Source organism: Methanoregula sp., assembly GCF_049510175.1.
GTDB lineage: Archaea > Halobacteriota > Methanomicrobia > Methanomicrobiales > Methanospirillaceae > Methanoregula.
In genome coordinates this window covers 1-57,002 of sequence record NZ_JBEKZF010000010.1, presented here as the reverse complement: position 1 = coordinate 57,002, position 57,002 = coordinate 1, and the positions used below count along the sequence as shown (strand labels likewise).

At 57.0% G+C, this 57,002-nt stretch carries 55 protein-coding genes, 2 tRNA genes and 1 pseudogene (1 of these 58 running past the window's edge); 18 read left to right on the top strand and 40 right to left on the bottom strand.

Features of this window, described 5'->3' with window-relative positions:
• Both smc and ABSG49_RS11370 read right to left on the bottom strand, forming a co-directional pair.
• A protein-coding gene (gene smc, locus ABSG49_RS11375; protein ID WP_424026248.1) for a chromosome segregation protein SMC crosses the window boundary here: on the bottom strand, positions 1–370 show its start. The gene continues 3,077 nt to the left of window position 1, outside the view; 370 of the gene's 3,447 nt are visible here — the first part of the coding sequence; the start codon lies at positions 368–370; its stop codon lies off the left edge, out of view.
• Between the two features lie 12 nt (positions 371–382).
• A complete protein-coding gene (locus ABSG49_RS11370) occupies positions 383–946 on the bottom strand; it encodes a hypothetical protein (protein ID WP_424026247.1) in 564 nt (187 codons plus the stop codon).
• Between the two features lie 300 nt (positions 947–1,246).
• Here ABSG49_RS11370 and glyA point away from each other — a divergent pair, with 300 nt between their 5' ends.
• The 7 genes and pseudogenes from glyA to ABSG49_RS11335 all read left to right on the top strand — a co-directional run bounded on the left by glyA (position 1,247) and on the right by ABSG49_RS11335 (position 7,632).
• Positions 1,247–2,485 (top strand): serine hydroxymethyltransferase, encoded by a 1,239-nt coding sequence (gene glyA, locus ABSG49_RS11365; RefSeq protein WP_424026246.1) that lies wholly within the window; start codon positions 1,247–1,249, stop codon positions 2,483–2,485.
• A gap of 20 nt (positions 2,486–2,505) precedes the next feature.
• Positions 2,506–3,354: a bifunctional methylenetetrahydrofolate dehydrogenase/methenyltetrahydrofolate cyclohydrolase FolD gene (gene folD, locus ABSG49_RS11360; RefSeq protein ID WP_424026245.1), complete on the top strand. Its 849-nt coding sequence runs from the start codon at positions 2,506–2,508 to the stop codon at positions 3,352–3,354.
• Positions 3,336–4,148: pseudogene (gene folP, locus ABSG49_RS11355) on the top strand (dihydropteroate synthase). The gene folD and the pseudogene folP overlap by 19 nt, the downstream one beginning before the upstream one ends.
• Positions 4,145–4,921 (top strand): coenzyme F420-0:L-glutamate ligase, encoded by a 777-nt coding sequence (gene cofE / locus ABSG49_RS11350; protein WP_424026244.1) that lies wholly within the window; start codon positions 4,145–4,147, stop codon positions 4,919–4,921. The pseudogene folP and the gene cofE overlap by 4 nt, the downstream one beginning before the upstream one ends.
• A gap of 175 nt (positions 4,922–5,096) precedes the next feature.
• Positions 5,097–6,875, top strand: a complete 1,779-nt coding sequence (locus tag ABSG49_RS11345) for an MFS transporter (RefSeq protein ID WP_424026243.1) — start codon at positions 5,097–5,099, stop codon at positions 6,873–6,875.
• A gap of 31 nt (positions 6,876–6,906) precedes the next feature.
• Positions 6,907–7,338 (top strand): universal stress protein, encoded by a 432-nt coding sequence (locus ABSG49_RS11340; RefSeq protein WP_424026242.1) that lies wholly within the window; start codon positions 6,907–6,909, stop codon positions 7,336–7,338.
• Between the two features lie 72 nt (positions 7,339–7,410).
• A complete protein-coding gene (locus ABSG49_RS11335) occupies positions 7,411–7,632 on the top strand; it encodes a hypothetical protein (protein ID WP_424026241.1) in 222 nt (73 codons plus the stop codon).
• A 7-nt stretch (positions 7,633–7,639) separates the two neighbouring features.
• Here the strand turns inward: ABSG49_RS11335 and ABSG49_RS11330 are convergent, their stop codons facing one another.
• Positions 7,640–8,806 (bottom strand): acyltransferase family protein, encoded by a 1,167-nt coding sequence (locus ABSG49_RS11330; protein WP_424026240.1) that lies wholly within the window; start codon positions 8,804–8,806, stop codon positions 7,640–7,642.
• 202 nt (positions 8,807–9,008) lie between these two features.
• Between ABSG49_RS11330 and ABSG49_RS11325 the strand changes: the two genes are divergently transcribed.
• On the top strand, positions 9,009–9,485 hold the full coding sequence (locus tag ABSG49_RS11325) for a hypothetical protein (protein WP_424026239.1): 477 nt from the start codon (positions 9,009–9,011) through the stop codon (positions 9,483–9,485).
• Positions 9,486–10,529: 1,044 nt separating this feature from the next.
• Here the strand turns inward: ABSG49_RS11325 and ABSG49_RS11320 are convergent.
• The 5 genes from ABSG49_RS11320 to cofC all read right to left on the bottom strand — a co-directional run bounded on the left by ABSG49_RS11320 (position 10,530) and on the right by cofC (position 15,474).
• A complete protein-coding gene (locus ABSG49_RS11320; protein WP_424026238.1) occupies positions 10,530–11,771 on the bottom strand; it encodes an ABC transporter permease in 1,242 nt (413 codons plus the stop codon).
• On the bottom strand, positions 11,768–12,451 hold the full coding sequence (locus tag ABSG49_RS11315; RefSeq protein WP_424026237.1) for an ABC transporter ATP-binding protein: 684 nt from the start codon (positions 12,449–12,451) through the stop codon (positions 11,768–11,770). The genes ABSG49_RS11320 and ABSG49_RS11315 overlap by 4 nt, the downstream gene beginning before the upstream one ends.
• A gap of 10 nt (positions 12,452–12,461) precedes the next feature.
• Complete coding sequence (locus tag ABSG49_RS11310) at positions 12,462–13,787, bottom strand: COG1361 family protein (RefSeq protein ID WP_424026236.1); 1,326 nt, start codon at positions 13,785–13,787, stop codon at positions 12,462–12,464.
• A 314-nt stretch (positions 13,788–14,101) separates the two neighbouring features.
• Positions 14,102–14,815 carry a ribonuclease III family protein gene (locus tag ABSG49_RS11305; RefSeq protein WP_424026235.1) on the bottom strand — a complete coding sequence of 238 codons (714 nt, stop codon included), beginning with the start codon at positions 14,813–14,815 and terminating at the stop codon, positions 14,102–14,104.
• A gap of 32 nt (positions 14,816–14,847) precedes the next feature.
• Complete coding sequence (gene cofC, locus ABSG49_RS11300) at positions 14,848–15,474, bottom strand: 2-phospho-L-lactate guanylyltransferase (protein WP_424026234.1); 627 nt, start codon at positions 15,472–15,474, stop codon at positions 14,848–14,850.
• A gap of 358 nt (positions 15,475–15,832) precedes the next feature.
• Between cofC and ABSG49_RS12280 the strand changes: the two genes are divergently transcribed.
• Positions 15,833–16,069, top strand: coding sequence for a GyrI-like domain-containing protein (locus tag ABSG49_RS12280; protein WP_490356193.1), 237 nt, complete (start codon positions 15,833–15,835; stop codon positions 16,067–16,069).
• A 114-nt stretch (positions 16,070–16,183) separates the two neighbouring features.
• On the opposite strand, the gene ABSG49_RS11290 is transcribed toward ABSG49_RS12280, so the two are convergent.
• Positions 16,184–16,936, bottom strand: coding sequence for a sensor histidine kinase (locus ABSG49_RS11290; protein ID WP_424026233.1), 753 nt, complete (start codon positions 16,934–16,936; stop codon positions 16,184–16,186).
• Between the two features lie 159 nt (positions 16,937–17,095).
• On the opposite strand from ABSG49_RS11290, the gene cofG reads away from it, so the two are divergent.
• The 4 genes from cofG (at position 17,096) to ABSG49_RS11270 (ending at position 19,826) form a co-directional block, all read left to right on the top strand.
• A complete protein-coding gene (gene cofG / locus ABSG49_RS11285) occupies positions 17,096–18,085 on the top strand; it encodes a 7,8-didemethyl-8-hydroxy-5-deazariboflavin synthase CofG (protein ID WP_424026232.1) in 990 nt (329 codons plus the stop codon).
• Positions 18,082–18,897, top strand: coding sequence for a phosphoribosylaminoimidazolesuccinocarboxamide synthase (purC, locus tag ABSG49_RS11280; RefSeq protein ID WP_424026231.1), 816 nt, complete (start codon positions 18,082–18,084; stop codon positions 18,895–18,897). The genes cofG and purC overlap by 4 nt, the downstream gene beginning before the upstream one ends.
• 94 nt (positions 18,898–18,991) lie before the next feature.
• On the top strand, positions 18,992–19,282 hold the full coding sequence (locus tag ABSG49_RS11275; protein ID WP_424026230.1) for a ferredoxin-thioredoxin reductase catalytic domain-containing protein: 291 nt from the start codon (positions 18,992–18,994) through the stop codon (positions 19,280–19,282).
• 25 nt (positions 19,283–19,307) lie between these two features.
• Positions 19,308–19,826: a DNA-deoxyinosine glycosylase gene (locus ABSG49_RS11270; RefSeq protein WP_424026229.1), complete on the top strand. Its 519-nt coding sequence runs from the start codon at positions 19,308–19,310 to the stop codon at positions 19,824–19,826.
• Positions 19,827–20,592: 766 nt separating this feature from the next.
• On the opposite strand, the gene ABSG49_RS11265 is transcribed toward ABSG49_RS11270, so the two are convergent.
• Complete coding sequence (locus ABSG49_RS11265) at positions 20,593–22,251, bottom strand: ABC1 kinase family protein (protein ID WP_424026228.1); 1,659 nt, start codon at positions 22,249–22,251, stop codon at positions 20,593–20,595.
• A 329-nt stretch (positions 22,252–22,580) separates the two neighbouring features.
• Positions 22,581–23,825, bottom strand: coding sequence for a DNA methyltransferase (locus ABSG49_RS11260; RefSeq protein WP_424026227.1), 1,245 nt, complete (start codon positions 23,823–23,825; stop codon positions 22,581–22,583).
• Positions 23,826–23,936: 111 nt separating this feature from the next.
• Here ABSG49_RS11260 and ABSG49_RS11255 point away from each other — a divergent pair, with 111 nt between their 5' ends.
• Positions 23,937–24,692 (top strand): SagB/ThcOx family dehydrogenase, encoded by a 756-nt coding sequence (locus tag ABSG49_RS11255; protein WP_424026226.1) that lies wholly within the window; start codon positions 23,937–23,939, stop codon positions 24,690–24,692.
• 16 nt (positions 24,693–24,708) lie between these two features.
• Here ABSG49_RS11255 and ABSG49_RS11250 read toward each other — a convergent pair whose 3' ends face one another.
• Positions 24,709–25,245 carry a GNAT family N-acetyltransferase gene (locus tag ABSG49_RS11250; RefSeq protein WP_424026225.1) on the bottom strand — a complete coding sequence of 179 codons (537 nt, stop codon included), beginning with the start codon at positions 25,243–25,245 and terminating at the stop codon, positions 24,709–24,711.
• A 98-nt stretch (positions 25,246–25,343) separates the two neighbouring features.
• Between ABSG49_RS11250 and ABSG49_RS11245 the strand changes: the two genes are divergently transcribed.
• A complete protein-coding gene (locus ABSG49_RS11245) occupies positions 25,344–25,994 on the top strand; it encodes a flavodoxin family protein (RefSeq protein ID WP_424026224.1) in 651 nt (216 codons plus the stop codon).
• Positions 25,991–26,437 (top strand): GNAT family N-acetyltransferase, encoded by a 447-nt coding sequence (locus ABSG49_RS11240; RefSeq protein ID WP_424026223.1) that lies wholly within the window; start codon positions 25,991–25,993, stop codon positions 26,435–26,437. Before ABSG49_RS11245 ends, ABSG49_RS11240 begins: the two co-directional genes overlap by 4 nt.
• Positions 26,438–26,659: 222 nt before the next feature.
• Here ABSG49_RS11240 and ABSG49_RS11235 read toward each other — a convergent pair whose 3' ends face one another.
• The 4 genes from ABSG49_RS11235 to ABSG49_RS11220 all read right to left on the bottom strand — a co-directional run bounded on the left by ABSG49_RS11235 (position 26,660) and on the right by ABSG49_RS11220 (position 30,596).
• Positions 26,660–27,331, bottom strand: a complete 672-nt coding sequence (locus ABSG49_RS11235; RefSeq protein WP_424026222.1) for a M48 family metallopeptidase — start codon at positions 27,329–27,331, stop codon at positions 26,660–26,662.
• Positions 27,332–27,398: 67 nt separating this feature from the next.
• Positions 27,399–28,094, bottom strand: a complete 696-nt coding sequence (locus ABSG49_RS11230) for an ABC transporter ATP-binding protein (RefSeq protein WP_424026221.1) — start codon at positions 28,092–28,094, stop codon at positions 27,399–27,401.
• Between the two features lie 4 nt (positions 28,095–28,098).
• Complete coding sequence (locus tag ABSG49_RS11225; RefSeq protein ID WP_424026220.1) at positions 28,099–29,313, bottom strand: ABC transporter permease; 1,215 nt, start codon at positions 29,311–29,313, stop codon at positions 28,099–28,101.
• On the bottom strand, positions 29,295–30,596 hold the full coding sequence (locus ABSG49_RS11220; RefSeq protein WP_424026219.1) for a COG1361 S-layer family protein: 1,302 nt from the start codon (positions 30,594–30,596) through the stop codon (positions 29,295–29,297). The genes ABSG49_RS11225 and ABSG49_RS11220 overlap by 19 nt, the downstream gene beginning before the upstream one ends.
• A gap of 250 nt (positions 30,597–30,846) precedes the next feature.
• Here ABSG49_RS11220 and ABSG49_RS11215 point away from each other — a divergent pair, with 250 nt between their 5' ends.
• Positions 30,847–31,431 carry a TetR/AcrR family transcriptional regulator gene (locus tag ABSG49_RS11215; protein WP_424026218.1) on the top strand — a complete coding sequence of 195 codons (585 nt, stop codon included), beginning with the start codon at positions 30,847–30,849 and terminating at the stop codon, positions 31,429–31,431.
• A gap of 287 nt (positions 31,432–31,718) precedes the next feature.
• Here ABSG49_RS11215 and ABSG49_RS11210 read toward each other — a convergent pair whose 3' ends face one another.
• The 24 genes from ABSG49_RS11210 to ABSG49_RS11095 all read right to left on the bottom strand — a co-directional run bounded on the left by ABSG49_RS11210 (position 31,719) and on the right by ABSG49_RS11095 (position 48,422).
• Positions 31,719–33,413, bottom strand: coding sequence for a glutamate--tRNA ligase (locus tag ABSG49_RS11210; protein WP_424026217.1), 1,695 nt, complete (start codon positions 33,411–33,413; stop codon positions 31,719–31,721).
• 1 nt (position 33,414) lies between these two features.
• Positions 33,415–34,380 carry a polyprenyl synthetase family protein gene (locus tag ABSG49_RS11205; RefSeq protein WP_424026216.1) on the bottom strand — a complete coding sequence of 322 codons (966 nt, stop codon included), beginning with the start codon at positions 34,378–34,380 and terminating at the stop codon, positions 33,415–33,417.
• A 13-nt stretch (positions 34,381–34,393) separates the two neighbouring features.
• On the bottom strand, positions 34,394–35,731 hold the full coding sequence (locus tag ABSG49_RS11200) for an RNase J family beta-CASP ribonuclease (RefSeq protein ID WP_424026215.1): 1,338 nt from the start codon (positions 35,729–35,731) through the stop codon (positions 34,394–34,396).
• A gap of 54 nt (positions 35,732–35,785) precedes the next feature.
• Entirely contained in the window at positions 35,786–36,877 is a 1,092-nt protein-coding gene (gene fni / locus ABSG49_RS11195; protein WP_424026214.1) for a type 2 isopentenyl-diphosphate Delta-isomerase, read from the bottom strand.
• Between the two features lie 5 nt (positions 36,878–36,882).
• Complete coding sequence (locus ABSG49_RS11190; RefSeq protein ID WP_424026213.1) at positions 36,883–37,638, bottom strand: isopentenyl phosphate kinase; 756 nt, start codon at positions 37,636–37,638, stop codon at positions 36,883–36,885.
• Entirely contained in the window at positions 37,631–38,500 is an 870-nt protein-coding gene (gene mvk, locus ABSG49_RS11185; protein WP_424026212.1) for a mevalonate kinase, read from the bottom strand. Before mvk ends, ABSG49_RS11190 begins: the two co-directional genes overlap by 8 nt.
• Before the next feature lies 1 nt (position 38,501).
• Positions 38,502–39,296, bottom strand: a complete 795-nt coding sequence (gene amrB / locus ABSG49_RS11180; protein ID WP_424026211.1) for an AmmeMemoRadiSam system protein B — start codon at positions 39,294–39,296, stop codon at positions 38,502–38,504.
• A gap of 65 nt (positions 39,297–39,361) precedes the next feature.
• Complete coding sequence (rpsB, locus tag ABSG49_RS11175; RefSeq protein ID WP_424026210.1) at positions 39,362–39,973, bottom strand: 30S ribosomal protein S2; 612 nt, start codon at positions 39,971–39,973, stop codon at positions 39,362–39,364.
• Positions 39,970–41,157 (bottom strand): phosphopyruvate hydratase, encoded by a 1,188-nt coding sequence (gene eno / locus ABSG49_RS11170; protein ID WP_424026209.1) that lies wholly within the window; start codon positions 41,155–41,157, stop codon positions 39,970–39,972. Before eno ends, rpsB begins: the two co-directional genes overlap by 4 nt.
• A gap of 6 nt (positions 41,158–41,163) precedes the next feature.
• The gene (locus tag ABSG49_RS11165; RefSeq protein ID WP_319377366.1) at positions 41,164–41,337 is read right to left on the bottom strand and encodes a DNA-directed RNA polymerase subunit K; all 174 of its coding nucleotides are present in this window, start codon (positions 41,335–41,337) and stop codon (positions 41,164–41,166) included.
• Positions 41,338–41,375: 38 nt separating this feature from the next.
• Positions 41,376–41,450 (bottom strand) — tRNA-Pro (locus ABSG49_RS11160).
• Between the two features lie 24 nt (positions 41,451–41,474).
• Positions 41,475–41,663: a DNA-directed RNA polymerase subunit N gene (locus tag ABSG49_RS11155; protein ID WP_424026208.1), complete on the bottom strand. Its 189-nt coding sequence runs from the start codon at positions 41,661–41,663 to the stop codon at positions 41,475–41,477.
• A 30-nt stretch (positions 41,664–41,693) separates the two neighbouring features.
• Entirely contained in the window at positions 41,694–42,095 is a 402-nt protein-coding gene (locus tag ABSG49_RS11150) for a 30S ribosomal protein S9 (RefSeq protein ID WP_424026207.1), read from the bottom strand.
• 10 nt (positions 42,096–42,105) lie between these two features.
• Positions 42,106–42,534 carry a 50S ribosomal protein L13 gene (locus ABSG49_RS11145; RefSeq protein ID WP_424026206.1) on the bottom strand — a complete coding sequence of 143 codons (429 nt, stop codon included), beginning with the start codon at positions 42,532–42,534 and terminating at the stop codon, positions 42,106–42,108.
• Positions 42,535–42,541: 7 nt separating this feature from the next.
• Complete coding sequence (locus ABSG49_RS11140; protein ID WP_424026205.1) at positions 42,542–42,907, bottom strand: 50S ribosomal protein L18e; 366 nt, start codon at positions 42,905–42,907, stop codon at positions 42,542–42,544.
• A complete protein-coding gene (locus tag ABSG49_RS11135; protein WP_424026204.1) occupies positions 42,904–43,734 on the bottom strand; it encodes a DNA-directed RNA polymerase subunit D in 831 nt (276 codons plus the stop codon). The genes ABSG49_RS11140 and ABSG49_RS11135 overlap by 4 nt, the downstream gene beginning before the upstream one ends.
• Positions 43,734–44,132, bottom strand: a complete 399-nt coding sequence (locus ABSG49_RS11130; protein WP_424026203.1) for a 30S ribosomal protein S11 — start codon at positions 44,130–44,132, stop codon at positions 43,734–43,736. Before ABSG49_RS11130 ends, ABSG49_RS11135 begins: the two co-directional genes overlap by 1 nt.
• Before the next feature lies 1 nt (position 44,133).
• Positions 44,134–44,736 (bottom strand): 30S ribosomal protein S4, encoded by a 603-nt coding sequence (locus ABSG49_RS11125; protein ID WP_424026202.1) that lies wholly within the window; start codon positions 44,734–44,736, stop codon positions 44,134–44,136.
• Positions 44,737–44,739: 3 nt separating this feature from the next.
• On the bottom strand, positions 44,740–45,201 hold the full coding sequence (locus ABSG49_RS11120; RefSeq protein ID WP_424026201.1) for a 30S ribosomal protein S13: 462 nt from the start codon (positions 45,199–45,201) through the stop codon (positions 44,740–44,742).
• A gap of 36 nt (positions 45,202–45,237) precedes the next feature.
• Positions 45,238–45,321 (bottom strand) — tRNA-Ser (locus ABSG49_RS11115).
• A 286-nt stretch (positions 45,322–45,607) separates the two neighbouring features.
• Positions 45,608–46,351, bottom strand: coding sequence for a hypothetical protein (locus tag ABSG49_RS11110; protein WP_424026200.1), 744 nt, complete (start codon positions 46,349–46,351; stop codon positions 45,608–45,610).
• Between the two features lie 802 nt (positions 46,352–47,153).
• A complete protein-coding gene (locus tag ABSG49_RS11105) occupies positions 47,154–47,516 on the bottom strand; it encodes a hypothetical protein (protein WP_424026199.1) in 363 nt (120 codons plus the stop codon).
• A 289-nt stretch (positions 47,517–47,805) separates the two neighbouring features.
• On the bottom strand, positions 47,806–48,195 hold the full coding sequence (locus ABSG49_RS11100) for a type II toxin-antitoxin system VapC family toxin (RefSeq protein ID WP_424026198.1): 390 nt from the start codon (positions 48,193–48,195) through the stop codon (positions 47,806–47,808).
• Positions 48,195–48,422: an antitoxin VapB family protein gene (locus ABSG49_RS11095; protein ID WP_424026197.1), complete on the bottom strand. Its 228-nt coding sequence runs from the start codon at positions 48,420–48,422 to the stop codon at positions 48,195–48,197. Before ABSG49_RS11095 ends, ABSG49_RS11100 begins: the two co-directional genes overlap by 1 nt.
• Positions 48,423–49,269: 847 nt before the next feature.
• Here ABSG49_RS11095 and ABSG49_RS11090 point away from each other — a divergent pair.
• The coding region (locus ABSG49_RS11090; protein ID WP_424026196.1) for a PKD domain-containing protein at positions 49,270–57,002 on the top strand (7,733 nt) is incomplete at its 3' end.

The following is a 57,002-nucleotide window of genomic DNA, read 5'->3' as shown; positions in this document are numbered from 1 at the left end:
GTATAATACCGAATTTTGCGAGATGGTCGACAATATCGCTCTGCTTGCAGAGCCGCTCGTTGAGGTAATTGTAACTGTAGTACCCGTTCCCGGTCCGCTTGATCCGTCTCCGGATCCTCGTGCCGTCGGAAAACTCGAGCGATACCTCGGCGGTGTTCCTGCCGGAGTTCAGGTTGATTAAGTCCGTGAGTTTCTCGGCCCGGAGATTGCGGGAACTGGAAAGGGCGAGGACGAAAAGGATGGAATCGATGATGTTACTCTTGCCGGAGCCGTTCGGTCCGGATATAACCGTGAAACCCTCCAAAAAGGGAATTTTTGTCTTTTTTGAAAAAGACTTGAAATTGTCGATCTCCAGCTCTGTGATATGCAAAGATCCGGCTCCTTACTTCTTTGCAGGATCGGTCTTGGTTTCCTCAGCAGCGTAGATGAGCTCGCCCTGCTTGGGTCTGGAAATTCCTTTCTTGTTCTTGCCGTAGCCGGCAGATGCGACGATATAGTCCTTGTCTCCCCGGCGGGGTTCGAGTTTCATGGTGCCATCCTGCTGCATGATCATGTCCATCACCGGTTCCGCTGGCGCTGCCGGCGCATCGGACCGGCCTTTGGGCCGGATGACCGTGCTTCCGCTGGTGGAGGGGGCTGCAGGTGACACCGGTTGTGTACTCTGCACGATCGGTCCCCGCTTCAGCTCCTGCCTGCTGCGCTCTTCGGTCTGCTTGGACATCTTCATCGCAATGGACTTGAGATCGAGCAGCTCCTGGGTCAGACCCTTGACAAGCGCCTCCATATCCCGTACCTTCTTCTCGAGGGCTGCAATGCGGTCCTCGCTGGCTCCTGAACTTTCCATCATGGTAATCAGCTTCTCCTGTTGATCGAGTTCGTGCTCAAGGAATTTGATCTTTGCATCGGACTGCGCATACTCAAAACACTTACTGTAATGGTGCGGCACGCTCCTTATTAATAATAATAGTAATGATCGCCTGATTAGGAAAAAAGGTTTGTGATCAGAAAAGCCCATCAGGGCTTTGATGACGAGAAGAATCCATCAGGATTCTTCGCTGTCCCGAAGGTTCATTAGAACCTGAGGGGGTGTGGTTCATCAGAACCACGAGCTCTCTCCACCCCCCTTCTCGTCATCGTGGTTCTGTTGAGCCAGTCGAAGAATCCTTCGGATTCTTCTCCTCCTCGTGGTCTGACGACCACTCGGAAAAGAAAGAGTATTACCTCTTTAGAGCGAACCTTTCTCCATATGTCATATCTGTCCAGAACGGATCCAGAAATTGCAGATATCATCGAAAAGGAACGACTCCGCCAGACCAACGGCCTTGAGCTGATCGCGTCGGAAAATGTCGTGTCACGGGCGGTGCTCGAAGCGATGGGGTCCATCATGACCAATAAATATGCCGAGGGATACCCGGGCAAGCGATATTACGGAGGCTGCGAGTTCCACGATATGGCGGAAAACCTCGCCCGCGACCGGCTGAAAAAGCTCTTCGGCGCAGAGCATGCCAACGTCCAGCCCCACTCGGGTACCCAGGCAAATATGGCGGTTTATTTTGCCTACATGAAACTGGGCGAGAAGATACTGAGCATGAAGCTCAACCAGGGTGGCCACCTGTCCCACGGCTCACCGGTCAGTTTCACCGGAAAATTTTACCAGATAGCACAATACGGCGTTGACCCCAAAACCGAAACCCTCGACTATGGCGTGGTCGAAGAGATGGCAAAGAAGGAGAAGCCGCAGATCATCGTCTGCGGTGCCTCGGCCTATCCCAGGACCATCGACTTCAAGGCTTTCCAGTCGATTGCTGACGGTGTCGGGGCATACTGCATGGCAGATATCGCGCACATCGCCGGTCTCGTTGCCACCGGCCTCCACCCGACCTCGGTCGGCGTGACCAATTTCACGACCACCACCACCCACAAGACCCTCCGCGGTCCCCGCGGCGGCGCGATCATGTGCAACAACGAGTACGCACAGGCGATCGACAAGGCGGTCTTCCCCGGTATGCAGGGTGGGCCCCTGATGCATACGATCACCGCCAAGGCGGTCTGTTTCCAGGAGGCACTCAGGCCCTCGTTCAAGGAATACAACAAACAGATCATCAGGAACGCACAAGTCCTTGCCGAGACCCTGATGGCAAACGGCCTCCGGCTCGTCTCGGGCGGTACCGACAACCACCTGATGCTCCTCGACCTCACGGAACAGGGTATCACCGGCCTTGAAGCAGAGACGGCGCTCGGCAAAGCCGGCATTACAGTCAACAAGAACACGATCCCGAACGAGACCAAGAGCCCGTTCGTGACCAGCGGCCTCCGCATCGGCACTCCTGCCGTCACCTCACGGGGCATGAAGGATACCGAGATGCGCCTGATCGGGAACTGGATCGCAGGCGTGATCAAGGATATCCACAACGAAGCGGCCATTAAGGATGTCCATGCCAGGGTTGAGGCAATGGCCAGCCGCTTCCCGCTTTACCCGGAATAATCGTTTTAAAAGGTACTGCCATGAGCACGATCCTCGACGGGAAAAAGACGTCAGAAAAACGCCTTGAGATTCTCAAGGAGGAGATCGGGGAGTCCGGGCTCTACCCCCACCTTGCAACGATCATTGTCGGCAGCGATCCCGCATCGCAGATGTACGTCCGGATGAAGCACCGTGCCTGCGAGCAGGTCGGGATCGGGTCGGTGGGGATCGAGATGCCTGCCGACGCGACCACCCGCACGGTAGTCGACACGGTGCGAATGCTGAACCGCGACGCGGAGATCGACGGGATCCTCGTCCAGCTCCCGCTGCCGGCACAGGTCGACGCGGAGCGGGTGATCGGTGCGATTAGCCCGGAGAAGGATGTGGACGGGTACCACCCTGAGAACATGGGGCACCTCTTTTTGGGAAGGCCCCGGTTCTCCTCTTGCACACCGACGGGGATCATGACGCTCCTGGCAGAATATAAGATACCCATAGCCGGTGCCCGGGCCGTCGTTGCCGGGCGCAGCATCGATGTAGGCCGGCCCATGGCCGCCCTGCTCCTGAACGCCGATGCTACGGTCACGATCTGCCACAGCAGGACAAAAGACCTTGCCGAAGAACTGAAGCGGGCGGACATCCTCGTCTCCGCGATCGGCAAGCCACACTTCATCACGGCGGAGATGGTGAAGCCCGGCGCGGTTGTCGTCGATGTCGGCATCAACCAGCTGGACGGGAAACTGGTCGGGGACGTGGACTTTGAGGCCGTCAAGGAGATCGCTTCTGCCATCACCCCGGTGCCCGGGGGCGTTGGCCCGATGACGATCGCCACGCTGATGGAGAACACCTTCCGCGCGACAAAGGAGAGAGCATGCGAACGTGTGTTATAAACAAACTCACCATCGGCGGTACGGCACCACCCCGCGTGATGGGCGTGATCAACTGCAGCCCGGAATCCTTCTACCACGACTCGTTCATCCCGACAACCGAGATCCATGATAAAGCGGTCGGGATGGTGGAGGCGGGTGCGGATATCCTTGACGTGGGTGCACGGAGTACGGCGCCCAATGCGCAGGCGATCAGCGGTACCGAGTAGGCAAGCCGGATCGATGCCGCCCTGAAGGAACTGGACGGGACCGGGTTTACCATCTCTGTCGACACGATGAACCCGTGGGTGCTGGATGCCTGCCTGAAACACGGGATCCATGCCGTGAACGACATTGCCGGGTTCGCATCGACGGCCTATGCCCGGCGCGTTGCCGATGCCGGGCTGGCCGCGTTCGTCATGGCAACGGACTATACCCCGGGTGATGCCGTCGGCGTTGCAGCCACGGAGAAGACAATCGCGGCCGTCATCGGGCGATGCGAAGCGGTGGGTATCGACAACTACGTGCTCGACCCGGGCATCGGGATCTGGACCCCCTTCCGCTCGTACGATGACAACTGGGAACTCTGCCGGCACTTCGATGCATTTGCCCGGTTTGAACGCCCGCTCCTTGCCGCGGTTTCCCGCAAGAGTTTCATCGGCAACCTCGTGAACCGGGAGCCGGAGGAACGGCTCGCGGGAAGCCTCGCGGTGACCCTGTTCCTCCTCCAGAAGGGTGCATCGATCGTCCGCACCCATGACGTGAAGGAGACGGTGGACGCGATCCGGGTGTACAACCGGATGGTGAAAGCGCCGTGAACTCCTCCTTCGGGGTGTTCGGGCTCTCGACCGGGATCATCCACAGCGGCGATCCGATCGCGGACCGGGTCCTCGCGGCGGCGGAAAAGGCGTGTGGTGGTTTTGAGGAGGGAGATGTCCTTGTCCTCGCCGAGACTGCGGTTGCGACGTCAGAGGGAAATGTCATCCACCTGTCCGGGGTTGAACCCTCCCCGCAGGCACAGGAGCTTGCGGAAAAATACCGCATGGATCCCCGCACCGTGGAAGTCGTCCTGCGGGAGAGCGATTCCATTGTCGGCGGCATCCCGGGGTTCCTGCTCTGCATGAAAGGCGGCACGCTCCTGCCGAATGCCGGGGTGGATGCGTCGAATGCCCCACCCGGCTGCGTCACTCCCCTGCCGGCAGATCCGGACCAGAGCGCCCTTTCGATCAAGACGGCGATTGAATCGCAGGCCGGTGTGCGGATTGGGGTGATCATTGCCGACAGCCGCACCCACGCGATGCGCCTCGGGTGCAGCGGCGTTGCGATTGGATCGGCCGGTATTCCCTCGGTCATCGATGACCGCGGCAGAAGCGATCTTTTCGGGCGCACGCTCGAAGTCACAAAAAGGGCGGTTGCTGACAACATCGCCTCTGCCGCAGAGCTGGTAATGGGCGAGGCTGACGAGTGCACGCCCGCGGCGATCATCCGCGGCATCGGCCTCCCCATCGACGACCATATCGGAGTCGAGACGATCGATGCCACCGAATGTCTCTTCATGGGGACCTTCGCAAAGAACCGGTCGCAGTGGTAGATCCGCCCGCTCCAAAACCTTTTTTGCCAAAAATGCCCCTGTTATTCTCCATAAGGATAATAAGTGCGGTACCGTACCGTATCCCCGGTACATGGGAGTACTCGCCAAACCACATGAGACCACGGACACCACCACACTGGCAGTGTCCTCTCTCTGAAAAAACCTGGTGAAAACCTTGGATACCACCACACAGCCGGGCGACAGCGCCCCGGAAAACACGCCATCCGGCAAAGGCATCCATTACAAGTGGGTGGCCCTCTCGAACACGACGATCGCCACGTTCATGTCTACGGTTAACGGGAGCATTATCTTAATCTCTCTCCCCGCCATCTTCAACGGCATCAATATCGACCCGCTCACATCGTTCCAGTACCTGCTCTGGATCCTGATGGGATACGGGATCGTCACCGCCACCCTGCTCCTAAGTTTCGGCAGGCTCTCGGATATGTACGGGCGGGTACGGCTCTACAACATCGGGTTTGCCATCTTCACGGCCGGTTCCATCCTCCTCTTCCTGACCCCGGATACCGGTGACGCCGGTGCCATCGAGCTCATCGTCTTCCGGCTCTTTCAGGCAGTCGGCGCGGCGTTCATCTTCTCCAACAGCGCTGCGATCCTCACTGATGCATTCCCTCCTGACGAGCGGGGAAAAGCGCTCGGCCTCAATCAGGTGGCGGCGCTCTCAGGCCAGTTTGTCGGCCTCATTATCGGCGGGATCCTTGCGGTCTTCCACTGGCGGTATGTCTTTTTGATCAGCGTGCCGTTCGGGGTTATCGGGACAATCTGGGCGTTTCTGAAACTCAAAGAGCCGTCTTACCAGAAACGGGCCCGGAAGATCGATATATGGGGGAATCTCTCCTTTTCCGGTGGTCTGACCCTCTTTCTCGTTGGCATCACGTACGCCCTGGTCCCGTACGGCAGCGCATCCATGGGCTGGGGGAACCCGTGGGTCATTGCCGCGCTCTTGTGTGGCATCCTGTTCCTTGCCGCATTCCCCTTTATCGAGACCCGGGTCGACGATCCAATGTTCCGTATGGATCTCTTTAAGATCCACAACTTCGCATTCGGGAACGCGGCAAGATTCCTTTCCGCACTTGCCCGGGGCGGCGTTATGATCATGCTGATCATCCTGCTCCAAGGGGTCTGGCTGCCCCTGCACGGTTACAGTTTCGAATCGACACCCTTCTGGGCCGGCATCTACATGCTGCCGCTCACCATCGGGTTTGTGGTGATGGGTCCGCTCTCCGGTATTATGTCCGATAAACATGGCACCCGGTGGATCAGCACGTTTGGCATGGTGCTCGTCGGGATCTCGTTTTTAGTCCTCGCCATACTGCCCTACAACTTCGATTACCTGCCCTTCGCACTGGCCCTCCTGATTATGGGTATGGGAAACGGGATGTTTTCCTCGCCCAACGCTGCGGCAATCATGAACTCGGTGCCTGCTGAAGAGCGCGGTGTCGCCTCCGGCACGATGTCGACCCTGATGAACTCCGGGTTTGTCCTTTCCATGGGGATGTTCTTTTCGATCGTGGTCGTCGGACTTACGAGCGCGTTCCCCCCGACGTTCTCGGCGGCGCTCTCGGCGGCTAATGCGACGCAGCTGATCCCCGCAATGAGCACAATACCTCCAACCGGCGCAATGTTCGCGGCATTCCTTGGCTACAACCCGGTCCAGATGATCCTCACCGGTCTCTCCCCGGCCCTGCTTGCCACGGTCGCGCCTGCGACCCTTCTCACCCTCACCGGGGTGGTCTGGTTCCCGACGATGCTTGCGCAGGCGTTCATGCCCTCGCTTTCCCTCTCGTTCTACATCGGAGCAGGCCTCTCCTTTATCGCTGCACTGCTCTGTGCGATACGGGAAGAACGGCATGTGGAAAAGATTGACGGGACCGGCCGTGATGGGGGCAACAGCGCCAATCCGCAAGAGTTATCCGGAGAGAGGGTAAAATGATCGCAATGCTGGAAAACATGAGGTAACATACATGACCAACCGGTTATTTGAGAAGATCCTGATAGCAACAGACGGATCGGATCGGAACAGGGCTGCTGTGGAAGAAGCCCTGCAGATCGGCCGCGTATGCGGATCTGCCGTATTTGCGGCCTATGTAATAGATCTCAGTGCATTCGAATCCGCGTCCGCGGACGTAGTGATACGCGATACCTGGGTCGTAATCCAGCGGGAGGCGGAGGCTTCGCTTGCCCGTGTCCGCGCCAGGGCAGGAGGGGTAAACCTGGAAACGGTAACCCTCGAGGGAAAACCGGCTGCCGAGATCGTGAGGTTCGCTGCAGAGAATGGGATCGATCTGATCGTTATCGGAACACAGGGGAAACGCGGCTTTGAACGGCTGCTCCTCGGCAGTGTTGCAGAACAGGTCGTACGATTGGCACCCTGCAAGGTCCTCGTCGTGAAGTGAAAGCCCGAGAACCCGAACAAAGTTGCGCTCGCTGCCTGTACCCAGAGACCGATGGGCGGTTTGTCGACCGTGATGAAACCGGCTGCATCAAATGAGTTGAAGAAGAGGAGTGCCGGGTTGGCGAGCATGCTCCTGACCGCTGCCAAAGCAGAGACGGGTCAGGGTGAGGATCGTGTACCGGTGGAACCTCCAGGCAACTCTCCCGTAAAAGAGTCCCATGAGTGTTGCGGCGACACCGACAAGCCACTTTTAATTTTAATCTCTCTCCAGAATGTAAGAGTTTCAATAAACTGAAAATAATTCATTTTTCGAAGGGTGTGAGGAGACGATGTACACGGTTTTTCACGTATTCTTCATTCAGATAAAACCCATATCCAAGGGCCAGACAAATAACCAGTGTCAGCAGCGTATTTATCATCTGGAGGATCAGCTGGAATAAAAGCGTCTCGGGCAGCCCGAATCTTATTACGATACTGCGTAAGAATGTTAGCATCGCGTAATTAAAAAAAGCAATAACTGTCATCTGGACCAGGAAGATATGCCAGGAGGCTTTACCGAGATTCGCGATGGATTCAAAAGGCTTTGTCAGTGATGATGATGGTAAATACCGCAGTCCGCACAGGACGAGCACTAATGTCCAGAAATACGCAAATTCATTGAAAAATCCGCTTGAAGGATTGATAAACCAGATCTGGAATTTAAAATAATAGACAGCCGTGATATAGGCAAAGCTCAGCAATCCTGCGATGATTACAAGGGCCAGCGGCTTGCGCTGCTGAAGTGCCAGCCAGATACCCAGTGCTGTCAGGAACAGGTAATAAAGATACGAATGAGCGGATACAACAGCCGACATATTGACCATGAACAGGACATACTGGAGAACCACGTCCGTAATGAATGCGAATACCAGCATTTTATCAGGAGAGAAACGGACAGCCAGCCAATAAAAAAACGGGAGAATCAAGATCTGCGTTAAAATTAGTGGGATAAAGTAATTCCCCGGCCCGGAAGCCCAGGTGAAAAAAAATGCGATGATCCCGAAAATACCGGAATAAACCAGCAAAGAGTCCTGGGAATACAGGGGAAGGCTTGCCGGCCAGAAATAGAGGATCACAATAACCTGGATGATCCAGATGACGACAAAAGGCAGGAGAATCCGTCTGAACCGTTTGTATAAAACTGCCATATCGTAGCAGTGCAGCAGGGATCTTTTATTGAGCCGACGATATGACAATGCCCCGGTAAATGCAGCAAGTAAAAGGAAAACCGGAACCGCCTGCCAGATATGGTACGGAGCACCGCTGACGGTGAGAAGGTTACTGGAAAATGTATGTATGAGTATTACTGAAATGATTGCAAAACCTTTCAGGAGATCAACCTGAGTTATCCTGCTATCACCGGTACTCTGCAAAGGAGAAGACGTTTTTGGGGTTCGTTCCTTATTTTTCCCGGTTTTTGATTTAACCATGAATACATCCATTTTTTTAAAATTCAGAATAAATAGGTTGTTATTTGAGATTTTTGAGGGTTTATGGGAGTGAGCAGCAATTAGCATTATATTATAAAAAATAGAAAAAAATCATCATATGGCTTTGAACATTTAAGGTCAGTCAAGGCTCAAGATTATATTTTTTCCTGCAAATATATTTTTAATATTTTAATAGTTTGCAATGCATTATTTCAAAAAAAAGATCGGGTTTATTGCCAGATGCACGTTGCCATTACGACCGCCGGCCTACGAACTGGCAGCCGGGGGTGTGCCCGAGGGCGGTGTACCCGATGGCTTTTCACCGGATGGCGGTGTGCCTGATGGTGCCGTACCGTTCATCTCCATACCACCCGGGGGTGTACCGGAGGGCCGGGTGCCGTTCATTTCCATACCTGCCGGTGGTGTGCCGGACGGCTGGGTACCATTATTCACCTGCATACCAGCCGGGGGTGTACCGGATGGTGCAGCGGACTGGTCAGATGACCCTGCAGCTGCCTGCGTTGAAGCGGCCTGGGACTGCGTCGATGATGCCGGGCTGGAGGTAGCAGATTGTGCGGAAGAACTTCCGGAATCTGACGTGCAGCCAGCGACAAAAATTCCTGCTACGAGGAACACTGATGCGATCAACATGATCATAATGCTTCTTTTCATGGGATAGGTCTCCTTCTCGGTCCGGACAGACATCATTCCTGATGATCCGGACATGGACTCGACACGGGTATTACCCCGGTACCTGTCTTTAGACTCCTTCTTTTCCAATGATCTCCACGGGGACGATCATCCGTCATGAGGATGGCGATGGGTGCTTTTATATTCAACGCATACGTGAAGTAAAATAATGACCCGGGAATTGCATTAATTGAACCCGGGAGTGTACATTATTTACGGGCAGATTGCCCCACATTCACATGAGCGGAGACGATGCCGGGGCCAGCCGGGCCGGATAACTGCCTTTGTTAAAAAAGTAGGTTCTGCAGAAGTGAGCAAAACGAGGGTACGGCCGGGAATGAGGGTATCCTCATGTCCCGCCGTGATATGTTCCGGTGAACGGGCGGGTGCTGTGGGCACCGCCCTTCCCGTTCCCGGGGATTGAGTGGGTATTCTAGCGCAGGAACCGGTTGATGCGAGGGGTTATATGTGCTGCGTATCCTCTGTGAAGTTCCTGTTCGCTGACAATTTTTTTCCTGTCCTTCTCGGGTTTTTGTACTTCTCCTGAACCTTGTGCATCCTCTGGCATGGTCTCACAAGAGACCTTGATACGGGCCCTCTGATCTGGCTTTCGGGCCCGGCTGCCCACAGGGTGTCAGCCATCGCCGTTGCCTGCCCCGCCTTCCACAGTCCTTTGGGGCCAGGGGTGCAACAACCTGGCTGACATGGTATTAGCGAATCATATCGTTTTTTGTTCTTTTGACCACCTCCACGTTCTGATGACTGCCCTGCCGGGTAATCATCCTGCATCACGGTATCCGCGGCGGGTTTTATATTCTGTGTATGCGGGGGGTGAAATATAGACCCGGGATCCGCATTCATTATACCAGGCGGTCAACAATATGCGGTCAACAACTGCATGGAAACTGTAGGCACGATCCTGTTACGGAAGTGGATCGATCCAAAAAAATGCACTGCATTCAATGCCGGGATTACGTAATACCATAAATGTATGGAAAAAGGTTATTCTCTGTTTTTCATGCTGCCTTCCGGTTTAGTCGTTCCTCAGCGCATCAATCGGGTCCATGTTCGATGCCCGCCATGCGGGATAGAGCCCGGAGATCACGCAGACCACCATTCCAACCAGCATCCCTTCGGGGATATAGATGAGACTGGCCGGGAGGAAGAAGAATGCCGTGGTACCCATCATCGCATCCACCACCGAGTACCCGATAACAAGACTCATCACCCCTCCGATGCCGGCACCAAGAATACCGAGGATGAGAGCCTCGTACACGAACATCTTCCTCACCTCCCCGGTCTCCGTACCAATGGAGAGCAGGATACCGATCTCCTGCACCCGCTCGTTGACCGACATCATCATCACGTTGAAGATGCTGACGGCCGCGACCAAAAGCGAGATACCGCCGATCGCAAGAACGAACGTGGTCAGGGTACTGAGCGTCGACGAGATCGTATCGAGCTGGGAACTGGCGTCACTGATACGGACCACCGGGGTCTTTTCGTCGGTATTGAGCTTGGCATCGATCGCCTTCTCGATTGCCGTAATCGTATCGGTATCATCGGCGATCACGTTCACCTGGGTATAGTGGTCTTTCCCGCCATACTGGGCGGTGTACCAGTCCTTGGAGACGACGATCCCGTTATCGGTACTCACGCTGTCCGCTACGGTACCCCGCGGATCGATGATCCCCACGATCTTGATAGTCGCACGGGACGCCGAAGAGGATGAGTTCGAGGGCGGGCCCGATGAGGCCGAGCTGATCGTGATCTTGTCCCCGACACCGACACCGAGAGACTCGGCAAGGGTATACCCGACGAGCGCTTCATTGATACTCGCGATGTTGGTCCCGTTCCCGACCTTCAGGAACTTTGTCACGTCATCGGGGTCCATCCCGTAGATCATGCCCCGTGCAGGGACATTTCTCGAGGTAAACTGAGTATTGGTTGAGTAGAGCGGGATTACCGAACCGTTCGATCCCACCGCCGTTTTGATCTTGTTCAGCTGGGTCTTGGTGATACCCGATGCCGATGAAGAGGTACTGGAGGATGTGCTCATACCCGGCGGGCCCATCCGGACTGCATCGGCAGTAATAACGATCGTGTTCGCGCTCGACGCGAGCTCGTCCTTGACCTGGAGCTGCATGTTGGTCCCCAGTATTCCCATGGTAGAGATAGCCACGACACCGATCACGATACCGATCGATGCCAGGATTGAGCGCAGGAAGTTCAGCCTTACGCTCCTGACCGAGAGGTCAAAGAATATGTCCTTCATGATGATTCTGCAATCCTCCCGTCTTCAAGGCGTATCGTACGGTGTACATATTCCGCAATTTTCGGGTCGTGGGTAACGAGAATGACCGTTTTTCCTTCCTTGTGCAGGCCGCAGAGGATCTCCATGATCTGGAACCCGGTCTTGCGGTCGAGGTTGCCGGTCGGCTCATCGCAGAGGAGGATCTTCGGGTCGTTCACCAGGGCCCGGGCGATCGCCACACGCTGCTGCTGGCCCCCGGAGAGCTGGTTGGGGCGGTGATGGCTCTTCTCCTTGTCAATCCCCACTGCTTCCAGCAGGGCCGATGCCCTGCCGGTCGTATCGCGTTTTTTGTACTTCAGGATGAGCGGGTACTCCACGTTCTCGTAGGCCGAGAGGAGCGGGATCAGGTAGAACTTCTGGAAGATATACCCTATGGTATCGCGACGGAGGTGCGTCCGCTCGAGATTGCTCATCGTTACCACGTTCCTGCCGCTAATAGAGAGTTCCCCGGTGGTGGGAACATCGAGGATGCCCAGCTGGTTCATGATCGTCGATTTCCCGGAACCGGACGGCCCCATGATCGCGATGAAATCATTTTCCATGATATCGAGCGAGAAATGATCGAGCGCCGTGAAGTCCCCGCTTTCGAGGTGGTAGGTCTTGGTGACATCCACCAGGCTGATAAGGGGAGTATCGGTCATATCCGACCCTTCACTGCTTCTTCAGCTTTGACATGATCCATTTCCGCTTGACATACGCAACGACACCGACAATGATGAGGACAAACATTGCGATGACCGGGTAGAACGAGCTGAAGCCCCCCTTCGCGCTCGTGATGCTGGATAGGACGCTGCTGGAGGATGAGGACCCGCCGGGTCCGCCGCTCATATCCCCGCCGGGTCCTCCCGTGCCGCCCGGGCCACTCATACTGCTGCTGGAGCCTGATGTGGTCGTCCTGGAGGCACTGCTGTTACCTCCCATCGATGATGAGAGATCCAGGGTCTTGGTGAAGGAATAGTCAGTTCCCTCGGCATCCTTCCACGTGATGAGAAGCGGGACGGACCTGAGATCCGTGCTGGTGAAGGTGATCTCGAAACTGGACGAATCGTCCGAGGCAAGGCTGCCGACTGCATATTCCGGATAGGTGCCCGTTCCCTTGGCAGGTAAGCCTACCGTGGCAACCACACCATTTGCATCCGAAATCCCCGTATTGGTGATATCCCCGGTCAGGTCATAGGACATTCCCTGCGAGGTAAGGGCAAGGTTATTGATCGTTGGTACTGCTGCATTTTTGCCGTTGCCGGGGACGATCGGCAGGACAACTGTGGTCTCACGTCTGACATCCCCGTTCTGGTAACTTATGTTGAACGTAATATTGGTCGCTTTGTGGGGAATGATGGTGAAAGGTACTTCCGTAACAGAATTAGCCGGAAGTTCACTGACAAAGGTCTGTGTCGGGGTGATATCCGAGCCATTATCCTCAGTAGTAATATAGATACTCTTGATTACCCCGTCACGCGGGTTGATCAGGCTCAGGTTGACTGCTGCTTCGCTGTCAACGGTAAAGGTCTCCGGCTTCTTGGAGATGGCAGCGTGCATGTCCTCAGAATCCACTTCAAACGTCATGGGGTAGTGGAGATTTTCCGCGTCTTTCGTTTCAGCAGTGAAGAGCGCGAAGTACTTGCCATCCATCCCGTTTACAGTCACAAGGAAGGTATAACTGATCGTGTTGCCGGAGGCGATGTAGCTCATGGTGTGCCACTCGTCCTCTTTCACGATGCTGATATCGTTAGATGCCGAGAGAAGATTCGGGTTCGTTACACCGATTGACGAGTTCCCGTTGTTGGTCAGCGTTACGGTTACGGAACCCTGCTCGTAGGGATAGAATACTTCAGGGTCCATGGTGACTGAGGTGACGTAAAGATAGGACACCCCTCCCACCTTTTCAACTATGTCGGCAGCATTTACTGCCGGGACGACTGCCAGTGCCAGGAGCACCAGCAGGATACAGCTGGTTAGTAAGTATGTTATTTTCATATTTTCACGTGTTCCATTTTTCATTTGACCGGCAGCGAAACCGCCGTGATGGGGACGTCAGACTCTGGTGTTTCCCCAACCCGGGGTTTTCCCCGAAATTGTTTGCTAAACTTTACATGATGTGTCTATTATATTCACATCACGGCAGTCGGCCAAATATTATCCAAAACAGCAATTAATTGAACCGAACAGTTGAATATATCCAAAGGACCTGAGTCAAGGCAGTTCGGATACTGCCACACAGAGCGTTCCGGTACAGGATACCGGGTTATCCGGTAAGCATCATTGATACAAAACGGTTTTATGAAGGCCGGTCAGGGTTCCTTCCCCAGAGTTTCAAGTGCCTTGCGTGCCGCCACCTGCTGTGCCTGCTGAATGCTCTTCCCGCTTCCCTCACCAAGGACCTTGTCGCCAAACAGGACCTCATAGGTAAAGCGGGGGTCATGATCCGGCCCGGAGCGCTTTTTCTCCCGGTACATCGGTGTCTTTTTACTTTTTTTCTGGAAATACTCCTGCAGGATACCGATCGCATTCTCATCGGGACTGTACCGGGAGAGGGATTCCCTCAGGATCGCGTTGATAAAAAATGCTACGTCATCAAGGCCCAGCTCGCAGTACAATGCCCCGATTAACGCCTCGAACGCCCCCCCGGTGATCCGCTCGCCATACGCCTTCTGTTCGCCGATCACCTCGGGAATAAGGAGGGTGAATATCTTTTCCCCGCACTGTTTTACGAGAGCGTCCAATGCACGGTTCGACACAACCGCGCCCAGGATCCGGGTCATCTCGCCTTCTGAGTGTACTGCGTACCGCTGGGTGAAGAGCGACCGGGCGACAACCAGGTTCAGGACGCGGTCGCCGAGAGACTCGTACCGCTGCCATTCCTCTTTGGTAACATCCCAGCGATTCTTTGCAGGATTACCGTATGCCGCGTTGAAACAGGAGATAAACATAGTGATGATCCGGTTGAGGCCCGGGTCAGGTGCACGGAGGAGTTCGATCAGCGACGGGCAGGAAGGGCCGGTCATATGATGCCATTCCAACAAACAAAATGATAATCCTATCGTTTCCGGGCAACGCGGACCCGGCCGGTCTCGGTCTCAAGGTGGAAACCGAGTTCCTCGAGATATGCCCTGCTCTTCCCGGTCCCGTGGATCAGCAGTTCCACGAGGTCGTCATCCTCATCGATGTCCGTGTGGAGACGGAACGAGTCGATCACCTCTACCGAGAGTCCGGCTTCCTGAGCAATCGCCCTATGCTTCAAAAAACTCGTGCCGTAATAGTCAACGTGGAATCTCTTCGGATCCTTGATGTAGATTACGTTCGTCCCGCCACCCCGCCCGGGTACGATCGCCATGTCCTTTGTCGTTGAAGTAACCCGACGGATCGACGCCTCATCTGCAAGAGGGAGGTCCGCCATGATGATGAGGATGTTCTGCTCGGTCGTGGGCAGGATCTCGTTGAGGGACTGGTTCAGGTCCGCATCCGTTATCGTGACCTGGACCAGATCGGAGTCGAAGAGTTCGGTCCCGACAATGACCGGTGAGCACATTGCATCTTTCGCTGCGCTGACCACATCCTCAAGCATGGCAAAAGCGAACTTCTCGCGCTCTTCCTGCGAGAGAATAGCGGAGAGCCTGGTCTTCGGATTTTTCGGCTTGTACGGGATCAGGGAGTGCGGGCACATGTCATAGCTCGTATGCGGGGGGATGAAAAAAAGGTGCTGATATGCACCTGACAAAAAGAGGGATCGTGAATGGTTTATCAGATCGGCCGTTCCACATTCCGGAAATGGAAGGACTGAAACATACGATAAAAAAGGTGCCTGCACGGACGGTCGTTGGCATCGCCCGCCGCACGTCGAATGCGGAGGCACCGGGCTGCATCCCTGCCTGCTGGTAGGAGTTCCTGCAGAAGAATGTTCCTGCAAGGATTTCGCACCGCGTCACACCCCCGGTCATGTATGCCGTATATTCGGTTACGAGAGGAACTGGACTGCCCCCTATACCTACCTGCTCGGGTGCGGAGTCACCCGGGCCGATACCGTGCCGGAGGGTATGGAAGTCCGCCATATCCCGGCGCAGACCTATGCTGTTTTCCGGGTGAATGGCCGGATGCCGGACGAGATCCTCGCGGTCTGGGCAAACATCTGGGGGTCTGACCTCACGCGGACGTACACCTACGATTTCGAGCTGTATGACAAGCGGTTTGCACGACCACTCAACAAGGAGGTAGACGTGTATGTTGCAGTCGACCCGGAACACATGGAGAAGAGTAGATGATCCGTGTTTTTAGCCCTTCTTGACGCTCCGTGGGGTTGATGCATGGCCAATCCCATGAATGATGGCTGGTGCTGTGGAAAAATAATATATGTATCATAATGGCGATACGGGAATTTACGCTCCGCTGCCTATGCGGAATGTCCCGGCAGGTAGCGTTAGGACGAACCGGCTGCCTTTTCCCGGTTCACCGTTCTCGATGATGGTGATGCCCGTGATCCCAAGGATCTCGCGGGCGAGGAAAAGACCCCAGATGGTACCTTTGCCATAACCTCCCTCGAAGATCTTCTCCTTGTCCGCAGCGGGAATGCCCTTGCCGTTATCTTCAATGATAAGCAGGGCATGTGAATCTTCGTCCTTCAGGGAGAGGCGGATCTCCGTTGCCGTGCCGCCATTGTGTACGGTGTTGTCGAACAGGTAGACAAGGGCCCTGTCAAAGAGGGGATCGGCAAAGACTGCCAGGTCACCTGTCGGGGCCGTGATCCGGATCGTCCCGGAATCAAACTCCTCGGTGACGCGGTGCACGGTATTGCTTACGTTCTGCCAGCGGGAAGGTTCTGAAGCGACGTTCTCGTAATCCTTGGCAAACTGGAACTGCCGGCGGATCCTGTCAACCGCCTGCCGCTCCTTCTCGAGGAATGATCTTTGTTTTTCATCCTCGACCATCATACCCAGCAGCTCATTGTAGCCTACGATCGCGGTCAGATGGTTGAGGACTTCGTGCCGGGTAATAGTCCCAACGAGATGGAGTTTCTTCTGCAGGAACGCGATCTCGGCCGCAAGCTTCGCATTCTCCACTTCCGGTGAAGAGGCGGCGATACCACTGCACCGGCCGACATCCCCACCCCGGTGATTTTCCACAGATAACATCCCCTTTTCGTTTCCCGCGATGAATCGCGGGATTGTATAACAGAGTAGTGAATTATGATCTGCCCGGTTATTTATGATTTTCATATGACGGCCATATCAAGAGAGAAAGGAACAGTTCGCATCACCAGCTTTCAATAGTCCGAAGGAGAAACTCTTTTCATGCAGCGCCGCACGATCACCTTCTCGCGGAATGTCTTCCTCCCGCTCACGACCGCCTGCCGGAACCGGTGCGGGTACTGCTGCTTCCGGACACCGGTGCAGGAGGGGTGCATTATGGCGCAGAAAACGGTGGAGAAGACCCTGAGAAACGGGGCGGCGCTCGGGTGTACCGAAGCGTTGTTTACGTTCGGGGAGCGGCCGGAAGAGGAGCCGGGGTTTTCAGAAATGCTCGCCACTCTCGGGTTCGCTACGATCCTTGACTATTGCGAGGCAATGTGCCGGAAGGCCATCGGGAACGGAATCCTCCCCCACACGAACGCCGGCATCCTCACGTACGAGGAGATGGAACGGCTCCGGCCGGTGAACGCGAGCATGGGGCTGATGCTCGAGACCACGGCAGAGATCCCGGCGCACGCAACTTCGAAGGGAAAGTCGCCGGATGTCCGGCTTGCGATGATGGAGGAGGCAGGAAAACTCAAAATCCCGTTTACCACGGGCCTGCTCCTCGGGATCGGCGAGACCATGACCGACCGCGAGGACTCGCTCTTTGCGATCCGCGATCTCCACAAGCGCTATGGCCACATCCAGGAGATCATCATCCAGAACTTCTGCCCGAAGCCGGGCACCCCGCTCGCGAAGAGCCCGGTCCCGGCAACGGACGAGATCTGCGCCACGATCCAGATGGCAAAGGACATCCTCCAGCCGGAGATCGCGGTCCAGATCCCGCCGAACCTGATCGATGCGGGCCGGCTGATCGGCTGCGGGGTCGATGACCTCGGGGGAGTCTCACCTCTCACCATCGATTACGTGAACCCCGAGCACCCGTGGCCGGCGATAGAGGAACTCAAAAACATTGTTGGTGACGCGAGCCTTGTGGAACGGCTCTGCATCTACCCGCGCTACATCGAGCGCGGCTGGTTCGATCCCGGTTTGCAACCCCTAATAAACCGGCTCGCACAAACAGTACAGGCAAGGAGCAGTGGACGTTGAAGCAGGAGAGCCTCCTCTATACCGGCAAAGCAAAGTCCGTGTACCGCACGGATGCAAAAGGACAGTTGATCATGGAGTTCCGCGACGACATCACCGCGTTTGATGGCGGAAAAAAGGACGTGCTGAAAAACAAGGGCAGTTACAATGCGGAAGTCTCGGCCTTCATCTTCGGGTATCTCGAAAAGAACGGCGTGAAGACCCATTTCGTGAAGATGCTCGACCCGCGCCGGATGGTAGTGCGGGAACTTGAAATGATCCCGCTCGAAGTGATCGTGCGCAACTTCGCGGCCGGGTCCATCGTGAGGAACTACCCCTTCAAGGAGGGGACAAAACTCAACCCGCCCGTCATCGTAATCGATTACAAGGACGATTCCCGGCACGACCCGATGCTCAACGACGACCTGATCGTGGCGCTGAAACTGGCGACTCCTGCGGAGCTCAAAAAGATCAAGACGAACGCGCTCAGGGTAAACGTGCTCCTGGCAAAGCTCCTCGCTTCGCAGGGCATAACCCTCGTGGACTTCAAGATGGAGTTCGGGCGCGGGGGGAGGACGATCTACCTTGGCGATGAGATCAGCATGGACTCGATGCGCCTCTGGGACAAATCGACCGGAGAATCGCTCGACAAGGACGTATACCGCTTCAACAAGGGGGACGTGATGGAAACCTACAACCGGGCGGCGCAGCGGATCACAAGAAAACCCGGGAAAGCGGCAGTGAAACCTGCACCTGCGAGGGCAAAGCCGAAAACCTCAGGGAAGATCACGGCAAAACGGGGAAAAACCATTATAAAAACAACAAGGACGCACTGAGTTGCCGGGCGATACTGATATCCGGCAGATCAAACGCAAAATCTAATGTGCCGGGTGCGTAAAGTATCCTGTCAGCACTGCCTGAACGGTTACCATGACAGAAACTGCAATGGACGAAGAGGATATGCTCAAGTGGGCAAAAGGCTATGCACACAAGCACGGCTGGTCCCTCAATAAGGATGAGAAGCAGCTCGGCACGGTGATTAAGGGCCTTGTGCGCAACAATAGGAAGTTCGGGCGGCCCTACTGCCCCTGCCGGCTCCGGAGCGGGGACGAGGAGAAGGACCGGGCAATCGAGTGCCCCTGCATCTACCACCAAGAGGAGGTGGCGAACATGGGCCACTGCCACTGCCACCTCTATTTCAAAGAACCGCAGGAATCCTGATCGTTTCCATTTTTTTCTTGCGTTTATGACCGGTCTTTCCCATTCTTCATCGGGCGAATCCCCGGGCCTTGCCCCGGTCACCGGCAATGAACCGCAAGTGCTCATTCTCGGCAGTTTTCCCAGTGTCCTGTCCCTTGAAAAACAGGAATATTACGGGAACCCGAAGAACCGGTTCTGGGCGATCATGGAGGAGCTCTTCGCGGTCCCGGCCGGTCTTCCCTATCCGTACCGTATCGCGCTACTCACGCAGCACGGGATAGCGCTCTGGGACGTGGTCCGGACCTGCGAGCGACGGGGCAGCGCTGACAACCGGATCCTGAATCCGGTGCCGAACGATATCGCCGGTTTTGTCCGGGTGCACCCGACCATCCGGCTCGTGGCGCTGAACGGGAGCACGGCCGCCCGATTCTACCACCGGTTCGCGGATGTGCCGGGGCTGCCTTCTGTTATCCTGCCGTCAACGAGCCCGGCAAATGCAGCAGTCCCGTTTGCTGAAAAAATCCGGAAATGGAGAATCGTTGCGGATAATTGTGAGGAGGCATGAGACCGCACTAGGTAGTGCAAAACCCGGCAGGCGTTTTGCGCGTAGGTGAATCGTTACATACTATCGCCAGTTAACCGGACCCTATAATTTCACAGTTTGATTCCCTGGTACAAAACAGGGGCTCCTTTTGTTTGCAGGGTCTAAACTACGGCCGGAAAAACGGGGCTGCTGGAAGACCGCTATTTTGCAGGTTTGATTCCGCTGAAATTGCCGTATTTTTCAAAAATATGCCATTTACTTTGACTTTTCCAAAGGCGTGGACATAAGTTCCTGTGCAGAAAATCCTGAGATCGCCGGATTGGCAAATGGGGCATTTTACGGGCCCGGAATAGTACTGGTCTTCCGGGAGGCAGGTGATGCGAGGGGGATATCCCGCACCGACGAAGCCACTCCAACGGGTTCACCATAATTATGAGGAACGCCGCCGCACCCGCGGGGCGCCCCCGAGGCGGATCAGTGACTGCCAGAAAATTTAAAAAAATCCCTGCCCTGTCGTGCCCCGAAGTTCATGCGAGTTTCTCGACCTCCTTCGTCAATCCTCGAAGAACCTAACGGTTCTTCTCAATCTCGTGGTTCTGATGAACCACTCGGTCCTCGGAGAGGCCCTGAGGTGGGGAGGTCTCGCAGAAATATTCATGGCTCTTATGCGAACTGTAAGATTCATTCATCTTTCTTCAGGGCTGGATCTCCATCCGGCCTCAAAGAAAAGGTTGGAATATGAGAACAGGATCTCATGAAAAGGAAATGAGAAATTAAAAAATGATCCTCACCGTTCCATCCGGAACCTCAGGAAGATCACGTGGTAGATCGCGTAGAACCCGCAGAGCACGGCCGCCGTGTATCCCGCGATCGCGAGCCACGACACCTCTTTTGGCAGGGTAACTGATGAGACCTGGAGGACGAGCGACGATCCGACCACGAGCGAAGCAACCACCAGACCCATCATGAGCTTGTCGCTTGCCTTGTCGAGCGCCATCTCCACTTTCTGGATATCGGTGTCTACGATCTCCAGCTTGAAGGTCCCGGTTGAGAGCCGGCGCAGCATCAGGTTCAGGTTGCGGGGCATGTCAAGAAGCGCATCCGCCCCTTCCAGGAGAGCCATGGATGCCCGCTTCACGTAGCCTGCGGAGAACGTGTTGGTGTCGGCGAGTTTTGTCAGGTAAGGGGTGACCTCCGTGCCGAAGTTGAACTTCGGGTCGAGCCTGACGCCGATGTCGAGAACCATCATGAAGACTTTTAAGAGGAGCATCAGGTTCATTGGCACCTTAAGCCGGTAGCGCCGCATCGTTTCCGTCAGCTCGGTCACCACAAGCCCGAAGTTCAGCTGGGACACCCCTTCCCCGCCACCGGAGAAGTCGTGCATCATGATGTAGAGGTCATCGCGGAGCGCCTCCCGGTCCTCCTCCGCGATCACGATGCCAAAACCCTCGAGCGACCGGAGCATCAGCTCGATATCATCGTTCACCAGCGCAAAGAGCAGGTTGATGAAGTTCTGGCGTTTCTCCGGCCGGAGGATCCCCACGATCCCAAAATCAAGGAAAACGATGTCCCCTTCCTTGGTCACGAGCAGGTTGCCCGGGTGGGGGTCGCCGTGGAAGAACCCGTCCTCGAAGATCATCTTGAGGTAGGCATGGAACCCGTGAACTCCGATTGCGTGCGGATTGACGCCCATCTCCGTGATTGCCTCGGGGTTGTCGATCCGGACCCCTTCGATGAATTCCATGACGATGAAATGGGGGGTCGAGTACTCCCAGTAGATCTTCGGGAACCGGATGCCCGGGACGTTCTGGAAGTTGCGGGCCATCCGGTCGACATTCCGGGCTTCACGCGTAAAGTCGAGCTCTTTTACGATCTGGTGTGCGAAATCATCGACCATCCCGGTAGGGTTGTAGACCCGGGTCTCGGGTAACACCATCTCAATGCGCTCCGCCATGGACTGGAGGATGAGGATATCCGTCTCAATGAGCTCCGGTATGCCCGGGCGCTGGATCTTGAGCGCGACTTTCGTGCCGTCTTTGAGATAGGCGCTGTGCACCTGGCCGATCGATGCGGATGCCACCGGGGTTTCGTCAATGTCGCAGAAGCAGTCTTCCCAGTGCGGGCAGTTCTTCTCGATCACTGCAATGACTTCTGAGAAGGAGATGGGCTTGGCATGGTCCTGCAGTTTCTTGAGCTGCTCGATCATCTCCGGAGGCAGCAGTTCGGTCCTCGTGCTCATGATCTGCCCGAACTTCACAAAGGTCGGACCAAGCTCTTCGAGGGCGAGCCGTATCTGTTCGTAGATGGTTAAGTCTTCGGACGTTTTTCCGGAACCGGGGATCTTGAACTGTATCCGCCCGGGAAAGAGCTTCTCAAGCCCAATGCCAAAACCATACTTGCTCAGGATATCCACGATCTGAGCATACCGCACGATACGGGTGACCATAAGTATGACTTGGATGTGGTGATACTTAATGCGTGCTTTTTTCGTCACACCTGCCATCAGGTTGCACGTAAATGCCGGAAAAAGGGGGGATATCTGAACGGGATCAGGTAGGGATGCTGCCCGGACTGTCATCAAGGTTGACGGTCATGTTGAAACGAACAATCGTAACTGTCGCGTTCCCACTCCTTTCAGGCACGGTTTCCAGCGGCTGCAAAAAAAATCCTTCGTAGTCCTGGTATCGCAAACAGAAGGTATTGTTGTTTAAACATCAAGATTTGCCGGTTCCTGTTTCCTGTTCCGACCGCACAAACAGCCCATGGGGCCACTATTCAGTCCTTCCTGAACACCACGATCCGGTTGGTGTTCGTGCCGCAGGCGTTATTGTCCACGCCCCAGATATTGGACGTCTTGGTGAATACCTGCTGGTTGATCAGGACACATTCGCAGCAAAAGCCGGCATCAAGGCCAAGGGGGACAACGTGCTCCTCCAGCCGGATCGTCCGCTTGCGCACCTCACCCACCTCGAACGCGACATATCCTCCCGGCCTGGTGATGCGGAAGAGTTCCCGGAAGACCCGGCCCATGACCTCCGTCCACTCCTCCACGGTCCGCGCCATGGTAATCCGCTTCCCGATCGCATCTTCGTCGAGACCGTTGAACCAGCACCGGAGCCAGTTGTCTTCCCGGTACTGCACGATGTCAAGGAACGGTGGCGAGGTCACGGTCAGCTGCACGGATTCATCCGGAATATTCGGGGCCGCCTGCGCATCTTCCGAAAAGAGGAGCGCCTTTTTACCGGCCTTAGCAAGGTTTTTCCTCTCCTCATCGGTCAGGGTGCCCAGCAGGCTCTTTGTCTTGCTGAGGATGATCCGCCGAATATCCCGGTATTCCGGGGCCTGGCTGCGCTTTTGGTTGATCCTCCGCTGGCTCTGCGGCGAGACTGCCTGGTTGGGGGGAAGCGTGTAGACCGAGAAGAAGCCCTTTGAATGGCCGGTCAGGCGGTTGGTTGCGACCATCGCGATCCAGCGGTCGATCCTGTCATCCCGGTGTGCACTTTTCCGGGCGAGAAGATACTCCCGCAAGGCCACGATCTCCTGTTCGGTGTCAGGATGATAGAACATGGAGAGGTCGAGGTCCGCTTTTCCACCGTGCCGTGGGATTGCAAGAAGCCGTTTTTCCACCGCGGCAATGTCCGGGGGGAAGAACCGGGGCTCGGTCATGATCCGGGACAGGGGATTTGCGTCATTTGCAATCACGTTCCTGCCCAAGATGCCGGCCTCGATGACTGTCGTTCCCCGCCCGCTGAAGGGATCGTACACCACATCCCCTTTCCGGGTCAGGAGGCTGATAAAGAAGCGGGGGAGCTGGGGCTTAAAGCACGCCCGATAGGAGATCTCGTGGATCGATCCTCCCTGCCGCTGGCGGGAGGTCCAGAACTCCCCCGTATACTTACTGACGCTCCGGATCCCGATGGTCACCGTGTCTGCCTGCACGGGAAGACCGGATGGTGACGTGCAGGTCTGCAGATAGCCGATCAGGTCGTCGCCAGCAGGGAGATGGGAACCGGTCGCCATGTCGTATACTCAGGTTGGCCGATTGAGGGTATAATGCTGTACGGTATAATCTGCCCGCACCGATACCCTGAACTGCCGGGCGACACACATGGACGTAGATGAGGTGATGGTATGAAATTCCCCGCAACAGCTGATCCCGGTACCGGGCAGGAATTCATGGAGAAGACCAAATACCGGTATATCGGCAGGAGCGACCAGCAGAAGGGACTCCCCCAGCCCCCGCTGGAGATACCGGCTGACCCGGAAAAGCCGGTCATCGATCTCCCACGGCCGGCATTCCTTGACATTCCTCCCCTCAGTCTCCGGATTGCGATCGGACAACGCCAGAGCATCCGGATGTATGCCCACGAACCCATGACACTGGACGAGCTCTCGTTCCTTCTCTGGTGCACACAGGGCGTAAAACAGATCCACGGGCCGCAGGTCACGTTCCGCACGGTCCCCTCTGCCGGCGCCCGCCACGCCTTCGAAACGTCCCTGCTTATCAATGACGTGGAGGGGCTGACACCGGGGCTGTACCGGTACCTCGCGCTGTCGCACCGGCTCCAGCAGATTGACACCGACCCCACCCTCCCCCACCGGATCACAGGAGCCTGCTTCGACCAGCAGTTCATTCTCCGGAGCGGTGTGGTCTTTCTCTGGACCGCAGTCCCGTACCGGATGACGTGGCGGTACGGCGAGCGGGGCTACCGCGATCTCCACCTCGATGCGGGGCACGTCTGCCAGAACCTGTACCTTGCCGCTGAAGCCGTGGGGTGCGGGGTCTGTGCGATTGCGGCATTCGATGACGATGCAATGAACGAACTGCTCGGGATCGATGGGGAGAACCAGTTCCTGATCTACCTCGCGACGGCGGGGAAAAAGTGAGGGAGACGGGTTACCGCTAAGAGGTATGGGCGCCCACCGCATCAAATGCGAGAGGGTACCGGACCGTCCCGGAAATTCCGTCCAGCGCATGGGTAGAAAGTCCGAGCGCCATGAACGCTTCATCCGGGCAGGGGAACGGTGCATGGATATCCCTGTCACAGGCAAGGGTGAAACCGAACCGGGGGTAATATCCCGGGTGGCCGACCACGATGACGATATGGTGACCGAGCCTTCGGCACTCACTGAGCCCTTCCTGCACAAGGGCTGCCCCGATTCCCCGGCACTGGTAATCCTGGTGGACCGAAAGCGGGGCAAGGGCGAGCGCGGGGGTTGTAGCCGTGTCTGAAACGATATTGATCGGGGGGAAAAGGATATGGCCGATGATCCTGCCGTCATGGACGGCAACAAGCGAGAGTTCGGGATCATAGTCCCCGTCTTCCCGCAGGGCATTCACCAGCCGGGCCTCACCGTCCTGTCCGAATGCCTGGCGGTTCACCTCGTAAATTGCGGGAAAATCACCGGGAGATTCCGGACATATATAAAATGAGTTCATCGTAGTATATTGGACGGCTGAAGAGATAAGGGAGTGTTTTGGCCATCCTGTAAGAGACACCCCCTCACATTTTTATTCCCTGCTCCCCAAAAAAATCTATGAAACTCCTCGCATTCAATGGAAGCCCCCGGAAAAAATGGAACACCGCAACGCTCCTTGAGCATGCGCTGCAGGGTGCTGAATCCGAGGGGGCGAAAACCAGACTTTTCCACTTGTATGATCTGAATTACAAGGGGTGCATCAGCTGCTTCTCCTGCAAACGGATCGGCGGGAAAAGCTACGGGCATTGCGCACAGAAGGATGATCTCACACCGGTGTTCAAAGCGGTCGAGGCAGCCGATGCGATCCTCATCGGCTCCCCGATCTATTACGGGATTACGACGGGAGAGTCGCGATCCTTTCTCGAACGGCTGATGTTCCCGTACTCAGTCTACGACCCGGAGCGGTCCACGCTCTTTGGCAGGAAGATCCGGACCGGCTTCATCTACACGGCTGGAGCTCCCGAGCAGGCCGTGAAGGAGAGAGGTTTTGACCGGAACGCCCAGGGGACAGAGCAGGCAATGGAGAGGATCTTCGGGTCGTGCGAGTCGCTTTTTGTCACCGACACCTGCCAGTTTCACGATTATTCGAAATATGTCTCGACGGCATTCAACCCGGAGGAGAAGAAAAATCGGCACGATAAACAGTTTCCCGAAGACTGCCGGAAGGCATACGAACTCGGGGCAAGACTGGTCAGCAAGGTACCATGAACACCGAGATTTCAGCGGACCCCGCTCGACTCCGGATAGACGATATCCAGGGCATGCTATCGAAGACCTACTGGAGTCCCGGCATTTCGAAGAACGAGATCGAAAAAGGAATACGGAACTCGGCGCTCGTTGTGGGAGTATACGACGACGCCGGGCGGCAGGTCGGGTTCTGCCGGGTCATCTCCGACAAGACACGGTTCGCATATCTCCTTGACGTAATCGTTGCGGAAGACTGCCTCCACCGGGGGATCGGGCTGGCGATGGTGCGGTTCACGGTGACGCATTCCGACCTCAAGGATGTATATCAGTGGCTGCTGAAGACGAGCGATGCCCATGGGGTGTACGGGAAATGCGGGTTTGTCCCCATCGAAGACCCCGAACGCTGGATGGGACGGATACAGCTGCTGCCGGAACGGGGGGAGTGGGATGAGGGGGTTCCGTGAGAAATCTACAGATGCGCTTTGGTATTTTTCCGAAAATAATTCGTACTCATCCCCCCCTCTTGTGCCACCAGTCCCCCGTTGGGGGACCGGGCACAGTGTGATAGTACCCGAAACAGGTAATACGGCACTATCGCACAGCGCAGGGGTGGGCGGGGGAGGGGACAGGCACTGTCCCCACTCTTACCCTCATGTCAACTCTTATTCCATACCGGATTTATTTCTCTATATCCTCAGCAGCCGCTCATTCTCCCGGAGCCACTCTCTTCTCCGCTCGTAGTCCGGCATGATCTCCTTCACCTTTGCCCAGAACTTCCTCGAATGGTCGTGCTGACTGATATGGACGATCTCGTGGACGACCACGTAATCCACGATCTCCGGCGGGGCCTGGACGAGCCGCCAGCTGAAGTTGAGCCCGCCCTTGTGGGTGCAGGAGCCCCACCGCTGTCTCGCGTCGGTGATGCGGATGGATGCCGGGGTATGCCCCGTTTTCATCGAGAACCACATGCACCGGGCGTGGATCTCTTTATGGGCTTCCTGCATGTACCAGAGTTTCAGCCGGTTCCGGATGTCGGGCAGGAGCGTCCGGGAAATGCACAACCGGTCGGTGCGTTCAATAGCCGACCCTCCGTCATCCACGATATGCAAGGGGTACGAACGGCCGAGAAAAAAGAACAGTTCACCCTCCATGTACTCGTGGACAAACAGTGCCGGGCGCTGCCGCATCTCCTCCATCTTCCGAAGGATCCACGACCGTTTCTCGCCGATCATCTCCTCAATAAAGCTGGCCGGGGCACGGTGGGGAGCCCTGACGATCAGGGTCGCGTGCGGGGTCACTTCGAGCGAGACGGTCCGGCGGCGCGAACGGATAACTTTTTCGATCGGGATCTCGTCCATGGCAGAATCAGGTACTCAGGTATTGTGAACCGGATTGAAAAAAAGTTCGGGATGCTGCACCGCCCGATCAGGATTGTTTTGTCCCGTTCTTGCCGTCGCTTACCACCTTCCCGTCCTGGAGATGGATGATCCGGTGGAAGTAGTCCTTGTGCCAGTCCTCGTGGGAGACCATCACGATCGTCTGCTTCATCTCCTCGTTGATCTCCCGGAAAAGATCGAGCACCATCCGCGAGTTCTCCGTGTCGAGGTTCGCGCACGGCTCGTCAGCAAAGAGGATGTCCGGCTTGTTCACTATCGCCCGGGCAATCGAGACCCGCTGCTGCTGGCCGCCGGAGAGTTCTCTCGGGAGGTGGTCCCGCCGGTCCCAGAGGCCGGTCTTCTGCAGGATTTCATGACTGTCCCTGCGGTACTGCTCTTCGGTCCGGTCCTTCCGGAGCATTGCCGGCACGGAGATATTCTCCATCACCGTGAGATCGGGGACCAGCGCGTAGTCCTGGAAGACGTACCCGAGTTTGTAGAGCCGGAACATGGTCCTCTCGTAATCATTGAGGATGCCCACATCGATCCCGTCAACCACGATCCTGCCGGATGTGGGTTCATCCAGGAGCCCCAGCATGTGCAGGAGCGTGGTCTTGCCGCTCCCGCTCGGTCCCATGATACCGAGAAACTCCCCTTTTTCAATATCGAGCGTCACGCCGTCAAGAGCCCTGACTTCAACATTTCCCATACGGTAGATTTTCCGTAAATCCTCGATCGCGATCATGCCATCAGGCCCTCATAGCAGTCTGGATATCCTCGCGCGACACCTGGTAGGCCGGGACGTAGCCGGCAACGATGGCGGCGGCAAAGAGGATCAGGGAATTCATAAGGAGATCCATAGGTGTCAGGTACAGGGTTGCCGACCATGCGGGGGTCGTGACCGGGTGAATCGACATATATACAGCGAGCAGCAGGGTGACAATGATCCCGAGAATAATCCCGAATATCGCAAGGATGATGACCTGGAACCCGTAATTGTGCATGATCACCTCCTTGTCCACGCCGATTGCCTTGAGGATCCCGATCTGCCGGCGGCTGTTGAGAGTCTTGATCGTGATGACGATGAAGAGGACGACCGTCGTGATGATAATGCTCACGATGAGGGAGACCATGTTGATGATCGCAAAGCTCTGGAACGCCGTACCCAGAACCTTGGAGAGCAGGTCACCGGTGGTCTGGACCTTGTCCGCCACCCCGTACTGGATCAGCTCGTTCTTGACGAAGGTCTCGGAGTAACCGGGCTTTGCCTTGACCGTGATGTCATGCGCCTTGTCAAGCGGTTGTCCAATGACCTGCTGCATATCAGTCCAGGAGACATACGCGGCACTGTCTGCCTGGCTCCAGCCGGTGGAATATATGCCCTTCACCCGGTAGTCCCTCGTGTAGCCGTTTGCGTACGCGACCGTGACCGAGTCCCCGACCCGGACCCCACCAAGCGATGGCTGAAACTCGTCCTCCTCACGGATGGTTGGGTCACCTGCCACAGGTTTCCCGATGATGATCTCGCCCGTGTCGCTTTCGCCAAGGTAACTGCCGGCAATCATCTTGGTGTACAGGGGGGAGACGTATTTCTCGTCATCGGGCATGATCGCCCGCACCGATACCCCGAGAACACGCTTGCGGTAAGTGAAGGTCGCCCCCTCGGTATAATGGGGAGTAGCCCGTTCCACGCCGGGCATGCCGTTGATCAGGGAAAGCGTTGCGTCAAGATCGGTGACGTACTGGTCGCCCGACTTGGGGCTGACAAGCACGTTCCCGACCTCGTAGTCCACGAGTTGCTTCGTTATGCTCTGCTCGATCCCGTTGAACAGGGAGGGCAGGAAGATCATGTTGGTGAAGCACATCCCGATGATCAGGATGGTCAGGATCACGCTCGACCTGCCCCCCCGCTGGAGCGACCGAAGGGCGAGCAGGAACGCGACCTTCAGTTCTTTTTTACCCATGGGAGGGTTCCGTCCCCTTTCTTTGAAGGCAGGTACCAGTACCGGTACGCGAGGAATCCGAGAATAGCAAGGATGATGAGCATGAGGACGAGATTCCCGGAATTGTCAGTAGGGGATACCCGCATGTTCATCTGGCGTGTGAACGTATGGGCCCCCATGTCGTCCGTATAGGAGATCGTCAGGTTGTACGGGTAGTCGCCGCCTTTCATCCCCTCGAGGAGGAAGAGTGCCGGGGCATCGTTGCCCGGCGTGATCTTGCCGATGAACGCCTCTTTTGTCCCTTCGGTCGGGAGGTTGACCGTGGCCGAGACCTGTTTTGCGTCGCCCGTCCCGGTGTTCTCGATCCGGATCGTGAGGTCAAACGGCTTGCTCTCGATGAGCCGGGCAGGGCTCGTGTCCACCGAGACGAAGCCCAGTTCTGCCTTGCCCTTCATCATCACGTCGATGCCCGTTACCTGCATGGTAGGGGTGCCGTCAATGGAATTGTACCTGATCGTCACCGGGACACGGACGAGTCCGGGGTTCGTCGATTTGTCAGAGAGCAGGACAAGGTCAAGGGTCTTCTGCCCGCCGGGGCCGATCGTCCCGAGATGGTAGAGATCGCTCGTCTTCGGGGCCACGCTTCCGCTCACGTTGCCGATGCTGATGGTGACATCGTCCGCAAGGAGCTGCCCCGCGTTGCTGACCGTCAGGGTCACGGGAACCTCCTCGCCGGGGTTGACACTGCCGGTGAGAGAGCTGTCCATGATCAGGATCGCCTGTTTCTGGATGCCCATCGCGGTGTTGACGTTGACGGGGATTGGATATTTTATGCTCCGCCCGCCGGTTGTGTCGATCCAGACTTCAGGATAATATATCCCGCTCGTATCGGGGGCCTGTATCGAGAAAGTGATGGGAATGGACTGGCCGGGACCTATCGCCCCGACGCTGTCAAAGTCTTTGGTCTGGACGGTGAGCCCGTTTCCCTCGAGATGGATGTGCTCGATGTTGACATTAATGTCCGTTGTCGTGATCATGGAATAGTCATCCGGTGCCAGCTTCCCGGTCTTCTCGCTCACCGAGGCGCTGTTTGCAGTATTCTTGACCGTGATCGTGATCGTCCCGGCGCTGTCGGGCAGGAGCACCGAAGGGGATATCTTATAATCACTCACCGTCACGGTCGGTGTATCGTCTGCATGGACCGGGGGCACCAGCAGTACCGCCACGCCAAACAGGAGGGCTAATGCGATAATCGTAATGAAGATTCTCATAATTTCATTCCGGTTGTCTCTGTATTCATTCATACGATCTCCAGCGATATTGAACCGGCACCCTGCCTGATCAGGCAGGTGATCTCCAGGGCGTCAGGACGGTCGGCCTGGAAGAGAGTGATATCGCAGTTCGCGAGGAGTTCTTTCTCGGCCGGTTGTTCTTGTACACAGGTGCAATACCAACAGGTATAAAATTTACCGTGAGTAACTTATCAATACCAATAGTAGGAGCTGTGAACCGGCATTGTTTTTTGCCGCACGCGCAGGAACGTTCTGAACACTTATGCCACGCATCATCCAGGAATACCGGGAAGAGGTGAAGCGGAAGATCGTCGAGGCTGCGTTCACCCTCTTTCTCGAGAGGGGTTACCACGGCACCACGATGGGCGAGATCGCGATGAGTCTCGGCGTCACCAAGCCGACGCTGTACCAGTACTTCCCGGGCAAGGAGGACCTCTTTGCCGCAGTTGCTGAACAGGCACGGCAGAAGTTCAAGGGGACACTTGAACGTTCCTACGCGGGCCGGAATATCCGGGACGGCAGCGCCGCCCTCTTCGATGCGCTGCTGCGCTACGTGCCGAGGTTCAACGGGATGTACTCCGAAATGCTGCTCCTCGCAGCCAGGAACGAACACCTGCGTACAGTGCTCACGCAGGACCGGATCGAAGATATTCGGGTGATCGAGCACTTCATCACCCGCCAGCAGGAGACCGGCCTTGTTTCGCGACACGTGGATCCCCGGGTCCTCGCGCTTGCCTGCGATGCACTGGCCAACGGCCTCCTCATGGATGTCATGATCGGCATGGATACGGACGAGGCAAGGGCGGTCTGGATCGCGGCGGTGGAGCAGCTGGTCCGGACGGAATAGGGTAACGAGAGAGTTTTTCCGGCAATCTTCGCACATTTTTTTGTGGCAACGTCATATTTTTCGGAGGGAACAGTGCCTGTCCCCCCGGACCGCCCCTGCGCTTTACGATGACACGGGCATTACCAGTTCCGGCGTTATCGCATTGTGCCCCGCCCCCCTTGGGGGGCTGGTGGCACAAGGGGGGGTTAATTGAATGACCTTCCCCCTACGGACGTGGAGATGGCTGAATATTTGTGAATTTGTGTTAATTCCATCGGACACATTCATCAGAAAACCGGTAAAAATTTTCACTTGTGCGTCCAGTACGCCACGACGCCTTCTTCGGAAACCGCATCGATCTTCGCAAATCCGACCCGTTCGAACTGGACGACTTTTCCTAGCTCGCTGGCAACAGCAGGCTCGCAGGCGCCGGCAATATCTCCTTCCTGCGTGCGCAGCGTGCAGGGGATCTGGCCAGCAACGGGCAGCCACTGGATAATCGGGGCTTTTGCCGCCCGGGCATCCGCTAGGGAATTCCCTGCATAGGTCACATGCGGCCTGCCATGGTCGTACTCCGCCGTGACATTGAACAGGTCTTTGAGCCGGATCATGGCCCGGTCTTTTCGCTCGAACTCCGCTGAGGGGACGGAGACGGCGCCGGTGAATGCGAGCGTCCGGACACCCCGGGTCTCATCAGCAGGATGGAGCAGCGCATGGGTTGTCAGCTGCGGGGCGGCATGGACAACAAGGGTCAATGGGTCCGGCACGAAGAAGTAGCGGTTCGCTACCGGGTCGACAAGCTTCCTGTTCTCCGCGTAGAGGTTGTCCCACGAGAAGGAGATGTCGACATCGCCGATACCGATCGCGATCATCGCATTCTTCACGGCCTCGGGCCGGATCCCCCGGCGGGCAAGGGCACGAAGTGTACCGAGACGGATGTCGTCCCAGCCGGTATACGTCCCCTCCTTGATACCGAGGCGCATCTGGGAGGTGGAGAGGACTACCCCCTCGATCCCCATCCGGCCGTAGTGCCGGTAGACCGGCACCTTCCAGCCGAAGTGGTCGTAGATGTAGCGCTGACGGCGGGTATTCGCGATGTGGTCCTTGCCCCGGATCACGTGCGTGACGCCGAGCAGGTGGTCGTCGGCCACAACGGAGAAGTTCATCAGCGGGTACACGTGCGCCTTCACCTTCGGGTGCGGAGGAGCGTCAAGGATCCGAAATGCGGGAAAGTCCCGCATGGCCGGGTCCGGGTGGTTGAGATCAGTCCTGATCCGGACCGTGGCCTCTCCTTCCTTAAAGCCGTGGTCGAGCATCTTCTGCCAGAGCTCGAGGTTCTTTGCCACCGCTTGGTCACGGCAGGGGCAGGCGATCTTGTTCTGTTTGAGTTCCTTGAAGTGCTCATTGTCACAGGTGCAGACATACGCCCCGCCCCGTTCGATCAGTTGCTTGCAGAGGTCGTAGTAGAGAGGGAGGCGGTCACTCTGGGTGACGACCTCGGTGATATCGAGACCTAGCCACCTGATGTCCTCCTGAACGGTCGCGTACGCCTCGGGGTCCACGCGCTTCGGGTCGGTATCCTCGATGCGGAGGATGTACCGTCCGCCATACTGCTTGACGTAGGCATCGTTGAGCGCTGCCGCCCTGGCGTGCCCGATATGGAGCGGGCCCGATGGGTTGGGGGCAAACCGCATGACGACGCCGTGTTCCGCTCCCTCGAGCTCGGGGAGCACCTTCTTGTGCTCGTGTTTCTCCGAAAGTGCAGCAAACATCTCCGGTGCCCGGGACTGGAGAGTCGTGATCCGTTCCTCCAGGGAGAGTTTAGCCACATCGGCAATCGCGTCCCGCGCAAGGGCCGAGACTTCCTTTGCCCTGCTCCGGAGTTCCGGGTGGGCGCCCATCACCATGCCAATAACAGCGCCTGCCTGCGGCACGCCGCCATGCTTCACCGCATTCTGAAGTGCACACAGAAAGAGAAGTTCTTTCGGATCGTCCCCTGCCATCCTATGAACTCCGGGTCACGAAAAATTCGCCGATGTCCATCAGAAGCTGCCGCTCCTTTGAGTCAGGGAGGATCGAGAGGTGCTTGTTGCTGTCGGCAACCAGGTCTGTCGCAATTTTCTTCACCTCGTCAATTACCCCTGCGGCGGTCAGTTCCCGGATCGACTCGTTGATATCGGCGGCGGAAAGGTCACGCCGGTACTTCTGCAGGTCGAGGCCCTTCTCCCGCGCCTTGATCATGATGATCGTCTGCTTGCCTTCACGGAGATCGGAAGCCTGGTCCTTCCCGCTCTTTTCTGAAGGAGTCAGGAGGTCGATTAAGTCGTCCTGGATCTGGAATGCGATGCCGGTGTTGAGCCCGAAGTTGTAGAGCGCCTTCACCTGAACGGTATTCCCACCGGCAAGGACCGCACCGATACCTGCAGCTGCCGCGTAGAGGACGCCGGTCTTCTTCCTCACCATCTCCATGTATTCCCCTTCCGATACATCCGTGCGGTGCTCAAAGGACATATCCATATGCTGGCCTTCACAGATATCGGCGCACGCTTTCGCCAGAATCTTTACGGCACGGACTTTTGCCTCGTCCTTTGCATCCACGAGACAGATGTGCTCGAAGGCACGGGCATACAGCACATCACCGGCAAGGATGCCGGTGGGCATGTCCCACTTCGTGTGCACGGTCTGCACCCCGCGACGGAGGCTGTCGTCGTCCATGATATCGTCATGGATGAGCGTGAAGGTATGCGTCACCTCGAGCGCAAGGGCTGCCTGCATAAGATCGTCCGAGCTCCCGGGTTTCACCGCATCTGCTGCAAGCATGACGACGGCGGGTCGGAGGCGCTTGCCTCCTGCTGCAAGGAGGTGGGCGGAGGCCTTGTTCAGTTCACCAGCCCTATCGACATAATAACGGTCGATCATGCGATCGATCTGTTTTGCGACCGAGTTCAGATACGGTGAAAGTTCCGACATAGGTGTTCCTCTTTTAATTGAGCTTGAGCCGCTGCCCGTTCCCCATCAGGTGGACGGTGGAAGGAGCCGTGTATCCCAGCTCGCCGGCAAACTGGGTATAGGATGCTGTCATCTTCATGCTCCCGTGGGCAGGTATGATGTGCTGGGGGTTGAGGAGGTGGATCAGTTCATAGTGATCCTCCCGGTACGCGTGGCCGCTCACGTGCAGGTCCTCAAAGAGCCGGACGCCGGAGAGACCGAGCCGTGCTTCCACCATGTACCGCTGGCCGTAGTTCAAGGGATTCGGGATCACGGTCGCCGAGAAGATGACCTTATCGCCCTTCGCGAGCTGGTAGGGGGTATCGCCCAGTGCAAGACGGGTAAGGATCGAACCGGGTTCGCCCTGGTGACCGGTGACGATGGGCAGGAACTTGTCTTTTCCGGCCTTCATCATCCTGCGCAGGGTGCGGTCGACTGTCCGCCGGTTCCCAAAGACACTCGTGGTCTCCGGGAACGAAACGAGCTTCATCTGCTCGGCAGTGACGGCGTATTTTTCCATCGAGCGGCCAAGGAGTACCGGTTTCCTCCCGATCTCGTGGGCGCACTCCGCGATCGTCTTGACCCGGGAGATATGCGACGAGAAGGTCGAGACAATGATCGCATTCTTGTCATCCTCGTAGCTCGTGATCGTATCCCGGACCAGATCCTTTGCGATCCGTTCACTCGGGCACCGCCCGAGGCGGTCGATATTTGTGCTCTCTACGATCAGGGCAAGCACGCCTTCCTTCCCGATCTGGCGGAACCGGGCGAAATCCGGGGGCTCGCCAATGACCGGGGTCCGGTCGAACTTGAAGTCCAGCGCGTAGACGATTGCGCCGTGCGGGGTGTGGAGGACCGGCGTCACCGTATCGATGATCGAGTGCTGGGTGCGGACAAACTCTAAGATCAGGTTCTGGGAGAGCGTGAACCGCTGACCCGATTTGAGCGCAAAAAGCTTATTGTTCACACCGAACTTCTGTTCGCCTGAGATCTGCTGCCGGATCAGTTCTGTTGTATAAGGCGTGGAGATGATCGGTGCATTGTACCGGTGCGCCAGTTTCGGGATTGCCCCGATGTGGTCGAGATGCCCGTGCGAACAGACAATCGCCTTGACGGTCCCCTCGACCGAGTTCATCATCGTGTCATCCGGAATCGCCTTGATCTTGATCAGATCAAGGGAGTGCATATTCTCAATCTCCGCGTCCTCGTGGATCATTACCTGGTCCAGACGGAGCCCCATGTCAAATATGACAATTTCCTTTCCGCAGCGGACAGCGGTCATATTTCGCCCGACCTCGTCGTATCCGCCCACTGCAATAATCTCAATATCCATGTTGTATCTCCTGTGTGTTTGTTGCGGGTATTCTGTTAAAAATTCCCGTTCTGTTTACGTTCTGATCCGCGCCGGGTTGTCCTTGTCGATCTGCTGGCGCGTGCGGCCCGTGATGGAGACCGGTGCCCTCCTGAGGCCGGCAATTCCCGCCGACCCGGTCAGGAACATGGCAACGGTCAGTTCCCGGTGGATTGCATCGATCGTACTGGCGAGAGCCTCGTCGCTCTCCATCGCCGGTTTCAGGAGCGGGAGCGCCATGCCGCAGAGATCCGCCCCGAATGCCAGCCCTTTTGCAACATCGAGACCGGTCCGGACACCACCGGAGGCAATGACCGGTCCGCCGGTCGCGAGCACCTCGGCAAGGCTGACCACGGTGGGTATGCCCCAGCCGGAAAGGTCCTGCCCGAGGGCTTTGAGTACCCGGTCCTTCGCATGGGGGCTTTTGTCAGCTCTCACGCTCTCGACCGCGGCCCAGGACGTCCCGCCCCAGCCGCCGATGTCGATCGCCCGGACTCCCGCACCCCAGCACTTCCGTGCCGTGGCCGCAGAGATCCCACAGCCCGTCTCCTTGACGATCACCGGGGTCTTGAAATCACGACAGAGTTCCTCGATCGCACCAAAGCACCCGACCGCGTTGTGGTCGCCTTCCGGCTGGATTGCCTCCTGCAGGAAGTTTAAGTGGATGGCAAGGGCATCCGCCCCGATCATCCCGACCGCACGCTCCGCCCATTCAGTACCGTGGTCGCGGAGCTGGACGACGCCAAGGTTTGCCACGAGGAACGCGTGGGGCGCTTCGTCGCGGACTACGGCAAACGTGTCCGCAAGGTCAGGGTTCTCGAGGGCAGCCCGCTGGGAGCCCACCCCCATTCCGAGACCGAAGCGCTCAGCAGCCCGGGCAAGCCGGGCATTCACGTCCTTTGTTCCGGGATGACCCCCGGTCATCGCCGATATGAAGAGGGGGGAGGAGAACACGTGGTCCAGGAACCGGGCGGAGAGGTCGATCCTGCCCATGTCGCATTCCGGCAGGGCATTGTGCACGAACCTGATATCGCCAAACCCGGCGTCCCCGCGCTCGACCGGCTCCTCTGCGCAGATGCGCAGGTGATCCAGTTTCCGCGATGACGTGAACCGCACCTTGTCTCCCATTGCTCCTAATCCCCTCTCACGCTTGTCCCGCCGTGGGCGTTCCCTGCAAGGAAATCCGCCACCCGCGAGACATGAAATATATCCGATCCGATCCCCGCATCCGCGAGGCCGAGCAGTTCATCAATCTTCCCCCTCATTCCACCGGTTACATCGGTATGCATCGAGTCGCCGATATGGAGGGACGCAACGGTGCGCCGGGTGATTACCGGCACCACGCGTCCTCCATCCAGCACTCCCGGTACATCGGTGGCGAGCCCTACGCGGCTGATCCGTAATGCAGCCGCGAGGTATCGCACGAGCTGGTCGCCCGATACGATACAGGCACCCCGGGAGAGGTCCATCACCACGTCGCCGTGGATCACGGGGACCATCTCCAGTGCCAGCATCGTTTCAAGGTGACGGCACTCAAACGCAACGAGCCTGCCATTGTCCGCTACTGCCACGTGGAACGGGTGGACGCCGGCTGCCGCAACGCCCTTCTCGCGGAGCGCTGCCACAACCGCATCGTTGAGCCCGCTGACCGCCCGGTGTGTGATGTATATCCCTTCGGTCTTCCCGGCCGCGGCCCCCACATCAAGGTGGTGCCGCTTCGCCTCAGGATGCCCGCAGGAACCGGCACCATGGATGATGACGATCCCTTCCGTCCCTGCCTCCGCAACTGCCGCGGCGATAGAATCAAGGCTTTCCCGGTTGATTGCGCAGTCGGCGCTCTTATCAGTAAGTATGCTCCCGCCGAGTTTTAAAATTACCCCATCAGACATTTTTCTCCTTTCGCACACCTTCCGTATCGATACCAGTGACGATCGCCCGTGCATCGCAGGCCTCGATCGCGCTGGCGACCCGGTGCTTGAGCTGCTTGGGACAGAGGGCGATCATGCTCCCGCCCCCGCCGGCACCCGTGATCTTTGCACCGAACGCTCCTGCCGACCGGGCAGCAAGCACGAGCCGCGAGAGCTGCGGGTGGCCGACCCCAAGGACCTCGAGAAGAGAGTTGTTCATGTTCATGAACTTGCCCAGTTCGCGGGGGTTGTTGAGGTGGTGGATCGCGCTCAGGCTCACACCTTCGATTGCATCCAGCACCGGGTCCACGATCGCCGGGTTTTTCTTCTTGAACTCGGCCACCTGCTCGACCATCTTCGAGGTGTTGTGCGAGACGAGAGAGTCGCCGATGACAAGATGCATGTGCTGGGGCGGGAGCCTTCGTCGCGAACCCCCGCTGATTAAGACAATCCCGCCGTACGTCGAGACCGTTGTATCCGTGGGGCTTGCCCGCCCTTTCTGCACGGTCTTCTCGATCTCGAACGCCATGTTGGCAATGTCCTCCCGGGTCCTGTTGAGGGAGAACTCGTCGTTGATCGCGGAGAGCGTCGCAACGGTCACCGCTGCCGACGACCCGAGGCCCGACGAACTCGGTATCTGCGAGTTGATGTACACGCTGCCCACGACACCCATCGCGTCGAAGCAGCTGTCGATGTAGGGCGATTTCGCCCGGGTGGCCCGCTTCGTATTCCGCACGGTGACAAACACCCGGGGCTTGATCGCCATCGCTATGCCGGGCTTACCGTACACTACAGCATGCTCGCCGAACAAAAACACCTTGCCCGGCGCACTCCACGTTGCCAACCTAGATCACCGCAATGGCTGCGTATCCCACGACCTCGCGATAGTCGCCCGTCGTATCCCCGCTCGTCGCATACCGGATGAGCTCTGCCGCCTTTGCCCCGAGCGTAGTGCAGGCCGTCACCATCGCGGTGATGGGCCCGTACCCGCAGGCCGTGACCCGCCGCTCTTCGATCCTCCGGTAGAACTCCTTTGTATCAAGAGTTATGAGCGGTTCGATCGCGTACAGGTCATCTGCTTTTGCCTTTGCTTCCGGTACGTAGTGCGAGAAGTCGCTGGATGCCACGATCCTGACATCTCTTTTTGTCAGCCTGATCGCAGCAACGATCTTCTCTGCAAGCCTCATCGCACTCGCGTAGTCCTGCTGCCCCATCATCACCGGCGCGATCCGTGCCCGCGGGAACCGGTACTTGATGAACGGTACCTGGACTTCGACCGAGTGTTCGTCCTGGTGGGAGAACTCGTCGGTCTCAATATCCAGGGCCCGGACAAACTCCGCATCGGTGTCAACGACACCGAGCGGGGTCTCCCACGGGATCTCCGAGACGCAGGTGATATACCCGCGGTGCGATGGTCCGATCACGACAAATGTCCCTGCAAAATCGCGGGGAATTGCGCCGAAAGCATGGGCGGCAACCTGGCCGGAATAGATATACCCGGCGTGGGGTGAGACGATGCCCAGCGGGTTCCCTCCCACCGGATCTTTAGTGCCCGAGAAGAACTTCCCTAGCAGCTGCTCCAGGTGAGAGGGCTCGCGCGGATAGAACATGCCAGCCACTGCGCATGTACGCATCTTCATCGGATCAACCCTCTGGTCCTCCTCATATATCCAGATATCGGTCACTTTTAAAAAGGGAAACCGGATCAGAACTCGGTTTCGAAGTCCTCGGGGGTGAGGGCCGTCGAGATACCGCGGAGCCGGAACATCTCGCGGGTTAAGAGGAAGTAGATCATCGAGAGCGCTTTTCTGCCTTTGTTGTTGGTCGGGATAACGAGGTCAACAAACCTGGTCATGTTGTTGGTGTCGCAGAGCGCAAGGACCGGGATGCCGCACTGGACTGCCTCGTTGATCACCTGCGCGTCGCCGATCGGGTCGGTGACGACGATGACCTGCGGCTCAATGTAGCCTTCAAGAACGGGGTTCGTCAGCAGGCCCGGGATGAACCGGCCGGTTGCCGACATCGCGCCGATGGTGTCGGCGAACTTCTTGGCCGGGTACTGGCCGTACTGCCGGGAAGTGACGACGAGGATGTTCGGGGCCTCGTACTGGTTCAGGAACTTCGCGGCGGTCTTGATCCGGGCGTCGGTCTCGCGGATGTCGAGGATATAGAGGCCATCGCCACGGACGCGGTAGATGAACTTCTTCATGTCCTCGCTCTTCTGCTGGGTGCCGATGTGGACACCGGCTGCCAGGTACTCCTCGACGGGGATGAGCGGTTCTTTCAATTCGATTTCCATTTCGTTTACTTGGGTCATATCTGTTCCTCGATGCGTATCAGTTCGTTCAGTTTTGCAATGCGTTCCCCGCCGACAATACCGCATTTTAAGAAAACACAGGAGAACGCGGTGGCAAGGTGTGCAATAGTCGTATCGGTTGTCTCACCGGACCGGTGGCTCATCACCGTGTCCAGCCCGTGGGTGTGGGCCAGCTGCACTGCATCGAAGGTGTCAGTGAGTGTCCCCACCTGGTTGGGTTTTATCAGGACGCAGTTTGCGGCATCCCGTTCGATGCCCTGCAGGATGCGGTCGACCTGCGTGACGAAGATATCGTCGCCGCAGACCAGGCAGTGGCTGCCAACCTGGCTGTTGAGTTCCGCAAACGCATCAAAATCGTCCTCATGGAGGGGATCTTCCACGTAGACAAGGTTGTACTTGTCCACGAGTTCTGCAATATAGGCGATCTGGTCTTCGGTCGAGCGGACCTGGGAGCGGTACTGGTATTCCTTCCCGTTCCACATCTGGCTCGACGCGACATCGATACCCATATCAACCGAGACATTCATCTCGTCGGCGACTATTCCGGCCGCCTCGGCAATGAGCTCAAATGCGAGGGCATCGTCAATCTGCGGTGCCCATGCACCCTCATCACCCTTGCCGGCGGCAATTCCCTTCTTCTTTAAGAGTTCTTTCACTGTGCGGTGGACGGCAGCATTCGCAAAGACGGCTTCTTCTGCGTCCGCTGCGTCCCCGGGAACGATGAGAAATTCCTGGATCTCGGTCGCGTTTGCCGCGTGGGCTCCCCCTCCGATGACGTTCCCGAGCGGGAGCGGTATCTCCTTGGCAAATGCGCCGCCAAGGTAGCGGAAGAGCGGCATATCCATCGCGGAAGCCGCCGCTTTTGCATTTGCAAGCGAAAGGGCTACGGCGACATTGGCGCCGATCCCGGAGAAGTCGGAGGTCCCGTCGATATCCCGGAGTTGTTCGTCGAACCCTTCCTGGTCGGAGGCGTCCATGCCGATGAGTGCGGGGAGCACGTTCTGGATGGCATTGTCCACCGCCTCCCGCGGGGGTTTGACCTTCGCCTCTAGGGAGCCGGTACTGGCACCGCTCGGGGCCGCCGACCTGCCAAAGCCACTCGATGTGTAAACGTCGGCCTCGACCGTCGGGTTGCCCCGGCTGTCGAGAATCGTCCGCAGCTCGATAACCTCAATGATTGTCATAACGCCCTACTTCCTCTTTACCGTAATGGGGATGGTGTTGTTGTTGAATTCCTCGATCGCAATCTCGAGCGGATCGATCCGTGTCGTAGTGATAAGTAACGGAGCACCCATTGATATCTGCAGAGCCCTTGCTCCAATGATCCTTGCCCGTTCATACCGGGTATATGTCTGCGTCTGCATTCCTCGTCCTCAAAATGATTGTTCACTGCTCTCTTGAATGGGGTCGCTGAGATTCGAACTCAGGTCACTGCGTCCCGAACGCAATAGGATGGTCCAGGCTACCCTACGACCCCGCGTTCATACTGTCGTCTGCCTGCTTAGTTGTACGGGTTGAGCTCATCGATGATCTCTTTGTGCGTCAGGAGCATGCGCCGGCAGCAGTACCGGGAAATTTTGAGATCGTCGAGGATCTTCTTGGGATCCTCGCCTTTCTCTTTCCTGACCTTGAACTCTTCCCATGCTGTGGAGATGGGTTTTCCACAGGTGAAACATCGTACGGGTATCAAGATATCTGACCTCTCATCATATCTTCTGGTTTAACGATAAGACTTTTGGAACTTCGCCCGGGCTCCGGAGCCGTGCGGTTTCTTGGCTTCTTTCTGGCGCGAGTCGTTGACCAGGAGCGTCCTGTCATACGCCAGGTAGATATCCTTGATCGAGGGTTCGTTGTGCCATTTCAGGATGCCGCGGGCGAGTGCCGTCCGGACCGCCTCGGCCTGTCCCATGACACCGCCGCCGGCGACATTGATGGTGACATCGATGCCGTGAACTGCGTTGGGGACGAGGAGGAGCGGTTCGGAGATCTTCATCCGGGTGGTATCGGAGCCGTAGGCTTCGAGGGGAACGGAGTTGACCCGGATTACGCCTTTGCCTGCCTTCAGGGTCGCCCGTGCGATTGCCGTCTTGCGTTTTCCGCTTGTGTTGATGATCTTTACCATGGTGGCCACCTTAGAACTTTGCTCCGAGGAACGTGCTCACTGCAGCAAGCGTGATGTGGTTCGGGTTGTTCAGACGGTTCATGTGTGCCTCTTCCGGCACTTCCATCTCTTTCCCGACGAGCTCGACCGGGATGCCGACGTAGCACTTGATGCGCTTCAGTGCGTCGACGCCGCGGGGGCGCTTGTAGGGGAGCATGCCGCGGATCGTCCGCTTCATGAGATGATCCGGCCGGCGCGGGACGAACGGTCCCCAGCGGTTGCCGGAGGCGCCGCGTTCCCTCTTGTGCCGGTAGTTGGCAAGCACACGTGCACGGCTGCCGGAGATGACCGCCTTCTCGACATTGACGATGGCAATCTCTTCGCCGGCAAGCCCGCGCTGTGCGACAAGGCTTGCAAGGCGCCCGAGAAGCATTCCGTCACCGTTGATTACTGTAACCATATTATGTTCACCTCAGGATCCGGACACCGCTGCCTTTCGGGTTGTCCGCAAGAAGCTGCTCGATCGTCATGCACTGTCCCTTCGCGTCACGGATCTTGCTCGTCGCTGATGCTGAAAAATTCAGCGCTGCAACTTTCACGGACTGCTCCAGCACGCCGCTGCCCAGTACCTTTCCCGGGACGATGATCGTCTCGCCGTTCTGGGCATAGCGGTTGATCTTGGACAGGTTGACCTCGGCATAGTTCCGGTTCGGGGTCTCGAGCCTGCTTGCAATCTCGCGCCAGATCTTCGCCTCATTCTCACGCGACTTGTTCTTCAAGAGCGAGATGAGACTGGTAAGACGGGGGTTCGTCTTCTCCACAATTCTTGTCATTTCTTTTCATCCCCTGATAATTCGCCAAGCTGTCTTTCCAGCTCGTCTGTCTTCCCCCTGATATACAGGAGCGCACGGTTCATGATCTCTTTTGCCGGCAGCGACCCGTCACCCTCAACCACGAAGATAAAACGGTCGGGTTCGGCGGTGATGCGGATTGCCGGTTCGTCCCCGATACCGCTCGCAAGGCAGGCCCGTTCGCAGAGCTTGCACATGGAGCAGTCGGGAAGCTTTCCTTCTGCAACCTGGACTTTCTTGCCCTTCACGACAAGGATCGCGCGGGGACACTCCTCGACGCACATGCCACAGGCGTCGCAGACATCGCTGATGGTGATGATCGGGTGGTTCTTGTACCCGCATACGAGCGTTGGCTGCCATTTTGCATGGACCCGCCCCGTGTTGAGGACGGCACGTGCCTCGATGACAAGTTTCTGCCCTTTCGTGAGTTTCACGATCGGGATATTGTCATATACCGGCGCTGCGCCGGGGTCCTGCGGGATGAGGTCACTGGAGGTGACCGTCCGGGGACCCTCGACACTGAGGGTGTAGGTGGACGTGCAGCCGGGGCAGCCGGCCCCGCCGCACGAGCATGTGTCCTGGGTCGAATAGGCGGTAAGGTCTGTCTTGATGGGAATGAGCCCGAGACGGTGGGCCAGCATCTCGTCGAAGAGTGCGCTCGTGTTATCGTAGATGCGCACATCCTCGATCGCGAGGGTGGGTACTTCACCGATCATTGCGCGCCGGAAGGTGTTGGCAAAGGCCGTGCTCGCTCCCCTGAGCGTGAATCGTGCGAGGGAGTCGTCCAGACTGGCGAATTCGATCTCCATCACACTCTCCTTCCACGTCGGCCGCCTTTCGGGCGGCAGGAGTCGTGGGGGATGGGTGTGACATCTTCGATGCGTCCGATGCGCATGCCCGCACGGGCAAGAGCACGGATTGCGGCCTGGGCACCGGGGCCGGGGCTGCGCTGCTTGCCCTGGCCGGGTGCACGCACCCTGACGTGGACACCGACGATGCCTTTCTCGCGGGCATTCTGGGCCACGTTACTGGCCATCTGCATTGCTGCATAGGGCGAGCTCTCGTTCCTGTCCTGCTTGACGACCATGCCACCGCTGCTCTTCGTTACGGTCTCCGCACCGGAGAGATCCGTGATGGTGATGATCGTGTTGTTGAAGGACGCAAAGATGTGGGCGATGCCCCATTTTTCCTTATCGTTTGCCGCCATGTTATCTCCTGCCTCCGCGTCCCTGGTACCCGCCGAATCCGCCTGGTGCCGGCTTGGGGTTGGACGCGGGTTTTGCTATCCGGACCTTCTCGGAGTGGGAGTCGGAGACGAACGGAGACGTGCCGTAGTAGGCGATCTGGGTCTCCTCAACACGGTTCACGCGGTAACCGGGGATGCTGACACGCCGGTTGCCGATTGCGATGTGACCGTGGGTGACCATCTGCCGGGCCTGCTTCGGCGACCGTGCAAGTCCCCTGCGGTAGACAAGGGTCTGCAGCCGGCGCTCGAGCTGGGTCTGGATCTTGAGCGAGAGGACGTCTTCGATGTCCGCGTCAGGGCCAAGGAGACCGTTCCGCTGGAGGGATGTAATAAGTTCTGCTTTCTTGGCATCGTAGAGCGCTGTATTGACAGTACTCGAGCCGAGAGCGAGCAGGCTGCGGGCACCCTTGCGGTACTTGCGCAGGTACTCCTGTGCCTTCCAGACCTCTCGCTTGTTGCGCAGGCCGTACTCGACGACGAGACGGGTCTCGGCCTCGATACGGGACTTCTCCCACGGGCGCTTGGGGGTCTGGTAAGACTTGTGGTTCTTGCCGGGGTATCCCATGGTTTACGCGCCTCCCGCGGTCTTCCTCTTGACACCGACGGTCGTTCCGGTCCTTCCGGTCGACTTGGTGCGCTGGCCGCGGACCTTCTGGCCGGTCTCGTGGCGGATGCCACGGTAACAGCGGATCTTCCTCATCAGGTTGATGTCCTCGTCCTTTGCGAGGGCGACATCTCCTCCGAGAAGATGCTTGGTCTCACCGGTGTACACGTCTTTCGGGCGGTTTGCCATCCAGGCCGGGATCTTGCCGGAGTATTGTTCGACAGCGGTGCGGATCCGGTTGACTGACTCCTCGTCAAGGCGGCCGAGCGAGGCGTACTCGTCGACTTTTGCCATGCGGGAGATCACCGTTGCGGTATGCCTGCCGACACCCTTGATGCCGGTGAGGGCTACCTTAACGGACTTGGTTCCGTCCAGATCGGTGGTGCCAACCCTTACAAAGTATTTTATTTCGTTTTCCTGAGCCATCCAATCCCCTCGACTGGTGAGATTTTCTCTTTTGAGCGCTGAGGGAGGGATTTGAACCCTCGAGTCCCAAGGGACACAGGTTTAGCAAACCTGCGCCTTACCTGGCTAGGCTACCTCAACAGAGGAATCTCGCATCTTATACAGACACTCGCAGCGGATAGTCGCTGCTCCATGAATGGTGCTTTATAATATGGGCAGGTGCGGGTAATAAGTGTTGTGCCGGTTGATCCTGCCTGAGGCGGGATGAGGCTGCAAGACGTTATGCATCTGCACTACTATAACAGAACGCGAGTGAGCACTTGTTTTCTTAGTATCTAAGTAGGAGCTCCATATTATTTTACTCTCCCTGAGTTGGGGGGGCCGGGAGAATATATTGGACGCGGAGTTATCACGAGGCTACTCAGCTTTATTTTGACATTTTCCTATCCTCATAATCCGCTAACCCTTCTTTAATAAATTTTAATTTCATTTTTTCACCATACAACTCTTTTGTGATATCAAACATCACGGAGTAGGCATAATACGCCATATTGCTCCATTGTAGATTATCTAAATAATAAGAGAGATCGCCGTCTAAATCCTCAATGTCGATCGAATCATTACCGCATGCAATTCCAATAATAGCATCCGTCACTTCATTTTTCATCAGGTCTTTTCTTATCTGACTGATTGAGATATTCAGTTTTTTTGGATTGAAATGGAAAAGACCATCTCGTGCATTATTAATGCAATGAAGACTTGGAATATATTTTTTAAGACCGAGGTCATTTGATTTCCGAATAATTTCATTGAAATTGAATTTTCTTCCTTCAAATCTTGAATGTTCTTCTTTGTTTCTCCTTACAAATTCATATTTTAAGGTAAGCTCCAAACAATTTACCGAGCACATAAAGCTTGCAAAATATAGTCCCCTATAGTAAGCTGTGTACGCTTGTTCCGCAAAATCAAGAATTATCTCGCGAATATAGTACCAATCTTTTGGGTTCTCATACAAATCTGTGATGATAACGTGAGGTTCCGCTAAAGGAACAAACACAATTTCCGGTTCAGATATCTCTCTTGGAAAGAATGTTCCATCATCATCTTCTTGTTGGATTTTGTAAGGTGATTGCTGATCAAAGATTCTTAACAAGCGACTTCGCCTTTTCATAAGTTTGACTTTACTCGTGATCTATAGTTAATCAATCTTTTAGGTAACATTATCCTCAGAACACTCCGCCGTAGCAAACATCTTTGAGTGCGCAAATCATCAAGAAAATCCAGTACCTCTATAGCACCACACGAGGTAATATCACGACGGTCCTGGCTCCCGGAACCTCGGATCCAAAAACAGGCCCCCGGTTCAGCACGTCCTGAATCAAAGCCCAAACCCTGTTTCAGTATCCAAATGCTGCTAAATACCGTGGGTGCCCTGCCGACGTAAAAATGGACTAGCCGGGCCGAATTACCGTGGCATTTTCCGGAATTACCGTGTCTGTGATGGTCCGACCCCTCCCGGGGGCAGGAGGTCTCCGACGGAGAACCGGAACCTCATGAGTGTATCTCCCTTAGCCTCCCTAATTTCCCCACACTCCGACGGTAAAAGGGGTTTATATACTCCATGTGGAGATGATCTGGTTCCCAGTAAGCCGTTCCGGACCGCCCCCCTCTTGCGCCACCAGTCCCCCAAGGGGGACGGGGCGCAGTGCGATGCCTCAGTATTACCGGCAAAGAAAATTCTCCACGATTGTATACAGGTAATACAGCACTATCGCAATCGGGGGATGCCCACGCGGCGGGGGCAGAGCCCCCAGGAGCGTCAGATCTCTTCTCGTTCTTCCGGATCCCAAAAAAATCCGGAAATATTTTTTGGTCTGCAAAATCTCGAATCGCCCGAAAAAATTTTTCAAAAAATTTTCCGAAAAAAATTCCCGACTCTCTAAAAAATAAATCCGGCCGGCTCACCCGTCATCCTAACCCTTCCCCCCAAGCGGCAGCCCGTCTCTCCTAAGCTCCACAAGCGCATCGGCAGTCACGCGGAAGAACCGCCACGTGCCGTACCGCGAGCGGAGCCAGAGTTCGCACGAGAGCGCGGCGTCCTGCGTGACCGACCGGAGCCGGCGGATCTCGTCATCGCAATCCCGGAGGATCTCCGCCAGCACCGCACGGATTGACTCAGTATATTTCACGCGTACGAATGCTACCGGCTTCGCACCGGCGATCGTGAAATCGAACAGCGACTCCGGGCCACGCTCGGCCACCTGTACTATACCGCGGATCCGTGCGATAGGAATCGCATCGCGGAGAGTCTGGAACGGCCGCGGTCCCCGGCTCATGCGGCACACTCCCGCCCCGTTCTTCCGGTTGCGGCCGGTGGGTCCGGAGGAATACACGGATGGCTGACGTTGTCCTGTGAAAGGAATTTGCAAAACATATGGCAGAAAGGAAAGATAATTTACATGATATATTTTTATGATTTATCTGGTTCCATTATGGAACCCGGGAGTTATACGAAAACATCACGAAATCCGGTGTTGTCCCGGAACGGCAGGGTGCGAATGTTGTCCCGCACACCCCTCTGCCGGCAGTATAATGAAATATTTTTCAGGCCATCGGATAAAAAAATCAGTATCCGATAACCGTCAGCTCATGGATCGTTTCGAAATGCCGGTCGCGAGTGATGATCTCCCCGTCGTAACAGAGGGTTATTGCCGCAATCGCTTCATCGAAATCCCCGATGGGATTACCTGCAAGACACAATCCCGCAGCGATCCTCCCAAAAACCTGGTACACTGTTTCATCGAGCGGAAGCAGGGTGAACAAATCAAGAATTCTTTCGGCTTTCTCCACGTTCCTGCGGTTCCTGGAAACGTATGCGCCTTTGTATAACTCCATGGCAGTTATGGCGGTCGTGGAAAGGCCAATGCCTGACTGCTCGTACGCTTCATACATCCTGAGTGCAGCAGGGTCCCGTCTCATCATGTCGACAAGGAACGATGTGTCGGCAACCGGCATCAGAACTCAACCTTGCGAAGTCTGGCTTTCCGCATCTCCCGTGAGACCTTCTCCACAGAATCCGCAAGTTCTGTGCAGTCCCCCAGATCGGCAAGTACCTCCGATAACTTCCGCTTCATCGGATAATACTTTACAATCACATCAGAGAAACTCGTCTTCTCATCTTTCTTGAGGTTCCTCAGCCGATCATACGCCTCTTCCGTGATGCTGATGGTTTTCGTGGCCATGATCAGCTCTGTGTATGTGTGTGTATTTAATGATAATCGCGAAAATTTTACCAGAACTGACACCTCCCGCCAGCAACGTACAGCACGGCAGCATTCATCGCCATAGTATATGCTAAATATTCTTAATCCGCGGAGTTGAGCAGCACTCATACCAAGTGTACTACAATCATGGAGGGGTTGCCTGGTTGTGTCATGAGTCAACGGGTATGGGAGGGGGTCGCATGGGTACATCTTATCATTGGGGCCCGGTGTCTCGGGTTTGTTGTTCCTGTTCCGGTATTGGCCGATATCAGTCGTGGAGATCCAGACGGACCGGTCGTTGTGGATTCTTTTTGCACGTGCAAAAGTCCGCTGATTTTTCATTTGTACCCATGTGACCCCCTCCATCCTCACTGCATTTTTTTAAAAAATCGGCCATTTCTACGATGTGGAATGCAAACAATCTGGTATTTTTCTTGTGGAGGGGGTCGGATGGGGTAAAAGTGTAAGGGGACCTGCCCAGGTGCCCTGCCGAGCCTGATGGAGCGGTGCATTATGATACGCAATAAGCGCATTCCGGCTATCTGATTGGAGATGATGGGCGGGGCCCTCCTTACCGGGATAGGGGGAACAGTAGGTGGGATGTTGTACAATAACCGGTACCGGTCATTCTTTTTGCGGTCGGCGTACGTCCCTGGACTGAACCGGGACGAATCATAGAAACCTAAATATATCTGAACTATATTGTAAATTGTTCAGAAGAATTGTCGGATTACCCGGTTTTTTGATCCGCACACCCCATCCAGTCTATTCGATACGTCTTCCTGACCAAGTGCAGGACGTGGAAAACATGAATCATACCGGTAACATGCGATGCATTCTGTGTATTATCTGTCTTATACTGCTAATCGGTCCCGCCAGCGCAGCAGCACCGACAGTAACCGGCATCACGCCGTCAACCGGTCTGAATACGACCGCCGTAGCGATCACCAACCTTGCCGGCACCGGCTTCGCATCGGGCGCGACCATGATGCTGACGCCGGTGAATGCCCGGCCGGCCCACATGGGCAGCATCATGAACGGTGACGGCGGCGCTCTCCTCTCGTACCCGCTCAGCGTTTACGTGGTCGGCAACTATGCGTATGTGGTAAGTGAGTCCAACGCGCTGGAGATCGTCGATGTAACCAACCCGGCAGCACCGGTCCACAAGGGCAGCATTACAGATGGTACCGGTAGCGCTCCATTCCTGAACCGGCCCCAGAGCGTCTATGTCTCGGGTAACTATGCATACACCGCAAGCTTTGGCAGCAACGCACTGGAGATTGTGGATGTCACCGACCCCGCTCACCCGGTACATAAGGGGAGTATATCCAATGGTAACGGCGGGGCTCTCCTCAATGGCCCCTATGGCGTCTATGTTGCCGGCACCTATGCATACGTGGCAAGCTATAACAGCAACGCGCTGGAGATCGTGAATGTCACCGACCCCGCTCACCCGGTACATGCAGGCAATCTGACTGACGGCATGGGGGGTGCGCTCCTGAACCAGCCGTTTAGTGTCTGGGTTGCCGGCAACTATGCATATGTGACAAGTGCCGGCAGCAACGCGCTCGAGATTATCAATATCACGAACCGTTCAGCACCGGTCCACGAGGGGAGCATCGTCGATGGTGACGGTGGCGCTCTCCTCTCGTACCCCGTCAGCGTGTATGTTGCCGGCACCTATGCGTATGTGATAAGTGACGGAAGCAACGCCCTCGAGATCGTGGATATCGCCGACCCCGCTCACCCGGTCCATGCGGGCAGCATTGCAAACGGTGACGGTGGTGCTCTTCTGAGCGATGCATGGAGCGTCTATGTTACCGGCAATTATGCGTGCGTGGCGAGTATGAGCAGCAACGCGCTCGAGATCGTCAATGTCACCGACCCCGCTCATCCGGTCCATGCGGGCAGCATTGCAGATGGCGCCGGCGGCGCCCTGCTCTCATCACCGAATAGCGTCTACGTTGCCGGCACCTATGCGTACGTGGCAAGTACCGGTAGCAACGCGCTCGAGGTCGTGGACATCGGGACGGTTACCGGGACCGGAGTGATGGTACACTCCCTGACTTGGATCAACGGAACCTTTGACCTGAGCCATAAGATCGCCGGGCCGTACAATGTCGTGGTAACCAACCCGGACGGCCAGTCCGGCACGCTCATTGGCGGATTTTCGGTAGCCTCCCCGTCACCACCGGTCGCAGACTTTACCGCAACGTCCACCTCCGGGACAGTCCCGCTGACGGTTACCTTCACCGACAGTTCGACCGGCTCGCCCACGTCCTGGAACTGGTCGCTTGGCGACGGGACGTACAATACAACACAGGACCCGGTTCACACGTACACGCACACCGGGACCTACACGGTCAACCTTACCGTAACCAGCGCCGGAGGCAGCGACACAAAGATAAGGACAGGGTATATCAGCGTCGGTGCCGTGCCGGCCCCGGCCGTGAATGGTATCACCCCGGCATACGGTGCGAATACGACCCTGGTGACGGTAACCAACCTCAGCGGCTCCGGTTTTACTACCGGTGCGACCGTGCTGCTGACACCGGGGGATGCCACTCCGCTCCTGAAAGGTTCGATAGCGAACGGCGAGGGGGATGCCCTCCTGAACAGCCCGGCCGGTGTCGCCGTCTCCGGCAATTATGCATACGTGGCGAGCTCCGGCAGCAACGCCCTCGAGATCGTGAATATCACGAATCGTTCAGCACCGGTCCATAGGGGTAACATAACAAACGGTATGGGGGGTGCCCTCCTCACCAGCCCGGCCGGTGTCGCCGTTTCCGGCAGTTATGTGTACGTGGCAAGTTACCTGAGCAACGCTCTGGAGATTGTGAATGTCAGCGACCCTGCAGCGCCAATCCACAAGGGAAGCATAGCAAACGGTGCCGGGGGGGCTCTTCTCACCAGCCCGCAGAGCGTATACGTCTCCGGCAATTATGCGTACGTGGCGAGTTCCGGCAGCAACGCCCTCGAGATCGTGAATATCTCAGATCCCGCAGCTCCGGTTCATAAGGGCAGCTTATCAAACGGTGCCGGCGGGGCCCTTCTGTCCGTGCCCTACGGCGTCTATGTATCCGGAACCTATGCATACATCGCGAGTGCAGGCAGCAGTGCGCTCGAGATCGTGAATGTCTCAGACCCTGCACATCCGATCCACGCGGGCAGCATAGCAAACGGTGCCGGCGGAGCCCTGCTCGATACGCCCTACGGAGTCTGGGTTGCCGGCAATTATGCGTACGTCGTGAGCCACAGCAACGCACTGGAGATCGTGAACACCTCGGACCCTGCACACCCGGTCCACGTGGGCAGCATAGCAAACGGTGACGGGGGTGCGCTCCTCAACCGGCCATACAGCGTCTCCGTCTCCGGCAACTATGCATATATAACAAGTTATGACAGCAATGCGTTCGAGGTCGTGGATGTCTCGGACCCCGCTCACCCGATCCATGCCGGTGATGCGATCCTGAACGGTCCGAACAATGTCTGTATTGCCGGCAGCTCCGCGTACGTGACAAGCGGCATGATCAACACGCTGGAGATCTTCGACATCCACACGGTTCCCGGCACCGGCGTGACCGTGGCTTCCCCGCTCCGGATAAACTGTACGCTTGACCTGAGGGGGAAGCCGTCCGGGTCCTATAACATTATCGTGACCAACCCGGACGGCCAGTCCGGCATGCTGCCGGGCGGGTTTTCGGTAACCCCTCCCCCGGCTCCGGTTGCAAACTTTTCCGCAGCCCCGGTGTCCGGCACGGCCCCGTTGACGGTCACCTTCACGGACAGTTCCACCAATACGCCGTTCTCCTGGAACTGGTCGTTCGGCGACGGGCAGTACGGCACGGCGCAGAACCCGGTGCACACGTACACGCAGGCCGGGAGCCACACGGTCAACCTGACCGCAGCCAACGGGGGCGGCAGCAACACCACGTCAAAGCCGGATTATATCACGGTCAGCAGTGTCCCCTCACCCACCGTGACCGGCATCACACCGGCGACCGGCATGAATGCGTCCGGCATCCTGATCACCAACCTGTCCGGCACCAGTTTCGCCACTGGCGCGACCATGATGCTGACGCCGGTGAATGCCACGCCGGTCCATAAGGGCAATATAACCAACGGTAATGGCGGTGCCCTCCTTTGGAGCCCGGCAAGTGTCTTTGTCTCCGGTAACTATGCGTACGTGGCAAGTCCGAATAGCGAGGCCCTCGAGATCGTGAATGTATCAAATCCCGCACATCCTTTTCATACCGGCAGCATAACGAACGGTGCCGGCGGCGCAGTCCTGGTGTCCCCGCAAAGCGTCTTTGTCTCCGGTAACTATGCGTACGTGGCAAGTGAGGGCAGCAACGCGCTTGAGATAGTGAATATCACGAACCGTTCAGCACCGGTCCATATGGGCAGCTTATCAAACGGTGCCGGGGGGGCAATCCTATCCCTCCCGGAGAGCGTCTTTGTCTCCGGTAACTATGCGTACGTGGCCAGCTTCGGCAGCAACGCGCTGGAGATCGTCAATGTCACGAACCGTTCAGCACCGGTCCATGCAGGGAGCATAACGAACGGTACCGGCGGCGCCCTGCTTCACGGCCCGGTCAGTGTCTATGTTGCCGGCAATTATGCGTACGTGGCAAGCTCCGACAGCAATGCGCTCGAGATCGTCGATATATCAGACCCTGCACACCCGGCCCATGCGGGCAGCCTGACGGACAGTACCGGCGGCGCTCTCCTGGGGGGCCCGCATAGCGTCTTTGTCTCCGGCAACTACGCGTACGTGGGAAGTGATGGCAGCAACGCGCTTGAGATCGTAGACGTTTCTGACCCCGCAAACCCGGTCCACACGGGAAGCATTACCGACGGCGATGGCGGTGCTATCCTGAACAGCCCGGACGGCATCTGCGTTGCCGGTAACTATGCATACATCACAAGTGAAGGCAGCAATGCCCTCGAGATCGTCGATGTCACCAACCCCGCACACCCGGTCCACAAGGCAAGCATAAGTTCCGGTGCCGGCGGTGCCCTCCCCCTCCTGATAAGCCCCCTAAGCGTCTTCGTCTCAGGCAGCTTTGCGTACGTGGCCAGTGAGGGCAGCAACGCCCTCGAGGTTATAGATATCAGCACAAGTACCGGGACCGGGGTGAACGTGATCTCACCGACCCGGATCAACGGTACCTTTGACCTGACACACAGGATCGCCGGGCCGTACAACGTCGTGGTGACCAACCCTGACGGCAGGTCCGGCACGCTGGCCGGCGGTTTCGTGGTGACGACCCCCCCGTTGCCGGTGGCTGATTTCACCGCAACCCCCCGGTCCGGCGTGGAACCGCTGATGGTCACGTTCACCGACCGGTCGGCACTATCACCAACAGCGTGGAACTGGTCGTTCGGGGACGGGAACTTCTCGGCCCTCCAGAACCCGTCCCATACATACAAGGTTGCCGGAACATTTTCCGTTTCCTTGAACGTCACGAATGTGTCAGGTTACACACGGCTGACGAGACCAAGCTACATCACGGTCAATGCCGGTCCCGCTCCCACGGTGACCGGCATCACGCCGGCAACCGGGGAGAATACGGGGATCGTGTCGGTTTCCAGTCTTGCCGGCACCGGTTTTATTCCCGGCGCAACCGTGATGCTGGCACCGGGGAATGCGAACCCGGTCCATAAGGGCAATATCATAAGCGGCAGTGGCGGAGCACTCCTGAACGGCCCCGGCATCGTCTATGTATCGGGCAACTATGCCTACGTGCCAAGTTATCTGAGCAATGCGCTGGAGATCGTGAATATATCTGACCCCGCTCATCCGGTCCACGCGGGCAGCATCGTGAACGGAACCGGCCAGGCACACCTGAATGGGGCGTGGAGCGTCTACGTCTCGGGCAACTATGCCTACGTGGCAAGTTTTGACGGTAACGCGCTGGAGATCGTAAATGTATCAGACCCCGCTCACCCGGCCCATAAGGGTTACCTGGCGGACGGTTCCGGCGGTGCGCTCCTGAACCAGCCGTATAATGTCTATGTCTCCGGCAACTATGCCTACGTGGCAAGCTCCGTCAGCAACGCCCTCGAGATCGTGAATATCACCGACCCCGCTCACCCGGTCCATAAGGGAAGCCTAACGGACGGTACCGGCGGTGCGGTCCTGAACCAGCCGTATAGTGTCTATGTCTCCGGCAACTATGCCTACGTGGCAAGTTATGGCAGCAACGCGCTCGAGATCGTGGATGTATCAGACCCTGCACACCCGGTCCATGCGGGCAGCCTGACGGATGGTACCGGCGGTGCGCTCCTCGGGAGCCCGCAAAGCGTCTACATTTCCGGTACCAGTGCATATGTGGCAAGCTCCGACAGCAACGCGCTCGAGATCATCGATGTCACCGACCCCGCACACCCGGTCCATAAGGGAAGCCTAACGGACGGTACCGGCGGTGCGGTCCTGAACCAGCCGTATAGTGTCTATGTCTCCGGCAACTATGCCTATCTGACAGCTTTTTCCAGCAATGCGCTCGAGGTCGTGAATGTATCAGACCCCGCTCATCCGGCCCATAGCGGCAGCATCGTGAACGGAACCGGCGGTGCGCTCCTCTCGGACCCGTACAGCGTTTATGTTTCCGGTGACTCTGCGTACGTGTCAAGTTATAGCAGCAACGCCCTTGAGATCCTTGATACCGGGACGGTTACCGGGACCAATGTAACGGTAATCAGTCCGACCTGGATCAATTGTACCCTTGACCTTATGGCTAAATCCGCCGGACAGTATGACGTCGTGGTGACGAACCCGGACCGGCAGTCCGGCACGCTGGCGGGCGGGTTTTCGGTGATTGCTCCAGGACCGATAGTAAGTTTCACCGGAACCCCCACACGCGGCACGGCCCCGTTGACAGTCGTATTCACCGACACTTCAACCGGTTCGCCTACGTCGTGGAACTGGTCATTCGGTGACGGTTCGCTGGTCAATTCGACTGACCAGAACCCGGTACATACCTACGATTCCATCGGTACCTATACCGTATCCCTGAACGCAACCAATACTCTGGGTTCAAACCTGATGGTCAGATCAAACTACATCACCGCAGATCCTGCACCCTCCCTGCTGCCGATCCGGACAATACCGGCCGGGGGAGCTGTCTATATCGGGGAGTCCGGTCTGAATATAACGGAGTGCGTTGGCCCGGCCCATACCATCGCATGGTTCCCGGCGGATGCGGACGTTTCGGCAACCATCCCGAACAAGACTTTCGATGTGCAGGGCATGACCAGCAATTTCTTTGTGGATCCGGCCAATTATACCGCATACACCGGTACATGGTACAACTGGTCAGACGGAAATACGATCAGCAATGCGTCAGTGGCATTCCGTGTGATCGATCCGGCGCTTGATATCCGGATCATCGATATGACAACCGGGGCTGATATCACCGGCAGAGCAGGATCTGCTGGCGATGAGGCAGGCTTCCGGATCGATTCCGATCTTGCCGATGTCACCGGGCGCGGGGTGGAAGGCGCGCCGGTCACAATCCGCGTCCAGGGCCCGTACAGCCGCGTCTATTCCACTCTGGTGAACAATATAGGCACAACATATCTGCTTCAGGACATCCCTGTCTCAGATCCGTCATATTCCACCGGCCCCGTCTGGAATACGGGAAACCTCCAGTACCCGCCCGGTAATTACACGATCTCAGCCGAATCCGACCTCAACCAAATGCGGGATTCCTACGATGTCGCAGGCAAAACGGTTGTCGCTGACAAAACCGTCTTCCTCTCCACGAGCCCGGTCTCCGTGGTGCCGCCCCCAACCATCACACTGATCTCGCCGGTGTCAGGCTACCGTAACAGCACCATTATATTTACGCTGGACGGCCACAACTTCCAGCCAGGGCCTGGCAATACTACCGTGCAGTTCCGGAACCAGACCGATATTCTTGTCCCGACGCTCACGAATGTCACGGCAACCCGCATTGACGGGTTCCTCGTGGTTCCGGAGGATGCAACTGCCGGGAGCTGGAACATCCGGGTAATTACCATGGACAGTGGAGAGAATACCCTGGTCGGTAAGTTTACGGTGGTCCAGTTGCTGAAACCGACGATCACATCGATGACACCAACGAGCGGCGTGAGGACGAGCCTCGTCACGTTCACGCTTGGCGGCACCAACTTCCAGCCCGGCGCCGGGAATACCAATGTCACGCTCTTCAATACGACATATCCCGGGGTCATCACGGCACGGCTGACCAGTGTCACACTGACCGCGATCACCGGGAACTTCACGATACCGGTCGATGCAGCGTTCGGGAAATGGTTCGCCAACGTCACCACGGTCAGCGGCGGTACCAGCACCTCGCCGGTCACGTTCACGGTCACGCAGCAGCTGAAACCGGCAATCACGTCGATTACACCAGCGACCGGGTTCCGGAACACGACCATCACGTTCGCGCTGGCCGGTTCCAACTTCCAGGTCGGTACCGGCTCGAACGTCTCGTTCTTCAACCAGAGCTACTTCAATACCAACGCGACCTCCATCTACGCGAATATCACAAGCGTAACATCGACTTCAATCAC

Excerpts from the sequence above, each read along its gene's own strand:
- glyA (WP_424026246.1), top strand. The coding sequence starts at position 1,247 with ATGTCATATCTGTCCAGAACGGATCCAGAAATTGCAGATATCATCGAA.
- folD (WP_424026245.1), top strand. The coding sequence starts at position 2,506 with ATGAGCACGATCCTCGACGGGAAAAAGACGTCAGAAAAACGCCTTGAG.
- ABSG49_RS11340 (WP_424026242.1), top strand. The coding sequence starts at position 6,907 with ATGACCAACCGGTTATTTGAGAAGATCCTGATAGCAACAGACGGATCG.
- ABSG49_RS11335 (WP_424026241.1), top strand. The coding sequence starts at position 7,411 with ATGAAACCGGCTGCATCAAATGAGTTGAAGAAGAGGAGTGCCGGGTTG.
- ABSG49_RS11330 (WP_424026240.1), bottom strand. The coding sequence starts at position 8,806 with ATGGTTAAATCAAAAACCGGGAAAAATAAGGAACGAACCCCAAAAACG.
- ABSG49_RS11325 (WP_424026239.1), top strand. The coding sequence starts at position 9,009 with ATGCATTATTTCAAAAAAAAGATCGGGTTTATTGCCAGATGCACGTTG.
- ABSG49_RS11320 (WP_424026238.1), bottom strand. The coding sequence starts at position 11,771 with ATGAAGGACATATTCTTTGACCTCTCGGTCAGGAGCGTAAGGCTGAAC.
- ABSG49_RS11315 (WP_424026237.1), bottom strand. The coding sequence starts at position 12,451 with ATGACCGATACTCCCCTTATCAGCCTGGTGGATGTCACCAAGACCTAC.
- ABSG49_RS11310 (WP_424026236.1), bottom strand. The coding sequence starts at position 13,787 with ATGAAAATAACATACTTACTAACCAGCTGTATCCTGCTGGTGCTCCTG.
- ABSG49_RS11305 (WP_424026235.1), bottom strand. The coding sequence starts at position 14,815 with ATGACCGGCCCTTCCTGCCCGTCGCTGATCGAACTCCTCCGTGCACCT.
- cofC (WP_424026234.1), bottom strand. The coding sequence starts at position 15,474 with ATGTGCCCGCACTCCCTGATCCCGTACAAGCCGAAAAATCCGAAGACC.
- ABSG49_RS11290 (WP_424026233.1), bottom strand. The coding sequence starts at position 16,936 with ATGTTATCTGTGGAAAATCACCGGGGTGGGGATGTCGGCCGGTGCAGT.
- cofG (WP_424026232.1), top strand. The coding sequence starts at position 17,096 with ATGCAGCGCCGCACGATCACCTTCTCGCGGAATGTCTTCCTCCCGCTC.
- ABSG49_RS11275 (WP_424026230.1), top strand. The coding sequence starts at position 18,992 with ATGACAGAAACTGCAATGGACGAAGAGGATATGCTCAAGTGGGCAAAA.
- ABSG49_RS11270 (WP_424026229.1), top strand. The coding sequence starts at position 19,308 with ATGACCGGTCTTTCCCATTCTTCATCGGGCGAATCCCCGGGCCTTGCC.
- ABSG49_RS11265 (WP_424026228.1), bottom strand. The coding sequence starts at position 22,251 with ATGGTCACCCGTATCGTGCGGTATGCTCAGATCGTGGATATCCTGAGC.
- ABSG49_RS11260 (WP_424026227.1), bottom strand. The coding sequence starts at position 23,825 with ATGGCGACCGGTTCCCATCTCCCTGCTGGCGACGACCTGATCGGCTAT.
- ABSG49_RS11255 (WP_424026226.1), top strand. The coding sequence starts at position 23,937 with ATGAAATTCCCCGCAACAGCTGATCCCGGTACCGGGCAGGAATTCATG.
- ABSG49_RS11250 (WP_424026225.1), bottom strand. The coding sequence starts at position 25,245 with ATGAACTCATTTTATATATGTCCGGAATCTCCCGGTGATTTTCCCGCA.
- ABSG49_RS11245 (WP_424026224.1), top strand. The coding sequence starts at position 25,344 with ATGAAACTCCTCGCATTCAATGGAAGCCCCCGGAAAAAATGGAACACC.
- ABSG49_RS11240 (WP_424026223.1), top strand. The coding sequence starts at position 25,991 with ATGAACACCGAGATTTCAGCGGACCCCGCTCGACTCCGGATAGACGAT.
- ABSG49_RS11235 (WP_424026222.1), bottom strand. The coding sequence starts at position 27,331 with ATGGACGAGATCCCGATCGAAAAAGTTATCCGTTCGCGCCGCCGGACC.
- ABSG49_RS11230 (WP_424026221.1), bottom strand. The coding sequence starts at position 28,094 with ATGATCGCGATCGAGGATTTACGGAAAATCTACCGTATGGGAAATGTT.
- ABSG49_RS11225 (WP_424026220.1), bottom strand. The coding sequence starts at position 29,313 with ATGGGTAAAAAAGAACTGAAGGTCGCGTTCCTGCTCGCCCTTCGGTCG.
- ABSG49_RS11220 (WP_424026219.1), bottom strand. The coding sequence starts at position 30,596 with ATGAATGAATACAGAGACAACCGGAATGAAATTATGAGAATCTTCATT.
- ABSG49_RS11215 (WP_424026218.1), top strand. The coding sequence starts at position 30,847 with ATGCCACGCATCATCCAGGAATACCGGGAAGAGGTGAAGCGGAAGATC.
- ABSG49_RS11210 (WP_424026217.1), bottom strand. The coding sequence starts at position 33,413 with ATGGCAGGGGACGATCCGAAAGAACTTCTCTTTCTGTGTGCACTTCAG.
- ABSG49_RS11205 (WP_424026216.1), bottom strand. The coding sequence starts at position 34,380 with ATGTCGGAACTTTCACCGTATCTGAACTCGGTCGCAAAACAGATCGAT.
- ABSG49_RS11200 (WP_424026215.1), bottom strand. The coding sequence starts at position 35,731 with ATGGATATTGAGATTATTGCAGTGGGCGGATACGACGAGGTCGGGCGA.
- fni (WP_424026214.1), bottom strand. The coding sequence starts at position 36,877 with ATGGGAGACAAGGTGCGGTTCACGTCATCGCGGAAACTGGATCACCTG.
- ABSG49_RS11190 (WP_424026213.1), bottom strand. The coding sequence starts at position 37,638 with ATGTCTGATGGGGTAATTTTAAAACTCGGCGGGAGCATACTTACTGAT.
- amrB (WP_424026211.1), bottom strand. The coding sequence starts at position 39,296 with ATGAAGATGCGTACATGCGCAGTGGCTGGCATGTTCTATCCGCGCGAG.
- rpsB (WP_424026210.1), bottom strand. The coding sequence starts at position 39,973 with ATGACCCAAGTAAACGAAATGGAAATCGAATTGAAAGAACCGCTCATC.
- eno (WP_424026209.1), bottom strand. The coding sequence starts at position 41,157 with ATGACAATCATTGAGGTTATCGAGCTGCGGACGATTCTCGACAGCCGG.
- ABSG49_RS11165 (WP_319377366.1), bottom strand. The coding sequence starts at position 41,337 with ATGCAGACGCAGACATATACCCGGTATGAACGGGCAAGGATCATTGGA.
- ABSG49_RS11150 (WP_424026207.1), bottom strand. The coding sequence starts at position 42,095 with ATGGTAAAGATCATCAACACAAGCGGAAAACGCAAGACGGCAATCGCA.
- ABSG49_RS11145 (WP_424026206.1), bottom strand. The coding sequence starts at position 42,534 with ATGGTTACAGTAATCAACGGTGACGGAATGCTTCTCGGGCGCCTTGCA.
- ABSG49_RS11140 (WP_424026205.1), bottom strand. The coding sequence starts at position 42,907 with ATGACAAGAATTGTGGAGAAGACGAACCCCCGTCTTACCAGTCTCATC.
- ABSG49_RS11135 (WP_424026204.1), bottom strand. The coding sequence starts at position 43,734 with ATGGAGATCGAATTCGCCAGTCTGGACGACTCCCTCGCACGATTCACG.
- ABSG49_RS11130 (WP_424026203.1), bottom strand. The coding sequence starts at position 44,132 with ATGGCGGCAAACGATAAGGAAAAATGGGGCATCGCCCACATCTTTGCG.
- ABSG49_RS11125 (WP_424026202.1), bottom strand. The coding sequence starts at position 44,736 with ATGGGATACCCCGGCAAGAACCACAAGTCTTACCAGACCCCCAAGCGC.
- ABSG49_RS11120 (WP_424026201.1), bottom strand. The coding sequence starts at position 45,201 with ATGGCTCAGGAAAACGAAATAAAATACTTTGTAAGGGTTGGCACCACC.
- ABSG49_RS11110 (WP_424026200.1), bottom strand. The coding sequence starts at position 46,351 with ATGAAAAGGCGAAGTCGCTTGTTAAGAATCTTTGATCAGCAATCACCT.
- ABSG49_RS11105 (WP_424026199.1), bottom strand. The coding sequence starts at position 47,516 with ATGAGCCGGGGACCGCGGCCGTTCCAGACTCTCCGCGATGCGATTCCT.
- ABSG49_RS11100 (WP_424026198.1), bottom strand. The coding sequence starts at position 48,195 with ATGCCGGTTGCCGACACATCGTTCCTTGTCGACATGATGAGACGGGAC.
- ABSG49_RS11095 (WP_424026197.1), bottom strand. The coding sequence starts at position 48,422 with ATGGCCACGAAAACCATCAGCATCACGGAAGAGGCGTATGATCGGCTG.